Below are 57,671 nucleotides of genomic sequence, written 5' to 3'. Positions count from 1 at the left end.
ATCGAGGTCCGGCGGCACCGCCAGTTCCACCCGCCCACTCGGGGCGTCCAGGCCTACCGAGGTGAAGGCGCGCACCACGTTGTCCTGCCGCAGCGTCCGCCCGGCGTTCTCGCCCCGGGGGACGTCGTTCTCCAGGCCGCGTTCCACGACCGCCACGTTCAACACCGCCCGCGGCGGCGGCCGTTCGGTCTGGTAGTCCACCACCACCCGGTGCTCGTCACTCCCGGCGGTGTCCTCGACCGAGAGCGTGAGCGGCGTGGTGGCTGCCTCCGTCAGGGCGGCGGCGATCGCGGTCGCCGCCCGTCGGCGGTCGGAGCCGACGAACTCGTCGGTGCCGTTCACGATCATCTGCGGGGTGTACAACCCCCCGGAGCCGAAGGCGCGCGCGTACGCCCCCTGCCGCGCGGTGTACGCCCCGTCGGCGAACGGGTCGGGCCAGCCCAGGTCGTCCCAGTAGTCGACGTGGAATCCGAGGGCGTAGACGGGCTGTCCCTCCTTCCGGGCCTCCCGTTCGATCTCGGTCAGCAGTTCCTCCGCCGGCGGACAGCTGTTGCAGCCCTGGGAGGTGAACATCTCCACGACGGCGAACCCGCCGCCGGCCGGCCCGACGTCCCGGGTCTGGGGCGAGGACTGTGGCCCAACACTGTTCGACCCGGTGCGCGAGGGGTCCGTCATGGCGCGTCTCCTCCGTCGGTCCTGCTGGCGGCCCTGCGATTCCCGATCCGGCCGCGACCATGCCCGGTCGCCCCGCGCTCGCCGGCAGGGCCGGTGGGGGGTTCTGGCCGTGATGGCTCGGGAATCGGACCGCCGACCATGATCGGTGGAGAGGTGCGTCGCTCGGTGTGCCACCTCGGCCCGGGGGATCGCGACGTCGGGGTGGCTCAGTCGGCCGTGCCGACCCGCTGGAACGCGCCGGCCAACCGGGCGAGGTCGAAGCCCTCGAAGTGGTCCAGGAACCGGCGCCGCACGGCGGCCAGGTGGCTCGGCCAGGACTGCTCCAGGCGGGCGAAGCCGGCATCGGTGAGGACGGCGTTCCAGCCCCGCGCGTCCTCCCCGCTCCGGACCCGCTCGACCAGCCCCTGGGACTCCAGCCGGCTGATCGTGCGGCTCATCCCACTCAGGGAGAGTTGGCAGGCGGTGGCGAGTTCGTTCATCCGCATCCGCCGGTCCGGCGCCTCGGAGAGGTTGCGCAGGGCGTTGTACTCGGTGAGGGGCAACTGGTGTGCGCCGACCATGTCGGCGTCGATCGCCCGGGGCAGGACGTACATCAGCTGGCCCAGGGAGCGGACCAGCGCCTCCTCGTCGGGGCTGAGGGGCCGCAGTGGTGTTTTGGAGGTACCGGACATGCCGCCCATTCTAGTTGCTTGACCAAACAACCGCCCCCGGTGTTGTGACGGTCGGCACCGCTCAAGTAATTGCTTGACCAAGCAAGCAGTGGCTAGCCTTCACGGAGCCAGGTAAGGACTTCTGAAAGGCACCAGCCATGACCAGGATCGGAATCATCCTCGGCAGCACCCGCCCGGGGCGTAACGGCGAAGCCGTCGCCCGCTGGGTCCTCGAGGTCGCCAAGCAGCGCTCCGACGCGGAGTTCGAGCTCGTCGATCTGCTCGACCACCAGCTGCCGCACCTCGACGAGGCGTACCCGCCGGCGATGGGCCAGTACACCCAGCCGCACACGATCCGCTGGGCCAACACCATCGCGTCGTTCGACGGGTTCGTGATGGTCACCCCCGAGTACAACCACTCCACCTCGGGCGCCCTCAAGAACGCCATCGACTTCCTCTACGCCGAGTGGAACAACAAGGCCGTCGGCTTCGTCAGCTACGGCTCCGCCGGCGGCACCCGGGCCGTGGAGCACCTCCGCCTGATCGCCGGCGAGCTGCAGATGGCCGACGTGCGCGCGCAGGTGGCGTTGTCGCTCTTCACCGACTTCGAGAACTTCAGCGTCTTCAAGCCGAGCCAGTTCCAGCAGGACGCGCTCACCACCACGCTGGACCAGGTCGTGGCCTGGAGCACCGCGCTCGCCCCGCTGCGCACCCGCTGACCGGGTCGGCACGGGCGATCGCCGCGGGAGCTGTCCCGCGGTGACCTGTCGCAGACCGACCGGTCCCGCCGATCCGCCTCCGCTCGAGGCCGGATCGGCGGGACCTCGTCGTCCCGCCGCCGGCGACCGGCCAGCTAGCATCCCGCCCATGCGCCTGAAGCTCGGCCGTCCCGACCTGCACCGCTACGCGGCCCGGTTCGACGTGCCGCCGGCCGCCGGGAGCTTCGCGGCCGTGTTCCTGGGAGTGTCCACGCTGCTGCTGGACGACGGCGAATCCGCCATCCTGACCGACGGGTTCTTCTCCCGGCCCTCGCTGCTCAAGGTCGCGTTCTCCAGGATCTCTCCCGACCAGGAGCGGATCACCGGCTCGCTGGCCCGAGCCGGGCTCGCCGACCGCCGGCTGGACGCCGTCGTGCCGGTGCACACCCATTTCGACCATGTCCTGGACTCCGCCGTCGTCGCGGAGCGCACCAACGCCACACTCCTCGGTGGCGAGTCCGCCGCCAACGTCGGACGCGGCCACGGCCTGCCGCCGGACCGCATCCGCGTCGTGACCGCCGGCGAGCAGGTCAGGTCGGGTGCGTTCACCCTCGGGTTCGTGGCGTCGGAGCACTGCCCTCCGGACCGCTTCCCCGGGCACCTCACCGCGCCCGTCGTGCCGCCGGTCAGGGCCCGTGCGTACCGGTGCGGTGAGGCCTGGTCGCTCCTGGTCCGGCACGACAGCGGTCGCACCGCGCTGGTGCAGGGCAGCGCGGGCTTCGTTCCCGGCGCGCTGGAGGGGCACCGCGCCGACGTCGCGTACCTCGGGGTCGGTCAGCTCGGCGTGCGGGACGAGGCGTACCTCACGAGCTACTGGGCGCAAACCGTGCGGACCGTGGGAGCCCGGCGGGTCGTGCTCACGCACTGGGACGACTTCTTCCGCCCACTGGACCGGCCGCCGCGCGCGCTGCGGTACGCCGGTGACGACCTCGACACCACCATGCGCGTGCTCGGCCGTCTCGCCGACCGCGACGGCGTCGCCCTGCACCTGCCGACGATCTGGCGCCGCGAGGATCCCTGGAGCGGACTGCCCTGAGGTCGGACAGGGCGCCGTCCCGCTACAGCGGGCGACCGTGGCCCGCGACGGCGGTCGGGGCGGGGGAGTTCAGCGCTCGGGCTCCGGGCCCTGCCGGCAGAGCCGCCGGTGTTCCGCCGTCACCACGCCGAGCAGGAAGAGGTCCACGGCGAGCGCGGTGAGCGCCCCGAACTGGTTGACCGTGAAGCTGAAGATCTGCCCGAACAGCAGGTCCACCAGGAGGGCGAGCTTGAACAGCCGGAAGGCCCGCGTCCGGTCGCGGGGCAGCAGCGACGCCCCGCGGATGCTGAGCACCGCGGTGATCAGCGCGGAGATCGAGACCCCGAGCACGGCACGCCACTCCCGCTGGTCGTGCAGCTGGCCGGTGACCGTGTCCAGCAGGACGCCCAGTACGACGACGAACGGCTCGCCGACCAGATAGAGCACCACCAGCGCCACCACCCACCGGTGCGTGCTCACCCAGACCACGGCCCGGCGGACCCGGCGCACCCAGGGCTGCCAGAACCGGGGGCCGGGTGCCTCGCGCCGGGGCACCGTGTCGAGCAGCCGGGTGATCGCGTCCTCGACGTCCGGGCCGCACCCGCGCACCAGCCGGGCCGCGGCCGCCCGGCGGTCGTCGGTGAGGCCGGTGCGCAGCCCGCCGACCACCGCGTACAGCGCGTTCGCCGTCCGCTCCGGGCCGGTGAGGCGGATCCGGCCCCGGATCGCCTGGGTGATCACCACGAGCAGGGCGAAGGCGCCGTAGATGATGCCCGCCGCCGGGGCGTAGAAGTAGTCGGTCCCGGCGGTGACGAACTTGCCCACCTCGTCGATGAACAGCCCGAAGCCGATCCCGCCCAGGACCGCGCCGAGGTTGCGCGCCGCGCTGCCCAGGAAGACCAGCGCGACACCCAGCCCGGTGGTCATCAGCAGGCCACCCCAGAGTACGTGCGCGATGTGCAGCCCACCGCCGCCGAGCTGCGGGTAGCCGGCCGCCTGGAGGAAGGCCCGGACGAGCAGCACGGTGACCACCCCGGACAGCACGAACGCCTGCAGGTACGACGGCGCCTCCAGTACCCGGAGCGGCATCGTCCAGCGGGACGGACGGGCGGGCATGCTCCCGACGCTAGCGGCGGCGGCCGGCGCCCCGGGTCGGTTCCGTCCAACTGCGAACCGGCCGGCCGTCGGGTTCCGCCCGCGGCGTACCGGGCGTCAGGACGGACCTCGCTCCGGGCGCCGCCGGGTGCCGCTTGCCCCGCCCTGCCCGTCGCTCACCTGCGACGTGATCGGTAGGTGGTGAGGGTGGCGGGCAGACCCCGGCGGATGATGCCGGCCCAGTCGGTGTCACCGCGCAGCAGCGCCCCGGCGGTGTTGCGGGCCTGCTCCAGCGTGAAGTGCGGGGGCAGCATCAGCTCGGCCGGGTCGACGAGAGCGTTGACGACCACGGGCCGGTCGGCGTTCAGCGCCCGCTCCCAGACGCCGGGGATCTGCTCCGGCGCGTCGACCAGCTCGCCACCCAGCCCGAGCACCTCCGCCCACCGGTGGTAGCCGATGTCCGGCAGCTCCTGGCTGTCCGGGAACATCGGGGTTCCCTCGGTGGAGCGCTGTTCCCAGCTGACGAAGGCGAGATCCCGGTTGTTCAGCACCAGCACCACGAACCGCGGATCGGACCAGCTGCGCCAGTACTTGGCCACGGTGATGAGTTCGTTCACGCCGTTCATCTGCATGGCGCCGTCGCCGATGAGCGCGACGAGCGGGCGGTCCGGGTGGGCGAACTTCGCCGCCAGCGCGTACGGCATCGCGCCGCCCATCGACAGCAGGGTGCCGGAGAGGCTGGCCAGCATGCCCGGGCGGACCTGGATGTGCCGGGCGTACCAGGCGGTCGCCGTGCCGCAGTCCACCGCGATCATCGCGTCGTCGGGCAGTCGGTCGTTGAGGGTGGCGAAGAGGAGCTGGGGGTTGACCGGGTCGGCCGGTTGCTCGGCGAGATCCCGCTGCGCCTGTCGCCACGCCCGGGTCTCCGCGGAGATCGTCTCCCGCCACCCGGTCGGCGCGGGGCCCGGCCCCAGCTCACGCAGCAGCGCGCGCAGGGTGGCCGCCGCGTCGCCGGTCAGGTTCACCTCGGTCGGGTACCGCAGCCCCAGCAGGGTGCCGTCCCGGTCGATCTGCACCGCCCGGGCCCGCCCCGGCGGCGGGTAGAACTCCGAGTAGGGCATGTTGCTGCCGACGATCAGCAGCCGGTCGCAGCCCTGCATCAGCTGCCAGCTCGGGCGGGTGCCCAGCAGCCCGATCGCGCCGGTCACCCAGGGCTCCCGGTGGTCGACCGCGGGGAAGCCCAGCAGCGCGGTGGCGACGCCCGCGCCCAACCGGTGGGCGACCTCGCGTACCTCGTTCTCGGCGCCGAGCGCGCCCTGCCCGACCAGCATGGCCACCCGCTCGCCGCCGCGCAGCACGTCGGCCGCCCGGCGCACCTCCGCCTCCGGCGGCACCGTCGGGCCACTGCCCGGGACGCTGCTGGTGTGGTAGTACCCGTGGGCGTACGGCGGCTCCGGCACCGCCGGCTCGTCCTGCACGTCCAGGGGGAGCACCAGGGCGGTGACGGTGCGCCGCGCCAGCGCGGTCCGGCAGGCGCGGTCCACCAGGTGACGCACCTGGGCGGGATGGTCGAGCTGGGCCAGGAACGCCGCGGCGACGTCCTTGTAGAGCGCCAGCAGGTCGACCTCCTGGTAGTACCCGCCACCCTCGGCGGTCAGGGCGGTGTGGCCGACCAGGGCCACCACCGGCTGGTGGTCCAGCTTGGCGTCGTACAGGCCGTTCAGCGCGTGGATCGCGCCCGGCCCGCTGGTGACCAGGACGCAGCCCAGCGGGCCGCCCCCGTACTTCACGTGCGCCGACGCCGCGAAGCCCGCGGTCTCCTCGTGCCGGACCTGCACGAAGTGCGCCCGCTCGTTGGTGCGTTGCAGCGCCGAGGTCATCCCGTTGATGCCGTCGCCCGGGTAGCCGAAGTAGCGGCGGACGCCCCAGCACGCCAACCGTTGCACGAGGTGATCCGCCACCTTGGCGTCCCTGGGCAGCGGCCAGGGATCCGCCGGCACCCGCCCGTCGCCGTCCACGCTCACCTGACTGGTCCCTCCCACTCGGTCCGCGGCGCGGGCACCGGCCTCCGCCACCCGGACCGACCCGCCCGGCCGCCGCCGGACGGTATGAGTATGTGCCAGCATTTCCGGCAAAATCGTTGATTCGACCCCTCCGCCGACCGTCAGGGGAGGAAGCCCCGCCTCGGTCCGACGGCGGGCCACGTCAGGTGCGGGCCGCGCGGTGACACCGCCGGATACGGTGGCAGGCGTGACCGAGGCGGTGTCGTGCGGCTGACGTGGTACGGGCACAGCACCGTGTGGATCGAGGACTCCGGCACCCGGCTGCTGACCGATCCGCTGCTGCGTGACCGGCTCGCCCATTTGCGCCGGCGCCGTGGGCCCACCCCGCGGCTGCCGGGCGCCCCGGACGCCGTACTCGTGTCGCACCTGCACGCCGACCACCTGGACTTCGCGTCGCTGCGCCGGCTGCCCCCGGACACCGCGCTGGTGGTGCCGGCGGGTGCGGGCCGCGTGGTCCGGCAGGCGCTGGGCGGGGCGGCCGCCCGCCGCTGTACGGAGCTCGCGGTCGGCGACCGCACCACGATCGGCGGGGTCACGGTCGCCGCCGTCCCCGCGGCCCACCACGCCGGTCGCGGTCCGTGGTCCCGGCACCGGGCGCCCGCCCTCGGCTACCTGATCGACGGCCGGCTGCGGACCTGGTTCGCCGGGGACACCGGTCTCTTCGACGAGATAGCCGGGCTGGGGCCGCTCGACCTGGCGCTCGTCCCGGTCGGTGGGTGGGGACCCACCCTCGGCCCCGGCCACCTCGATCCGGCGGGCGCCGCGGAGGCGGTCCGGCGGGTGGCGGCGGCGTGGGCCGTGCCCATCCACTTCGGCACCTTCTGGCCGGTCGGCTGCGAACGGGTCCGGCCGGACCGGTTCTTCGGCCCGGGGGACGACTTCGCCCGCCACGCCGAGGCGGTCTCGCCGGGCACCCGGGTACGCGTGCTACGGCCGGGCGAGTCCGTCGCGGTGCGCCGGCCGTGACGGCGACGCTCGGCGTGCTGGGCTCGCTGATCCTGGTGGTGCTCTTCGGGTCCGTCCTCCCGGTGGTGCCGACCGGCGCGGCGGTCAGCGGCGCCGCTGCGCTCGCCGCCCACCAGCATCCGGTGACCGTGGTGCTCGTCGTGATCGCCGGCGCGTTCGGCGCGTACGCGGGCGACCTGGCGACCTACGGCATGCTCGGCTGGGGTGGCGAGCGGCTCGCCCGGCGCCTGCACTGGCTGCGCGGCCGGCAGCGGGTCGGCCGGATGACGGTGCGCGTACGCGAGGAACTCGTCTCGACGCTGCTGGTGTCCCGGCTCATCCCGGGCGGCCGGATCCCGGTGCTGCTGGCGGCGGCCCTGTCCGGGCTGACCTGGCGGCGTTTCGCCCTCGCCGACGCGCCGGCCAGCCTGCTGTGGTCGGTGCTCTACGCCGCGATCGGCGTCCTCGGCCGGGCGATCTTCCCCGAGCCGTGGCAGAGCGTCGTCGCCGCGATCCTGCTCGTCGTGCTGGTCAGCCAGGGGCTGAGCTGGCTGGCCCGGCGCCGGACCCTGCCGGGCGAACCGCCGGTGGCGCCGTAACCGCCGACTGCCCGCGCTACGCGTCGGCCAGGCCGGGGTCCACTGTGCGGCCCGCCGGGTCGTCCCCCTCGTCGGCGTGCTCGTCGGGCCGGCGCAGCCCGAGCCGGCGCAGCCAGGCGAGCAACTGCCCGTGCACGGCCTCCGGGCCGACCAGCTCGCCCTCCTGCGGCCAGTCGGCGGGGTGGATCAGCAGGGCCTCCGTCTGCCAGCCGCCGAGCCCGCCGTGGCAGCCCACCAGCTCCTCGAAGGCCGCCACCTCCTCCAGACCCGGGTCCACCGCGCTGATCACCACGAGGTCACCGACGTGGTCCATCGCCTGGTGGCGCAGCAGGTCCTGGCGCGCCCGCCGGCCGTACGGGGCCAGCGGGTCGCCGCCGTCGACCTGTCCGTCCCGCAGGTTGTGGCAGCCGCGCGCCCCGATCGCCAGCGGCCCGGCGGCCGAGTCGACGACGACCAGACCGATGCCGGGATGCGCCGCCAGGCCGTCGATCAGCCCCGGTACGAGGGCGTCGACCCGCTCGCGGGTCAGCCGCCCCGGATGGCGGGGTAGATAGATCATCGCCAGGTTGCCCGACGCCACCACCACGGTCTCCGGATCGGTCCGGGTCGCCGCCGCCGCCTCCTCGTCGGCCGGACCCAGGGTGACCTCGCCCCCGTCGGTGTGCGACCGCACCGCCACCCGGGTCGCCGTGCCGGTCGCCCCGCCCCGGCCCGCCACCTCGGTGAGCAGCGTGTTGACCCGTCCCCACTCCTCGACCGGGCCGGCGGCCTCGGCGGTCGCCGCCGCCCGTACCGGAGTCGGGGGCCCTGGCCGGCCGTCGGGGGCGGTCGGGCGCACCGTGGGCGCGGCGAGCCGGGCGACCACCTGTGCCAGCGACTCGCCGTACCGCTGGCGGAAGGTGGCGCCCTGGCTCTGCCCGTGGTCGCTCAACACCACGATGTGGTAGCGCCGCGCCGCCTCGGCCGCCAGCCGCTGGAGGATGCCGAGCGTCTGGTCGAGCGCTTCGAGGACCGCCAGCGCCTGCGGCCGGGCCGGCCCGGCGTGGTGGGCCACCTCGTCGTAGTCGAGGAAGTCGCAGAAGATCACCGGCGCCCCGGCGGCCATCTGCTCGGCGATCAGCGACACGTTGAGGTCGCTGAGCAGGCTCGCCATCGGGCGCAGCGCCAGGTAGGAGCCGCTGCGGCGGCCCCTGGGCTGTACGCCGCGCAGCCGCTGCCGCCGCGCCTCGTACAGCTCGCGAACCACCTGCCCGGCGCCGCGCACGATGGCCCGGGCCAACCCGTACGGGCTGGCCATGAACGCCGCGTAGCCCCGGGTGGACCGCCCGGGCAGCCCGGCGCGGCTCACCGTGAGCAGACTGGTGGGGGCGTCGCCGGAGAAGACCGTGCTGATGCTGACCCCGCCGTCCCGCAGCAGCCCCTGCCCGGTGGACAGCCGCCGCTCGACCTCGGCGGCGTCGCGGGGCCGGCTGGTCACCATGAGCCGGCTGGCGGTGTCGTCCGCGGTCGCCTTCTCGTACCAGCGATAGGCCGGCACCCGCCGGACCTCGCCGTGCAGCAGGCCCGCCTGCGCCGCCGGCGTGGTGGCCGGCAGGCCGGTGTGCCAGTGGGTCATCCGGTGGCTGCGGGAGCGCAGCCACCCACCGATCGTGGGCAGGTTGCCGGCCCGGATGGCCCACTGCACCAGCGGCGCGGCCACGCCGTCGAGCTGGACGACGAGCAGGGCGTCGGCCGTCTGCCGCTCGGGTGGCGGCCCCGCGGCGCCCCGGCGGTGCCACCCTGGTCGCCGGTGGCCAGCCGGTCCACGGCGTACCCGGTTCATCACCCACAGCATCTCGCTGACGAACGCGTCGTCGGTGCCGGCGTCGGCGAGCCAGTTCAGGATCGCGGCCAGCGCCACGGCGAGCCACGCGGCGGCGATGGCGTCGGCGAACCCGCGGACGTGCGCCTCCGGGTCCAGGCGCAACGCGACGTACATGACGACGGCCTGCACGCACACGCCGATGGCCAGCGCCCCGAGGCCGCCCAGCGCGGTGGAGAGGGCGAACAGCAGCGGGCGCAGCACCGCACCGATCCCGGCGATCAGCCCGACCAGCCACAGCATCGCGACCAGGCCGCTGGCGGTGACCCCCGGCAGCAGCCACAGCGTCAGGCTGAGCACCACGAACGAGGTCACCATGCTGCGCAGCAGCGCCCGCAGTCGCCTGAGCGTGGGCCGATAGTCGCGGAGCACCCGCAGGCCCACCCGGAGCGGTTCGGGCAGCGTCCGGCGCGCCTCGGCGGCACCGTCCGGCTCCATCCCCATCACGATGCCACACGCCGCCCACAAGATCGGCAGGTGCGGACCGGTCGTCCGGGCCGGTCCGCCACCGGTCCGCCGGACGCCGCCGGGGCCGACGGGCTGTCAGAGCACCGAGAAGCCGGCCGGCAGGCCGCCCGGGCGGCCGGTGGCGGCGAGCAGGAGCGGCCCGGCGAGACCGTGGCCGACGGCCAGCTCGGCGACGATCCGCAGCGCCTGCGCCGCGGCCGTCGCCGGCACCTCGGGCGGTACGCCGAGCGCCGTGGCGAGGTCCGCGGTGTGCACGGCAAGCTCGAACGTCCGGGTCGGCAGGTAGTCCGCGAGCCGCATGCCACCCACGACGGTCGTGACGAGCGCGCCGCCGTCCTGGGTGTCGACCAGCGCGAGTACGCGGGCGGCCAGCTCCGCCACGGCTGCCGCCGGATCGCTGCCCAGCGCCGCCCCGGCGTCGCGTCCGCGCGTGGCGACCGCCGCACCGGCCGCGGCGGCGCTCGTGGCGCGGAAGTAGTCGCCGGCGGAGCCGACCTCGACGCCGCCGGCGGGCCGGGCCAGGTACTCCTCGACCGTGCTGAGGGACCGGCTGGTGTGGCCGACCAGGGCCCGCACGTCCCACTCACCCAGGCCGGGCCGGCTCCACCGGTCACCCACCAGGGCGGCGGTGCGGACGAACCATCGCGCTGCGTCGGTGAACGCCCGACGCGAGTCGTCCCACGAGTACATGGGTGCCAGCGTAGAAGCCCGACAGCCCGGGACCGGCCCGGGTCGGCGGCGTCCCGTCGCGCACCCCCAGCCTGTCGGTCGCCGCCCGGTCGGCGCGCCGGCCTCAGAGGCGGAGCGGTCCCGGGTCGGTGGCCAGCTCCCGGAACCGCTCCCGTGGGTCGGCCAGGAGCCGCCGGGTCGACAGGTCGAGCAGACCGCCCACCCCGGTCACCGTCGCGACCTGGGTGCCGTCCAGGCGGCGGTAGTCCTGCTCGATCCGGAACGTCCGGCCCTCGCCCCAGTGGAACTCGCAGGACACGTCCACCTCGTCCCCGCCGCGCAGCTCCCGCAGGTATCTCAGGGTGACCTCCAGCGCGACCGGTCCCACGCCGGTGGCGATGAGCCGGTCCTGCGAGATGCCGGCGGCACGCAGGCACTCCCACCGGGCGTGCTCGGCGTACTGGAGGTAGACGGCCTGGTTCAGGTGGCCCTGGGTGTCGAGTTCGTAGCCCCGGACCGCGATGCGCACCGTGAAGGGATCTCCCATACAGCCGGAGCGTAGGCGGTGGGTACGACGCCGCTTCCGCGGCTCGTCGTCTGGCCGCTGTCGGCCGGCGACCACCCGGGTACGCAGACGCGGTACGACAACCGCGCCTCGGCCGGCTACGACCTGGACGTCGCCGATCCCCAGCCGTCGGGTGTCGGGTCGGTGCAGGTGCACGAGTAGCCGCACGCGCTCCGGCAGGTCAGGCACCGGCGGCTCGCGTCCGTGACGCGATCCGCCGGTGTCGGCCCCGGGGGCCGCGAGGTGCCCGGGAGCACGGCGTACCTTCGTCGGAATGCGCGTACTGTTCGCCAGCCTCGCGTCGGTCGGCCACACCTATCCGCTGATCCCCCTGGCGGTGGCCGTCCGGGACGCCGGACACGAGGTGCACTTCGCCGTCGGCGAGGAGGTGCACGCACCGCTCGCCGCGAACGGCCTGCGCCCCTTCCGTCCCGCGGACGCGTTCTACGAGATCTACGCCGAGGACCTGGCGCCGGAACTCGCCCGGCTGGAGCCCGACCTCGTCGTACACGAATGGGGCGTGCCGGGAGCGGCCGTCGCCGCCCACCGGGCCGGCATCCCGGGAATCTGGCACGGCTTCGGGCGGATGATCCCGGAGGGCATCGGCCTCGAACTGCCCACCCGCAACGCCGAGGCCTCCGGACGACCGCACGTCGACATCTGCCCACCGTCGTTGCAGGACGAGCACTTCCTCGCCACCGCGGACCGGATCGAGTTGCGGCCCGTCGCGTACTCGACGCCGGCGGCGCTGCCCGCCTGGGACAGCCACCGCCGGTCACTGCCGCTGATCTACCTGACGCTGGGCACCGCCTTCGGCACCCGGGAGCTGTTGAGCGCGGCCGTCGAAGGGCTGGCCACGTTGGACGCGCGGGTGGTGGTCGCCGCCGGCCGGGTACCTCTGGACCAGCTCGGAGACGTGCCGGACAACGTCAGCGTGCGGAGCTGGGTGCCGCAGGCGCAGCTGCTGCCGCACGCCGATCTCGTCGTGCACCACGGCGGCAGCGGCACCAGCCTCGGCGCGCTCGCCGCCGGCGTCCCACAGCTGATCCTGCCCCAGGGTGCCGACCAGTTCGCCAACGCCGAGGCGGTCAGCGCGGCCGGCGCCGCGCTGCGCCTGCTCGGCGACGAGGCGAGCGCCACGGCCATCGCCGAGCACGCCCGGCGGCTCCTGCCGCGCGCCGGGCGGACCGACCATCGGGACGCCGCCCGCGCGATCGCCGAGGAGATCGCGCGGATGCCCTCCCCGGCCGAGGTGGCCCGCCACCTGCCCGATCTGTCGCGCGGGTGAGTCACCGGCCGACCTGGAGCCGACGGCGCGGTCCCTCGTCCGAGTGGGGTGTGCGCCGGCTCATGGTCGACGGTGGCGCGACGATGCACACTCACTTCCTCGGGGCGGGTCCCGGCGATGAGATGGGGGACGTGGTGCTGCTGCGGTACGCGTTGTCGGACGGCACCTGATGACCCCGCCGCCCACCCTCGACCGCCGCTGGCTCCAGGACGCGGTCGACCTCTCCCGGCGGTGCCCGCCGAAGGCCACCGCGTACGCGGTCGGCGCGATCGTGGTCGGCCGCGACGGGGCCGAGCTGGCCCGGGGGTACTCTCGGGAAACCGATTCCCATGTGCACGCCGAGGAGTCCGCGCTGGGCAAGCTTCACGGGATCGACCTGTCCGGAGCGACCATCTACAGCTCCCTGGAACCGTGCAGCGCGCGTCAGCGCCGGTCGCCCACCTGCACCGCGCTGATCCTGGCCGCGGGTATCCGTCGGGTGGTGCTGGCGCTGCGGGAGCCGCCGATCTTCGTGGACTGCCAGGGGGTCGAGCTGCTGGCGGCGGCGGGCGTCGAGGTGGTCGAGCTGCCCGACCTCGCGGACCAGGTACGCGCGATCAACCGGTACGTCATGGATGTCCCGGGCACCTGACATCGGGGTGGCGGACGCGGCGGCGAACCGGCGGCCCGTCGACGGTCACATCCCCCGCTTTCGGTGTGTCATGAGTGGTGGGCGGGACACCTCGACCCGCCGCGTCAGCACGAGCAGGAGGAGCCATGACCGCCGCCGTCTCCACCATCGACATCGACCGGCCGCCGGACGAGGTGTTCGCGTACGTCGCCGATCCCACCCGGTTCGCCGAGTGGCAGCACGACGTCGTGGGCGTACGCCTGGAGTCGGGTGGCCCGGTGGGGTTGGGCACCCGGTTCACGACGACCCGCCGGATCGGCGGGGTGGAGCGCACCATGACGCAGGAGGTGACCGAGGACAGTCCGCCCGGCCGGTGGGCGGTGCACGGGGTCGACGGGCCGATCAGGCCGAGCGTGACGGTGACCGTGGAGCCTCTCGACGAGGGCGCGCGGTCGCGCGTGACGTTCGCCCTGGACTTCGCCGGACACGGGGTCGGCGTGCCGCTCGTGCCGATGGTCCGCCGGCTGGCGGCGAAGGGCGCCCCGGCGAGTTACCGGCACCTGAAGGAGCGGCTGGAGGCAGGAGTCGCCTGACCGCCTACAGCCGGTGCCGGACCCAGACGTTGGGCTCGACGTAGACGGCGTGGTCGTGCGCCACGTCGCAGTGCACCGGCACCAGGGCGCCCGGCACGTGCACCGGTCCGCTCGTGTCGAACGGCAGGCCGGTCCAGCGGCGCCAGTCCTCGAGGCTGCCGCTGATCACCATGGACCGGGTGGCCACCCGCTCGATGCGTCCGCCCGCGCGCACGTGCACCCGCAGCCACGGGTCGACCGGCAGGCCGTCGTCGCGGACCCGGGCCGCGTACTCGGTCATCGGCAGCTCGGGGTCGGTGTGCTTGCCGCTCGGGCGGACCGGGGCGACCAGGGTGTCGTACCCCCGTTCGGCGACGGCCCGCCGCATGGCGGCGAGCATCCGGGCGGACAGCCCGGCGCCGCGCCGGTCGGGTCGGACGCAGATCTCGATGGCCGACACGATGTTCGGGGTGGCCCTGGTGAGGCGGGTGACGGTGGCCCGCTGGATCGCCCGGTCCCAGCCGCCGTCCGGCAGCTCCGGCTCGGTCCAGCGCAGCGGCACGGCGTACGCCCGGCCTACGGCGCGCCCGGGCTCGGTGGAGTCGACGGCGGCGAACACGAACTCGGGATAGAGGTCGTGGGCGACGTTGTAGTAGATGCCACCCATCGGGTCCCAGAGCATGAACTGCGGCCACGCCCCGTCGAAGTCCTCGTCGAGCAGGGCAGCGAGGTCCGGGCGGTCCGCCAGGCTCACGATGTCGATCGTCACGGAGGGACACCGTAGAGCGGCCACCGGGGCGGCGCATCCCCATTCCCGGCCCGCCCGGGAGGGCCGCGGCTGTTCAGCCCCAGGCGCCGGACCTCTCGACGGCCGCTGTCAACGCGGCCCTGGCCCCGGCGGTCAGCTCGGCCACCAGCTGACCCGCCGGCGTCTCCCGCGCCAGGGCATGCGCCTGACCGGCCCACTGGTTCGCCACCGAGGCGTCCCCGCTGCCCTTGGCGGCGGCCAGCAACGGGCGGGTGAGGTGCAGCACCTGCGGGTAGCCGGCGGGTGCCGACCCGTCGTGCCGGCGGAGGAAGTCGTTGACCAGCCCCCGCGCCCGCTTCCCGGTGAACGCGCGGCTCAGCGCGGTCGGCGCGGTACTGGCCACCGCCGCCCGGTGCATCGGGGAGGTGCCCGCCTCCGGGCAGCGCAGGAACGCCGTACCGAGCTGGGCGGCGGCGGCACCGGCGGCGAGCACGGCCGCCACTCCCGCGCCGTCGGCCATGCCGCCGGCGGCCACCAGCGGTCGGTCGCAGCGGGCGGCGACCAGCCGGAGCAGGGGCAGCACGCCGTAGTCGTCGTCGTCCGGCAGGCCACCGCGGTGTCCGCCGGCCTCGGTGCCCTGCACGACGACGGCGTCCACGCCGAGTCCGACCGCCGCCGAGGCGGCGTCGGGGCTGGTGACCGTGGCCCAGACCTCGGTGCCCCGCTCCCGCAGGGCGGCCACCGCCGCCCGGTCGGGCAGCCCGAACACGAAGGACACCACCGGCACCGGGTCCGCGAGCAGGGCGGCCAGCTTCTCCGGGTACGCGTCGTCGCCGCCGACCGGTTCGCCGAGCGTCACCTGGTGCCGCCGGGCCTCCGGGGCGAGCCGCTCGGCGTACGCCCGGACGGCGGCCTCGTCGACCGCACCGCCGTTCGCGTCCGGCAGGAAGACGTTGACGCCGAACGGGCGATCGGTGCGGGTACGGACCTCGGCCACGTCGGCGGCGAGCCGGTCGGCGCTGATCATCCCGGCGGCCAGGAAGCCCAGGCCACCCGCGGCCGAGACGGCCGCCGCGAGGGCCGGTGTCGACGGGCCGCCGGCCATCGGCGCGGCGACGATCGGGCGAGGCAGCACGGACAGCACGGACATCCACCCATCCTGCCGGATCGCCGTCGCTCCCACGACGACGCGGCCCGAGTTCCGCCCCCGCGCGGGTGCTCCGTCGCCGCCGACCGTCGTGGGGTCCCGTCCCCGTGGTGGTGCCGTTAGCCTCAGCGAATGGATCGATGCGACGAGTGCGGTTTCGACTACGCCGGCGTCTCCGCCGCCGACCTGCCGCGGCTGCTGCGCGCGGTCGGTGAGCGGTACGCGACCGCGCTGGGCGGAGTGCAGGACCTGCGGCGGCGACCGGCCGAGGGGGTGTGGTCGCCACTGGAGTACACCTGCCACGTCCGGGACGTGTTCCGGGTCCAGACCGATCGGCTGGTCCTGGCGCTCACCGTCGACCAGCCGGAGTTCGCCCCGATGGGACGCGACGAACGCGCCGTCACCGACGCCTACAACGACCAGGACCCGACGGTGGTGCTCGCCGCGTTGGCCACCGCCGCGACCGACCTGGCGACCCGGTTCTCCGCACTCGACCAGGCGGACCTCGCCCGCACCGGCGTCTACCCATGGCCGGAACCCCGGGCCCGGACGCTGCTCTGGCTCGGCCAGCACACCGTCCACGAAACCGAACACCACCTGCTGGACATCACCCGCGCCGCCGGGGCCGAGCCCGCCCGCTGACCCGAGACCAGCTGGGCGGTGCCGCGCGGACCGCGCGAGGTCGCGGGAGACTGACCCGATGTCGTCGACGATGCTGGTGGTCGGCCCGAAGCTGGCGGTGACCCTGGCGGTGCTGACCGCCGTGGCGGCGGCCGTGGCCACCGTCGGCCGGCTCGGGCACGGCCGCCAGATCGCGGTCGCCGCCGTCCGCGCGGCCGTTCAGTTGGCGGCGGTGTCGCTGCTGATCGCCGCCATCGTGGCGTCGCTGTGGGCCACCGCCGCCTTCGTGGCCGTGATGTGCGCGGTCGCGGCGGGCACCTCCGGCCGGCGGATCACCGGCGGGGCGCGCGGGTGGTGGGCCACCGTGCCGATCGTGGCCGGCAGCCTCTCCGTCGTGCTGGGTCTGCTGCTGGCGGGGCTGGTGCCGGCGCGCGGGATCGCGCTCATCCCGGTCGCCGGCATCCTGATCGGCGGCGCGATGACCGCCACCTCGTTGGCCGGCCGGCGGGCCCTGGACGAACTGACCGGCCGCTGGGGCGAGGTGGAGGCGGCCCTGGCGCTGGGCCTGCTGCCCCGCGACGCGGTGCTGCTGGTCTGCCGCCCGGCGGCCGGCCAGGCGTTGATCCCGGCGCTGGACCAGACCCGCACGGTGGGCCTGGTGACCCTGCCCGGCGCCTTCGTCGGGATGCTGCTCGGCGGGGCGGGTCCGCTCGCCGCCGGGATCACCCAGCTGTTCGTCCTGGTCGGGCTGCTGGCCGTGGAGGCGGTCGCGGTGGTGCTGACCGTCGAGCTGGTGGCCCGCGGGCGGCTGCGTCCGACACCGTGACCGGCCCGGCCGGTGCCGCGGCTGCCGGCCGGCGATCCCCGGCACCACCCCGGCCGGATCACTCACGCGGGTGACAGTTCGGCGCGGACCGGGCCCGTCGGGACGTCGCCGCCGGACGCGGCGGCCGGCGCGAAGCCCCGGAGGATGAGGTACCCGGCGAGGCTGACCTCCCAGGCGAACACGGGCAGCGCGGCGAGAGAACCCCAGGTGGAGACCTGCTCGTAGCGCCCGAACAGCACGGCGGTCGCCGAGGCGCAGATGAGCGGACCGCCGACCAGCCCCAGCACGGCGATGGACCGGGGCACCAGCCGCGACCGGTACAGCAGGTGGGCGAGGAGCAGGCTGTTGGCCCCGAGCGCGACGTTGGGACCGAGCAGGAAGGCCCAGTCGTGCAGGGCGACGAGTGCCCGGGCGGCGGTGACGAGTGCGGCGTCGTCGGTGCCGGCCGTCCCGGCCACCTCGCGGCGCAGCGTCACCACCGACAGGACGCTGAGGATGCCCACGACGATGACGACCGCCTCCAGGAGGCGTACGCAGAGGTAGCCGAGAGCGGCGGCGTGGTGCTGCCGCCGGACGACCGGGTAGAGCGTGACCGCCGTGCCGACGACGGCGCCGACGAGGATCAGCTCGAAGAACCCGCCCAGCAGCACCCGAGAGTCGGCGCCGGCCCCGAGGACGTAGTCGGCGTCGGTCAGCACCGGGCGGTAGAGCACCAGCCCCGCGATCGCGGCGATCTCGGTGATCAGGAAGAACACTCCCGCGGCCACCGCGGTTCTTCTCGTGGGGCTCATGTCGACTCCTGTCCGATCGGCAGGTGTACGCCGTACACCTGAGTACGCACGGACCCTAGGTGTACGCTGTACACCTGTCAAGCGGGAGCGGGAGGACGAGCCGGTGACCGAGCAGAGCGAGGCCGCGCGTCGCCCGCTGAACACCGACCGGGTGCTGCGCGCCGCCGTCGCGCTCGCCGACACCACCGGGATCGACTCGCTCAGCATGCGCCGGCTCGCGCAGGAGCTCGGCGTCGTGCCGATGGCGCTCTACAAGCACGTCGCGAACAAGGAAGAGCTGCTGGACGGCATGGCCGACGTGGTCGTCGGCGAGATCGACCCACCGGACCCCGACGTCGACTGGAAGAGCGTCGTGCGGCAGCGGATCCTGTCCGCCCGACAGGCCCTCCTGCGTCACCCGTGGGCATCGCGGGTGATCGAGTCACGTACCAGGCCGACGCCGGCCACCCTGGCGTACCTCGACTCGATGATCGGGATGTTCCGGGCCGGCGGTCTCTCCGTCGACCTCACGCACCACGTGATGCACGCGCTCGGGAGCCGCGTCCTCGGGTTCAGCCAGGAGTTGTTCGACGACGGCGCACCGGGCCCCGACCCGCACACGCAGGCGGTCGCGCTGCGGGAGATGTCCCGCAGGTATCCCCACATCGCGGAGGTCGCGTCGCGGGCCGACCATGACGGGCGGTCCGTCGTCGGTCCCGGCTGTGACGACCAGTTCGAGTTCGAGTTCGCTCTCGACCTCCTGCTGGACGGGTTCGACCGACTCCGGCGGCAGGGGTGGAGCTCCACCGCCACCCAGCGGAACCACCACCGGTCGTAGGTCAGCGCCCGGTCGGCCCGCACCCGGCCCACCGTGGGTACGGCGAATGCCCGCTGCCGGGTCGGGTACACCAGCCGCAGTGGCCGACGGCCCGGGTGCGGTCCCGGCGCCGGGGCCGCCTCGTGCCGGCCGGCCGTCCACCGGTCACGGCCGCGCGTCACCAGAGGAAGGGATGGCTCGGGATGAAGGTGCGAAGCTCCCTGCGGTCGTTGAAGCGGAAGGCGAACTCGATCGTGGTCCGCCGCCGAGGCAAGCTGTTCGTGATCAACAAGGGCGACCCGCGCCAGAAGGCGCGGCAGGGCTGACCGGCGGCCCCGCGCGGCGCGGGGGCCCGCCCGCGTGCCCCCGGCGTCAGCGCAGCAGCACCGGTCCGGCGTCGATCCGGGTCCGGAACAGGGCGTACGGCTTGCGCCGCAGGTCCTGGCCGCGCTGGTACGTCGGCTGCCGGTGCAGTTGGTTGGCGGTCACGTAGAGGTACCCGTCGGTGGCGACCGACATCGTGTCGGGCCACAGCAGCCGGGGATCGTGGACCAGCGTCTCGTACTCGCCGTCGGCGCGGCGCCGCAGCACCGCGTTCTGCTCGTACGAGGTGAGGTAGAGCCGGCCGGCGTCGTCGGACTCCAGCCCGTCGGAGCCGCCGCCCTTGTCGCCCTCGTGCGCCACGGACGCGGCGACCAGGCCATCGTCGACCGCCGGGTCGGCGAGCGCCTCGGTCGACACGCTGTACCAGTGCCGCGAGGCGAGCGGGCAGTAGTAGAGCCGGGCGCCGTCGTGGGAGATGGCGATCCCGTCCGAGCCCATCGCGATCGGCTTCGGCGGGCCGTCGGCGGGGCGCTCCAGCAGCGGCCGGCCCTCGACCACCGGCCGGAACGTCGCCAGCGGCTCGGCCTTGGTGGACGGGTGGTCGTGCAGCCGCCGCCAGGACGCCCCGGAGGCCAGGTCCACCACGATGATCCCGTTCGGGCCGGAGTGGGACGAGTCGGTGATGTAGGCCGTGCCGGCCTCGCCGCGCCGCAGGTCGAAGCGCACGTCGTTGAGGTACGTCGTGGGCAGCGCCACGTCGGTCGGGAAGGTGATGACCTGGCCGACGCTGTCGGTGTCCAGGTCCACCCGGACCAGCTTCGGCCCGCCGAGGGTGGTGGGTCGGAACATCGGGCTGCCGGTGTCGAGCACCCAGAGCCGGTCGGCGGGGTCGACCACGATGCTCTGCACCGACACGAACGCCGTCGCGTCGTCGTCGCCGGACGGGCTGTTCCACCGCTGGTCCGGGAAGGGCACCTCCGCGCCGTCGCGCAGTTCGACCACCGTCGCCGGCACCTCGTCGCCCCACTTCGGGAAGTTGACAAAGACGCGGCCGGTGTGCGAGACGCTGACCCCGGTCGGCATCGGTCCGGTGAAGCTGTGCACGAGTTCCAGCTCACCGAGCGGCTCATCGGCCACCGGCCCGGTCACGACGTGCTCCGTCGCGTCCGCCTGCTCGCTCGCGCCGCGACGGTGCCCGGGCACCGGTGGACCAGGTCCTCCATCGACGTCATCTCCGTTCGGCAGGTGGAGGTCGGTCCTTCCCGCCGCCCGCCGTCGCAAACGCCCGAACCACGACGTGCTCGGCGGGCACCGGCGGCCCGGGCGCACCCGGGCCACCGGTGCCGAGGGCATCAGCCCTTGAGGGCCACCGCGACCGCGTCGGCGAGGGTGGTGGTGGGGCGGCCGGCGAGGCGGCGCAGGTCACCGCTGTCGGTGGTCAGCTCGCCTCGGGCGATGGCCCGGTCGCACTCGGCCAGCGTGGCCGCGTACGGCTCCGGCAGGCCGGCGGCGACCAGCGCCTTCGCGTACTCCTCGGCCGGCAGGTCGCGGTAGACCACCTCGGTGCCGCTCTGCCGGGAGATCTCGGCGGCGAGTTCGGCCATGGTGAAGGGCTCGTCGCCGCCCAGCTCGTAGACCGCGTTCTCGTGGCCGTCACCGGCCAGGACGGCGGCGGCAGCGGCGGCGTAGTCGGCGCGGGTGGCGGCGGCGACCCGGCCGGCACCGGCGCTGCCGAGCACCGCGCCGTGCTGCAGCGTGGCGGCCAGGTTGCCGGTGTAGTTCTCGGTGTACCAGCCGTTGCGCAGCAGCACGTACGGCAGGCCGGAGGCCCGGATCAGCTCCTCGGTCGCCTGGTGCTCGGCGGCGAGCCCGTAGGTGGCGGTGTCGGCCTTCAGGACACTGGTGTACGCGATCAGGCGTACCCCGGCGGCCACGGCGGCGTCGACGACGGCGCGGTGCTGCGCCACCCGCCGCCCGACCTCGTTGGCCGAGACGAGCAGCAGGCGGTCGGCGCCGGCGAGGGCGCCGGCCAGGGTCTCGGGGCGGTCGTAGTCGGCCTCCCGCACGAGCACGCCCCGGGCGGCCAGGTCGGCGGCCTTCTCCGGGGTGCGGACCGCGGCGACGATCTGCTGGGCGGGGACGCCCCGGTCGAGCAGTTCGGTGACGACGAGGCGGCCGAGCAGGCCGGTGGCTCCGGTTACGACGATCATGGTTGCTCCTCGGGCTGACGGGTGCTTTGAAGCATGCACTAACTTTTGGAAAGTGCCAACCCATGGGTAAGTGCGGTGGATCGGAGGGTGTCGGCCGGGTACCGTCGAGCCATGACTGCTCCCCTCACCAATCCCGGCGGAGCGGACGCCAGGGACGCCGACGACCAGCTCGTCGCGGACGTCTTCGCCCGCGGCTGCGGCTCGCGTCGCACGCTGGAGAACATCGCCGGCAAGTGGGGGATCCTGGCCCTCTCCGCGCTGCACGAGGGCGCGTACCGGTTCAACGCGCTGCGCCGCCGCGTCGACGGGGTGAGCGAGAAGATGCTGTCCCAGACGCTCCAGGCCCTGGAGCGCGACGGCCTGGTGCGGCGGGACGTGCAGACGACCATCCCGCCGCACGTCGAGTACAGCCTCACCCCGCTCGGCACCCGGGTGGCCGAGCGGCTGATCGGGCTGATCGAGCTGGTCGAGAGCGAGCTGGGCACCGTGCTGGCGGCCCAGGCCGAGTACGACCGGGCGGCGGACCGGAACCGGCGGAAGTAGGGTCGGTCGCGGAGGCGCCGAATGGCCGGTTTCACCGGTGTGCGGCAACCGTCGGAATCGCGACAGTGGCGACGGAGGCAGGCGGGCGGCCCGGCGGTTAGATTCGCCGGCGAGGCTCACCGCAGAGCCGATTCCGCTCGGCCTGCCCCGTCGATGCCCGCAGCCCGGTTTCGCCCAGCCCACCCGCAGGGACGCCCCGGACGCGCCACGACGCCGGCACCCGGACCGCCGCCCCCCGGGAGGTCGTGATGTACAACTCGCCCGCGCGCGTCTTCGCCCGGCTCGGTGCCACCCGGCCCGCGACGGCACCATCGGTGATCATGGGCCGGGCCGTGGTGCTCGGCGCGAGCGTGGCCGGGCTGCTGGCGGCCCGGGTGCTCGCCGAGCACGCCGAGCACGTGCTCGTGGTGGACCGGGACGAGCTGGGCGCGGGCACCGCGCACCGGGCCGGTGTGCCGCAGGGCACCCAGATGCACGTCCTGCTCCCGGCGGGCCGGGACCAGATCGACCGGTGGTTCCCCGGCTTCTCCCGCGAGGCCGTGGCCGAGGGTGCCGTCCTGCTTCCCGCCGCCGCTCGCCGCAGCTACCTCGACGGCCGACGCAAGGTCCCGGGCTCGGACGTCGACATGATCGCGGGGAGCCGGCCCTTCCTGGAGGGGCTGCTCCGCCGTCGCACGTTGGCGCTGCCCAACGTGACCCTGCTGCCCGGGCGCGTCACCAGCCTCGACTTCGCCGGCGCTGCCGTCACCGGAGTACGGCACGACAGCGCCGCCGGCCCGATCGTCACGCCCGCCGACTTCGTGGTGGACGCCACCGGCCGGTCGAGCCGCCTCGGCGACTGGCTGGAGCAGGGCGGGTGGGAACGCCCCCCGATGCGCCGGATGGCGATCAACCTGCACTACGCCACCGCCACGTTCCGGCGTAGCGAAGAGCACCCGGTGCCGGTCGCGGTGCTGGCCGGCTGCACCGCCGCGGCGGGGGGCGACATCGCCGGCGCCGCCTTCTCCGCCATCGAGGGCGACCGGTGGATCGTGATGCTCGGCAGCTACGGCGAAGGCCGGCCGGGCCGCGACCCGGACGACCTCGTCCGCCGGTGCCGGGAGGACTTTCCGCCCGAGTTCGCCCGGGTGGTGGCCAACGAGATGCTCGGGCCGGTTCGCACCTACCGGCAGGCCGACAGCCGGCGCCGCGACTTCCACCGCCTCCGCCGGCTGCCGGCCGGGCTGGTCGCGGTCGGTGACGCGGTCTCCTCGTTCAACCCGATCTACGGGCAGGGCATGTCGTCGGCGGCCCTGCACGCCTCCTGCCTCTCGGAGTACCTCCGCTCCGGGCCCGACCTGCGCCGCCCGGCCCGGGAGTTCCTCGCGCTGCAGCGGGTCGTGGTCGACGCGGCCTGGGGGATGTCCACCTCCGCCGACCTGGCCCGCCCGTCGGTGCCCGGCCCCCGCCCGCCGGGACACCGGATCTCCCGATGGGTGGCCGACCAGATCACCGCCGCCTCGGTGACCGACCCGGTGACCGCCCGGCGCTTCGACGCCGTCGTCGAGATGCGCCGCCACCCGAACTCGCTCGCCGCTCCGCGCACCCTGTTGCGGGCGGTGCGGGTCAACCAGGCCCGGGAGCGCTGAGCGTCCGGGGATGTCGGCCCCCGCCGCTACGGTCGGCGCATGGTCACCGTCGCCGACGTACGGTCGCTGGCACTGACGTTGCCGCGCACCACCGAGCACCTGATCCGCGACCGGGTGAAGTTCCGGGTGGGCGCCATCGTCTACGTCGCGTTCTCCCGCGACGAGACGACGATGGGTTTCGGCTACCCGAAGGAGGAACGCGACGCGCTCGTCGCCGCCGAGCCGGACCTGTTCTTCCTGCCCGGCGCGTCCGACCTGCGCTTCCACTGGGTCTGCTGCCGACTCGACCGGCTCGACCACGACCAGATGACCGAGCTGGTGACCGAGGCGTGGCGGATGGTCGTGCCGAAGTTCCTGGCGCGGCAGCGGCTGGGTGCCTGACGCCGGTCAGCACCGCTGGCGCAGGAAGGCGTAGGCGCGCTCGCGCATCGGCGCGGTGAACACGTGCCCCGCCCCGTACATCGCCAGCTCGACCCGGTCGCCGAGGGACCGGCGGGCGTGCGCGAACAGCTCCTCCGCGCCCCGGCTCCACCGGTCGTCGGTGGTGGCCGAGATGAGCAGCGCCGCCGGGCCGTACCGGGCGAGCACGTCCTCCAGGTCGTGCGCGGCGGCGAACCCGGGCAGGACGAACTCGGCCTGCACCCCGGTGTCGTGGGTCAGCGAGTACCGGTACGGGATGCAGCCGCAGTGCGACACCGAGGCGGTGATGCGGTGGTCGAAGGCCGGGGCCCACAGGGCCGTCCGTCCGCCGTACGAGTGGCCGATGAAGCCCAGGCGGTTCGGGTCCACCTCGGGGCGGGACACCAGGTGATCCAGCGCCACGGACACCTCGTGCAGGCAGCTGGCGAGCAGCGTCCGTCCCCGCACCAGCCGGCTGGACAGCTCGAACCAGCACACGTTCGACCGGCCGTCCGGGCTCCAGTTGCGCTCCTCGAACCCGATGGCGTCCGGCGCGATCGTCACGAAGCCCCGCTCGGCCAGCTCCCGCGCGTACGCCTGGTCGGGGTGGCCGGCCAGGCCCACCACCTCGCTCTTGCTCAGGTGGAACTGCCCGGCGTGCTGGTGGTGGCAGAACACCGCCGGCAGCGGGCCGTCCGCGCCCTTGGGAACGCAGACGTACGCCGACACCCGCTGGTCGGCGGTGACGGCGTAGCTCACCTTCTCCCGTACGTAGCTGCCGCAGTCCACCGACTCCAGCCGTTCGACGTCGAGCGGGACCCGCGCGGGGCGGGGGCCGAGCGCGGCGTCCAGTAGCGGGTCGAGCGGGCGCGGCGGACCGGTCTCCGGGTACTCGATCATGACGGGATGATGCCAGCCGGCCGGACGCGGCGGCGCGAGTGCGGCGGCGGGCGGTGCGCGCGTCGGCCGGCGCGTCATTCGCTGGTGCTCGGCCCCAGCAGCCGGATCTCCTCGATGTCCAGCGCGGCCTGCACCTCCCGCTGCACGGCGTCGTCGATCTCGTTGTTGTCGCGCAGCCGGTTGACCTCGCGGCGCTTGTGGTCGAGCAGGCTGAGCCGCAGTTGGCGGTCCTGTTCCCGGGCCTGGGCGGCCTCGTCGCCCGTCTCAGCGGCGAGCGTCTCCTCCAGGTGTCGCTGGTAGTCGGCGCGGAGCCGGTCGACCGTGTCCGCTTCCATGCCGAGCCCGGCGGCGACCTCGGGCAGCGCGGCCAGGCCCGCCCTGGTGGCCGCCGTCCGGGCCCGCCGGATCTCGTCCTCCCGCTCCACGTCACCCTTGAGCTGCGCCCAGTTGACCACCGCGGGCAGGGTGGTGCCCTCGATCACCATCGTCAGCACGATGACCATCGCGGTGCAGAAGATGATCAGGTCACGCTCGGCGATCGGATCTCCCGCTTTCGTCGTCACCGGCACCGCGAGCGCCGCCGCGAGGGACACCGCGCCACGGAAGCCCGCCCATCCGGCCGCGGTGCGCACCCGGTAGCCGGTCGGGCCCCTGACTCGCGACCTGCGCCGGGCGACGACCTCCAGGCCGTAGCCGGAGATCTGCACCAGGATCATCCGGGTCACCATCACCACCGCTGCCGCCACCGCCCCGATGGTCAGCGCCTGCACCGTCGAGGTGCTGGTGATGCTCCTCGCCGCGCGGGGGATCTGCATGCCGAGGAGGACGAACAACGAACCGTTGATCAGGAAGGTGGAGAGATCCCAGAAGGCGTACGCCAGCACCCGGGACCGGGCCCGGATCACCCGCGGTCCGAAGTAGGACAGGACGAGGCCGGCGACCACCACCGCCAGCACCCCGCTGGCGTGGACGAGCTCCGCCAGCAGGAAGGCGAGGAACGGGGTCAGCACGCTCAGCGCGCCCTCGCGCAGCGGGTCGTCGAGGCGTCGACGGATCGCGATCACGACCCCGCCGGCCAGCAGGCCGGCGGCGACCCCGCCCGCCGCCGAGCCGGCGAACTGGCCGAGCAGGACCGGTGCGGCCGGCCAGGCGCCCCCGGCGATCAGGCCGACCGTGACGGAGAAGAGCACCAGCGCCGTACCGTCGTTGATCAGGCTCTCCGCGCGGAGCGTGGTCAGCAGCCGGCGAGGCATCCGCTTGGCGAGGCCGGCGACCGCCGCGGCGTCGGTCGGCGCGAGGACCGCGCCCAACACCCAGGCCGCGGCCGGGTCGACGCCGAACTGCTGCACGGTCAGGGAGACCACGATCATCGTGACCACCACCAGCACCACGGCGAGCAACGTGATCGCCGGCAGGTTGGCCCGGATCTCGCGGATGCTGATCACCAGGCTCTCCCGGTAGAGGATCGCCGGCAGGAAGAGCAGCAGCACCACCTCCGGCTCCAGCACCACCTCCGACAGCGGCGGGAGCAGCGCGAGCAGCGCACCCATGGTGATCAGCAGGACCGGCGGGGCCACGCTGTACCGGCCACCGAGCGTGGTGCCGACGAGCACGGTGGTGCTCAGGACCACGATCAGCACCAGCGCGCTCACGTCACCCCTTCCGCCGGTCGGCGGTCGGCACGCCGCGGGGCGTCGTCCCGACCGGTTCCGTGCACGATGGCCGCCGCCGCCGCCGCCGCCCGCCCGCGCGGCCGGGGGCGGGCCCGCCGCTCGCCGGCCACCGAAGAACATCGTGATACGGCCGGTGGTCGGCGCGGGCCGGAACGATCGATCCGGCCCGCGCCCGACGCGACGGCGGGGGAGCGGATCAGCGACCTGCCCTCGGGCCGCTCGGGTTGATCGTCACGGTGCGTCCGGCGCCGCGAGGTCGCTGGGCGACGGAGGCGGGAGCGGGGCGTCCAGCAGCCGCCGGACCGCCTCGCCGATCACCGGGTCCACCGGGAACCGCTCCGCCAGCCAGCCGAACACCGCCCGCGCCGCCTCGCGGTTGCGCGCGTACCCCGGGACCATCGCGGCCAGCGGCAGGACCTCCGGCGGGTACGCCTGCTCGACGCGCCGGCTGGCGTCGAACGGGTCGCGCCGGTGCCCCGCCCCGGCCCCGGTGAGGCGCAGCAGCGCGATCACCCGGTCCACCGCGTACGACTGGATGAAGCGGGCCGCGGTGAGCCGTTCGCCGCGCAGCTCCCGGTGTAGGCCCACGTAGAGGTTGGTCAGCGCCTCGTTCAGGTGGAACTCCACCGTGTCGTACGGCGGCCCGCCCGGTGGCCGGCCGCACTCGGCCAGGGTGGCGGGCGCGTCGTCCCGCCGCCAGACGACCCGGGCGCCGCTGAACGGCAGCCGCGCCAGTTCCGCGACGGTGAACACCGCATACTCGACGAAGATCCCGTCGGCGTAGAGCGCCTTGCGGCCGTTGCGCTCGTTGGCGAAGCTGTACGCCACCGGGCACGGCGCCGCCAGCCAGCCGATCTCCTCGACGTAGCGGGGCACGGCGCCGTCGGCGACCACGACGAAGAAGTCCAGGTCGGAGTGCTCGTCCAGGCGGTCGTACGCCACCCCGGCCGAGCCGAGGCCGAGCAGTGCCACGGCATCGGGGCGGGTGCGCAGGTGGGCGGCGAGGTCGTCGAGCCGCCGCAGCATCGGGTGCATGCCGTCGTCCCTTCGGCGAAGAGTCGACGTTTCAGCCCGTACGGCCCTGATCGCCGCCGGGGTCGCGACACCGGTGCCGCCCATTCTGGGCCTCGCCGGCCGTGCCGTCCAAGGGACCAGTAGGGGTCGGAAGGGGTACTGAGGCGTCCCGTACCTGGTTAGCGTCGGCCCCGAGCGGGCCACCGTACGCGAGAACTACCGCCGCACGCGGCGCTGCTCCCGGTCGGTCTCGACTCACCTTTCACGCGATCCGGCAGAGGGAGACCCACATGGGGCGGGCGGAGAACAAGGTCGTCGTCATCACGGGCGCGGCCCGTGGTCAGGGGCGCAGCCACGCGGTCCGGCTGGCCGAGGAGGGCGCCGACATCATCGCGATCGACATCTGCAGGGACATCGACTCGGCCGGTTACGGCATGGCCGGCAACGAGGACCTGGAGGAGACGGCGCGCCTGGTCAAGGAGGCCGGCCGCCGGGTGGTCGTCCGGCACGCGGACGTGCGCGACTACGGCGCGTTGCGCGCGGCCATCGAGGAGGGCGTCGCCGAGCTGGGGAAGATCGACGTCCTGATCCCGAACGCCGGCATCCTGCCGATGGGGCCGGACCAGCCCATCACCGCCTTCACCGGCACCATCGACGTCAACCTCGCCGGGGTGCTGAACACGGTGCACGCGGCGCTGCCGCACTTCAACGAGGGCGTGTCGGTGATCATCGTCGGCTCGATCGCGAGTTTCCTGCCGCCGATGCCCTCCGACGTGATGGCCGGCGCCGGGTACGCCGGGTACCGGTTCGCCAAGCACGTCCTGGTCGACTACGTGAAGGCGCTCGCACTCCAGCTCGCGCCGACCAGCGGCCGGGTCAACTCGGTGCACCCGACCACCGTGGACACCGACATGGCGTTCAACAAGTCGATGTTCCAGACCTACCGGCCGGACCTCGACGACCCCACCGTCGAGGACGTCGCGCCGATCCTGAGCGCCATCCACGCCATGCCGATCTCGCACGTGACCCAGGCTGACGTGACGCACGCCGTGGTCTACCTGGCCTCCGACGAGTCGCGCTACGTCACCGGCAGCCAGATCAAGATCGACGGTGGCGCGCTGGCCATGCAGCACCTCTGACGTCGTCCCGCCGTACCCGTACGGCGGGGTGGTGACAGCCGGCGGTCGGGCCGTGCCGGATGCGGCGCGGCCCGACCGGCGTCCGGCAGGGCAACCAAGGACCGATCGACAGCGGCGTCGGCACGCGCGCCGGCCGCGGAAGAGGACGGACAGATGACCGACACGGGAGTCACGCTCTACCTTGAGCTGATCAAGAAGGTGATCGCCAACGAGATCTACACCGACAACGCCGCTCCCTGGTGGACGGGGGCCGAGGGCGCGGCGGTGCCCGAGGGGGGCCTTCCGGGCACCTCCGCCGCGCACACGCTGGTCGGTCTCGAGGGTCTGGACAACGTGCAGTCGTGCGTCGAGCGGGTACTGGCCGACGGGATCCCCGGGGACCTGGTCGAGACCGGGGTGTGGCGCGGCGGCGTGACCATCCTGATGCGCGCCATCCTCAAGGCGCACGGCGTCACCGACCGGCGCGTCTGGGCCGCCGACTCCTTCGAGGGCGTGCCCGAGGCGGGGGAGGGCAGCCACCCACTGGACCAGGAGATGGCCCTGCACAACCTGAACAGCATGCTCAGCGTCTCGGCGGACGCGGTCCGGGCCAACTTCAAGGCGTACGACCTGCTCGACGAGCAGGTGGAGTTCCTGGAGGGGTGGTTCAAGGACACCCTGCCGGCTGCGCCGATCTCCTCGATCGCCGTGCTCCGCCTCGACGGCGACCTGTACGAGTCGACCCGCGAGGCGCTGATCCCGCTCTACCCGAAGCTCTCCGCGGGCGGGTTCATCATCATCGACGACTACAACATGGAGCCCTGCCGGGCGGCGGTGCATGAGTACCGCGACGAGCACGGGATCACCGACGAGATCCGGCCGGTGGACAACGGCGGGGTGTTCTGGCGCAGGACGGCCTGAGCCCGCGTACGCCGAAGGGCGCCGCCTCCCGACGGAGGCGGCGCCCTTGTCGGGTGGCCCTGCCGGCGCAGGCGCGAAGGCCCTTCTCCAACGGGGGGAGGAGAAGGGCCTTCGCTGCCGGTGACCGACGCCCGCGCTCAGTCCGTCTTCTTCTGGAAGAAGACCGCGGCGAGGGTGACGGAGACGACCAGGATGCCGACCGACCAGGCGAGGGCGATCCAGGGATTGTCGCCGACCGGCCGGTCGAGCAGGAACCCGCGGACGCTCTCGATGATCGGCGTGGACGGCTGGTGCTTGGCCACGCCCTGCAGCCAGCCGGGCAGCGTGTGGATCGGGACGAACGCGCTGCTGACGTAGGGCAGGAACATCATGATGAAGGCGAAGCTGGCCGCCGCGTCGGTGGACTTGGTGAGCAGGCCGACCACCGCGGAGAGCCAGGACATCGCCAGGATGAAGGTGACCAGGATGCCGCCGGCGGCGAGCCACTGGAGCAGGCTGGCCTCGGGCCGGAACCCGATGAGCAGGGCCACCGCGATCACCACGACCGTGGAGACGATGTTCTTGATGACGCTGGCGGTGACGTGGCCGCCGAGCAGTACGGCGCCGCTGACGTCCATCGACCGGAACCGGTCGATGATACCGGTGCTCATGTCGTTGGCGACGCCCACGCCGGTCTGCGCGGCGCCCCACACCGTGCAGAGCAGCAGCACGCCGGGGGAGACGTAGGTGACGTAGTCGCCGCCGGTCTGGATCGCCCCGCCGAAGAGGTAGACGAAGAGCACCATCATCATGATGGGCAGCATCAGCGCCATCATCAGGGCGTCCAGGTCCCGGCTGGTCAGCCGGGTGCAGCGCGCGATCATGGTCACCATGTCGGTCCCGAGCGAGGTGGGCCGGGGCCGGTTGCGCAGGACGATGGACTCAGTCACCGACAGTCTCCTTAACTCTCTCCACCTCCGGGCTCGGGGTGGGGTGGCCCGTCAGCGCCAGGAACACGTCGTCCAGCGTGGCGCTGTGCACCTGGAACTTCGTGATCCGGTTGCGCTGCGGGTCTGCCTCGTCCAGCACGGCCCGTACCTGATTGGCCGAGCCGTCGGTGGTGACCCCGATCGTCAGCAGGTCGAGATCCTTGGTGACCACCCGCTCGCCCAGCAGCGCCAGGACGTCCTCCAGCGCCGTGCGGTCGACCAGTTCCAGGTCGAGCCGCTGACCCGCGACCCGCTCCTTGAGCTGCGTGGGGGTGCCCTCGGCGACGATGGTGCCGCCGTCGAGCAGGGCCACCCGGTCGGCGAGGCGGTCGGCCTCCTCCAGGTACTGCGTGGTCAGGAAGATGGTCAGGCCGTTGGCGGCCAGGTCGGCGATGACGCCCCACAGCGCGAGGCGGCTGCGCGGGTCCAGGCCGGTGGTCGGCTCGTCGAGGAAGACCACCGACGGCGCTCCGACCAGGCTCGCGGCGAGGTCGAGCCGGCGGGCCATGCCGCCGGAGTAGGTGGCCAGTCGCCGGCCACCGGCGTCGGTCAGGTCGAACCGGGCGAGCAGCTGCTTCGCGCGCTCCTGCGCCTCGGCGCGGGACAGGCCGGTGAGCCGGCCCATCATGCGCAGGTTCTCCTCGCCGGTCTGGTTCTTGTCGATCGCCGCGTACTGGCCGGTCAGGGTGATGGCCCGCCGCACCTTGCGCCGCTCCTTGACGACGTCGAAGCCGGCGACCCGGGCCTGGCCCGCGTCGAGGGAGGTGAGCGTCGAGAGGATGCGGACGCTGGTCGTCTTGCCCGATCCGTTCGGGCCCAGCAGGGCGAAGACGCTGCCCCGGGGGACGGTGATGTCCACGCCCTTGAGCACCTGCACGTCGCCATAGGACTTTCGTAGCCCGCTGGCTTCTATTGCCAATTCGTAGGCCATTGTCGTTGCACTCCTTGCCGTCCCTGCTCCGGGTGGTCTTCTGCGTGCCTCATACGCTGATTCGTGTAGACTGTACGCAGTTCGATGTCCGCCTGTCAACCTGCTTCGCCGCCGCAGGTCAAGACCGTTTTCGCCGCCGCGTCGGGCGCCCTGGTGGGGGCTCGCGGGCGGCGCCGGTCCGCCGGTGGTCGGGTCGTGGCCGGTGGGTCGCCGAGGGGTGGACCGGCGGCGGCGGCGCAGCCCTCAATGGGAGGCGGCGCGGCTGGATTTCCCGTGCTCGACAATGCGCGGAATCGCCACCGACGGCCGGCTTGCTGAGCTGTTCTGAAACGTCCTCACTCATTTTCCGTCGTCCGGGATCAGATGGGGGATGACCCTGATTTGTGGCCCCTCGGCGCGGGCGCCGACCCCTAGGTGGTCCGCGTCGGTGCTGCTCACAGCGGAGTTCCGAACCGCCGCCGGTGGTCCAGGTCGGGGTATCGGCGTGCCGCCTCCCGGTCGGCGCCCCGGTAGTGGGGTTGACGCGTCGAGTGGGCGGTGTGTACGGTCGGCACACAACGGTATACGGCATACACAGAAGACTCCGGGGTCTATTCCCGAGCCGATTTCTGTTCGGTTCGAGGTTGACTCTGGGAAAGCGGCCACAATCATTCCGTTCTCACTTGTCGCATTGATGCTCGACTTCCTGTGTCAATTCGCGCCCGGCGCGACCGGCGCGGGTCGTCGAGGCGGACGGTGAGACGGCGCGGACGAGAGGGCACTGGCGGCCGACGGCCCGGGAGGGCTCACCCCTCGGGTGGCCGCCCATCGCCCGGGAGGTGAGGGCGACGGTGATCGGAGCGCAGAGGGATCGGGTGAGGGTGATGTCGGGAGGAATGGTGGGTCTGCGTTGGGAGCACAACGTGGAGGTCACGGTGTCTCCGGACGGGTGGCTGATCCTGCACCGGCAGCCGACCGCCGTCACGTACCGGTACCCGCCCTTCGTCACGGTCTCCTGGATCTCGCTGCAACGGCACGGCGGCGACCTCAACCTGGCCGCGGACGAGGTGGCCACCAGCTGGGAGGCGGACCGCGCGGAGATCATCGTGGTCATCGGCCGGTGGCTCGACGAACTGCGCGACGCCGGCCTGGTCCGCGAGGACTGACCCCGCCGGCGACCGCCGCCGCCGGTGCCCACCGGCTCGGTCCCGACGGTCGGGTCGGTCCCGACGGCATCGACGCGGTGAGCGGCGACGGCGACCCCGTCGGTACCGACGCTGTCGGCCCGGTCGACGGCGACGGCGGCGACCCCGACGTTGTCGGCCGGGTCGGCGGCGGCCCGGTCAGTGGCATCGCGAGGCCCAGGCACCCGGCGCCCGGTAGTCCGCCGCCGGGGACCACGACGCCTCGGCGCGCCGACGGCCCGGGGCCGTACCCCGAGCGGCGCGCAGCGCGCACATCAGGGCGACCGTGGCCGCCGCGAGCTCCTCCTCGGTGGGCGCGCCCCGGACCACCACCAGCCGGGGGACCCGCGCCGCGTCGAACTCCTCCGCCGCGGTCACGTCGGCGGGTTTCCGTGCTTGCGCCCCGGCAGCTGCACCCGCTTGGCCCGCAGCGTCTCCAGCGCCCCGACGAGCACCGCGCGGGTCTCGGCCGGGTCGATGACGTCGTCCACCAGGCCGCGCTCGGCCGCGTAGTAGGGGTGCATCAACTCCTGCTCGTACTGCTTGATCCGCTGCCGGCGGGCCACCTCCGGGTCGGGCGCCGCCGCTATCTCCCTGCGGAACACCACGTTGGCCGCGCTCTCGGCGCCCATCACCGCGATCTCGTTGCTCGGCCAGGCGAACGAGAGGTCCGCGCCGATCGACCGGGAGTCCATCACGATGTACGCCCCGCCGTACGCCTTGCGCAGGATCACCTGGATCCGGGGCACGGTCGCGGAGCAGTACGCGTACAGCAACTGGGCGCCGTGCCGGATGATCCCGCTGTGCTCCTGCGCCGTGCCGGGCAGGAAGCCGGGCACGTCGACCAGGGTGACCAGCGGGATGCTGAAGGCGTCGCAGGTCTGCACGAAGCGGGCCGCCTTGGCCGAGGCCGGCCCGTCGAGGGCGCCGGCGAGCATCCGGGGCTGGTTGGCGACGATGCCGACCACGTGCCCGTCCATCCGGGCCAGCCCGCAGACGATGTTGCGGGCCCAGGAGGCGTGCACCTCGAGCAGGTCCCCGTCGTCGACGATCTCCCCGATCACCTCGCGCATGTCGTACGAGCCGCGGGGGTCGGCGGGCACCAGGTCGAGCAGGCGGGGACAGCGGCGGTCCGGGGGGTCCCCGGTGGGCTGCACCGGAGGCAGTTCCCGGTTGTTGGACGGCAGCAGCGAGAGCAGGTGTCGGACCTCGGCCAGGCACTCCGCCTCGGTGTCGTGCACGAACGAGACGGTGCCGGTGACCGAGGCGTGCACCTCGGCCCCGCCGAGCTGTTCGTGCGTCACGGTCTCGCCCGTCACCGCCTGCACCACGTCGGGCCCGGTGAGGTAGAGCTGGGCCACGTTGCGGACGGCGAAGACGAAGTCGGTCAGCGCCGGGGAGTACGCCGCGCCGCCGGCGCAGGGCCCGAGCATCACGCTGATCTGGGGGATCACCCCGGACGCCTGCACGTTGCGGCGGAAGATGCCGCCGTATCCGGCCAGGGCGGTGACGCCCTCCTGGATACGGGCACCCGCGCCGTCGCCGAGGCAGATCAGGGGCGCGCCGGCCGACTCGGCCATGTCCATGATCTTGTGGATCTTCTCGGCGTGCGCCTCGCCCAGCGAGCCGCCGAAGATCCGGAAGTCGTGCGCGTACGCGAAGACCGTCCGGCCGTCGACCTTGCCCCAGCCGGTCACCACGCCGTCCGTGTGCGGGCGGCGGTCCTCCAGCCCGAACCCGGCGGCCCGGTGCCGGCGCAACTGCTCGATCTCCCGGAACGTGCCCTCGTCGAAGAGCAGGTCGAGCCGTTCCCGGACGGTGAGTTTGCCCTTGGCGTGCTGCTGTGCCGAGGCGCGGGGCCCCGGGCCGGCGACCGCCGTGGCCTTGACGGAATGCAGCTCGGCCACCCGGGACCCGAGGTCGGAATGTGGTTTGTCCACCATGCGTCGTCGCCCCTCACGCTCGCCGACGTCGACCCGCCGTCAACCGACCGGTCGGACTATCACGTAACCACCGGCGATGGCGGCACGAACAGAACGGCCGCCCCCTAACCCGGGCGCCGGATCCCCTAGCCGCCCGCCCGACCACCCCAGGGTCACCGCCATTCCCGCAGCTCAACCCGGGTGGGAGGGCTTGTTTCCCAACTGACCGGACACTCTGCCGAAGTGCTTGACGCTGTTCCGCCGTACTGCTTAGCATGTACGCGTGGGGCATACGCAGAAGCGTGCCCCGCGTGGTGGGGCACCTTCGGGAAATGGCCGTCAGGCCCGATGAGCGACGAGGTCTTGTCCCCGTCCCCAGGCGGACGACGCCGGGATCTCCGTGCCCTGGACGATGAAATCGGCATAGACGGGCATAGAAGGGTTTCGGCTCAATGAGCGATTCTGTCGGGCTACTGGCCAAATTACCGAGTGGTCGGCGTACCAAGTGGGCCATCCTCGCGTTGTGGATAGTCCTCGCCGTCGTGCTCGGCCCGCTCTTCGGCAAGATCGAGGAGTACGAGGACCGGACTCCGTCCGGCAGCCTCCCGCGCGGCGCCGAGTCGACCGCCGTCATGGAGGAGTTGGACAGGTACCGCTCCGCCTCCGAGGCCGTCCCGGTGGTCGCCGTCTACACCCGCGAGTCCGGGATCCAGGACGCCGACCGCAGCAAGGTGGAGGCCGACCGTACGGCGTTCGCGAAGTTCGCCGACGGCGGCGCGGCCATCCAGCCGGCCATCCCGTCCCAGGACGGCAAGGCGCTCATGCTGGTGGTGCCGCTGACCCGCGACGACGTCGAGATCGACTTCGCGGTCAAGGACCTGCGCACCGCCGCCCAGGCCGGCGCCCCGGCCGGGCTGGACGTCGACCTCGGTGGCCCCGGCGGCCTGCTCAACGACTACACGCAGGCGTTCGAGAACCTCGACGTCAATTTGATGATCGCGACCAGCTCGATCGTCATCGTGCTCCTCCTGCTGATCTACCGCAGCCCGTTCCTCTGGATCTTCCCCCTGCTGGCCGTCGGCTTCGCCAGCGCGCTCACCCAGGGGGTCGCGTACCTGCTCGCCAAACACGCCGGGCTGCCGGTCAACCCGGCCAGCTCCAGTCTGCTGATGATCCTGCTGTTCGGCGTCGGCACCGACTACGCGTTGCTGCTCATCGCGCGCTACCGCGAGGAGTTGCGCCGGCACGCCGACAAGCACCTGGCCATGGGCATCGCGCTGCGCCGCTCGGGCCCGGCGATCCTCGCCTCGGCCGCGACCGTCGTGGTCGGTCTGGCCTGCCTCGCCCTGGCCGACATGCAGAGCGCCCGCAGCCTCGGCCTGGTCGGCGCCACCGGTGTGCTCTGCGCGTACCTGGCGATGGTCACCATCCTGCCGGCGCTGCTGGTGATCGCCGGCCGGTGGGTGTTCTGGCCGTTCGTGCCGAAGTTCGGCCACGAGGCGCGGGCCGGGCGGGGGTTCTGGTCCCGGATCGGCACCGCCGTCGGCCGTCACCCCCGGGTGGTCTGGCTCGGCTGCCTGATCGTGATCGGCGGCCTCGCCGTCAGCGCGCTGGACATCAAGATGGGGCTGGCCCAGACCGAGGTGTTCCAGACCAAGCCCCAGTCGGTCACCGCGCAGGAGAAGCTCGCCCGGCACTTCCCGTCCGGCGCGTCCGACCCGGCCATCCTCGTCGCCGACGCCTCGGCGGCCGGGCCGGTCAAGGCCGCCGCCGCCGGCGTGGAGGGCACGACGGTCGGTCAGGAGTCGCCCAGCCCCGACGGCAAGCGGGTCATCATCGACGTGGTGCTCCGGGACGCGCCCGACAGCGACGCGGCTAAGGAGACCATCGACGAGATCCGGGACGCGGTGCACGCCGTACCCGGGGCCAACGCGAAGGTCGGCGGCACCACCGCGGAGACCCTGGACATCGACCGGGCCTCCAGCCGGGACGCCCGGGTGGTCATCCCGGTCGTGCTCGCCGTGATCCTGCTGTTCCTGATCATCCTGCTCCGCGCCCTGGTGGCGCCGCTGGTCCTGCTCGGCACGGTGGTGGCGTCCTACTTCGCCGCACTGGGCGCGTCGCACCTGCTCTTCAAGCACGTGTTCGGGCACGAGGGGACGGCCTGGCAGTTGCCGCTGGTCAGCTTCGTCTTCCTGGCGGCACTCGGCGTCGACTACAACATCTTCCTGATGACTCGGGTGCACGAGGAGGCCGCGCGACACGGCCATGCCGAAGGCGTACGCCGTGGTCTGTCCACCACCGGCAGCGTCATCACCTCGGCCGGCATCGTGCTGGCGGCGACCTTCGCGGTCTTCGCCTCCATGCCGGTGGTCGACATGATCCAGTTCGGGGTGGTCGTCGCGGTGGGTGTCCTGCTCGACGCCTTCCTGGTGCGGACGCTGCTGGTGCCGGCGCTCTCCTTCGACATCGGCCGGGCGAGCTGGTGGCCCGGGCGCCTCTACCGGGACCTCGGCAAGCAGGCCTCCGCGCCGGTCAGCCCCGGAGTGCCGGGGCCGGTGCGGGCCAGCAAGTAGCCCACGGGCGGGGCGGGCCTTTCAGGCCCGCCCCGCGCCCGGTGTGGGGCGGGGCGTCCTGCCGCACGCGGGCTGGCCCCCGGCGTTGGCCGGGGACCGTGACCTGGGGTGCGGTGACACCGAGTCCGAGCAGGACGTGCGATTCGTTCCGGCGGCGCGCCCGACGACCTCGTCGGGCGCGCCGCTTCGTCGCTGCCCGAGAGCCGTCCCTGCCGCCTGGCGCAGTGCCCGCTGTCCCGGCGCCGTGCCTGCGCGGCACGGTGTGCGGCGTGTTGCGGTGACGGCCGGCGGGGACAGCGCGACAGGCCGCAGAGCGGGGAGCTCTTGTCCGCGCCGCACCGTCCGGTCGACCGGGGGAGCCGCCGGCTGGTAGGCGCTCGTCGCTTGCCGTCCAGCGCGCAGCGTCCCCATGGCAGCGGATGGACGTGCTGCAACGAGGGTCGGGTGGCCCGGGTCCTCGGTGCCACCGGAGCCCGGCCGGATATGCGGAAATGTGGGTCGGGCCACCTGTCGGCAACCGGCCAGGTCGATGGGCGCGTACGAGGGAGAGGCGGGCCGGCGGGCCGTCCCGGCTCGCCGTTCGGCGGGGAGGACGGGCCGGACGGTCGGCGCGGGGAACACCTCTCGTCCGGGTCGTCGAGACGTCCCGACCGGTCCGGGTAGGTCACGGCCAGGTCACACAACCGCTGCCGGGTGACGACGGGCCGGCGGCGGAGCTGAGCGTCCGGCGGGTGCGGCCCGGCAGGAGCGGACCGGACCTGCGCGAATGCCGGGATCCCGCCGCCGCCGATCAGCGAAAAGTGAACGATAAGTTGCCGAATCAAGTAACGGTTCGTGACATTTGAAGATCGCTCACATCGTTCCGGATTGATTAGTGGGGCAAACGCAGCGGCGTGATCAGTCGCAATAAAAATGGGATACACCGGCGAACTGGACATTCTGCAATTCGCCCGGATCGGATCGCCGACAGAAGCGCCTGACCAGGGCCTTGTGCCCGATCTGTGCTAAAGAGGTCGGACTAGCATCACCGTCGATCTGTGGATATGATACGCCGCAACGTGGCTACCAGTGTTGGAGCGTTTCGACTACTACGCTACTTAGGGGTATGCAAACGTGGCGACCATGGGATATGAGGGGGCCCTGTCGCTGTTGCAAGGGCTCCTTCGCCAATGCGACGGCTCAAGCGGTCGACTGGCGCTCGTCGAGGGGGGACTCGCCAGCGGTAAAACATATCTGCTCCATCAATTTTCGCGTTACGCGGTGGAGACGGGGGCGTTACTTCTCAGTGGTACGGCATCGCGGGCCGAGCAGTCGGTGCCGCTCGGAGTGGTCGATCAGTTGTTCCGCGGTGCCGACCTGGTGGACGCGCTGCCCGAACGGGCCGCCCGGCTCATCGGTTCGGCCGATGCGGGTGACCGGGACGGGGGATGGTCGGACCCGCTGGCGGAGCCGGATGCTCGATCGGGCTGGATGCGTGAGTTCTGCGGAGTGCTGCTGGGCCTGGCCCGGGAGCGCACCCTCGTGATCGTGATCGACGATCTGCAGTTCGCCGATTCCGCCTCGCTGCGGCTGTTGTTGTCGCTGCAACGACGGATGGACGCGGCCCGAATGCTGCTCGTCCTGGGCAAGTGGCACCGACGCCGGCCGACCCTGCCGCTTTTCTACACGGAACTGACCCGCCAACCGCACGAGAGCATCAGGTTGTCGGCGTTGACCGTGCCGGACATCGCCGATCTGCTCACCGGGAAATGGGGAAAGACGGCGCCCGAGTCGGTGGCCGAGGAATACCACGAGCTGACAAACGGTAATCCGCTGTTGGTCCACGCGCTGCTCGACGACAATGCGTCGGATGCCGGGATCGAGGACGGGGCCACGCCCGTCGTCGGTGACGGATATGCCCACGCCGTGCTGGCCGGCCTGCACCGGTGGGACGCGCAGCTGCTGGACGTGGCAGCCGCGGCCGCGGTACTGAACGAGCGTTCCGATCCGGCCCTGATCGGCCGTCTTCTCGGAATGCGGAACGAAACCGCCGAGGAGATCGTCGGAATACTGACCGAGGCGGGCGTACTGCGGGACTGCCGCATGCGCCATCCGCTCGGTGCCACCACGGTGCTGGAGAACATGACCCCGGCGGAACGGTCCGCCGTCCACGTCCGCGCCGCCGACCTGCTCCACCAGCAGGGCGCCCCGGCGGCCGAGGCCGGGCGGCACCTGCTCAACGCCGAGCAGGTGCCCGCCGACTGGGCGGTCGGGGTGCTGCGTACCGCGGCCGACCAGGCGCTGGCCGCGGACGACCCGGGCCTGGCGGTGCGCTGCCTGGAACTGGCGCTCTCCGGCTGCACCGACCGGAAGGAACGGATCGCCATCATGCACGCGCTCACCGGCGCGCTCTGGCGACGGAACCCGTCGGCCACGCTGGCGTACCTGCCGTGTCTGCAGGGCGCGGTGCAGGACGGGGAACTGCACGGCCCGGACGCGGCGGCGGTGATCCGCTACAGCCTGTGGAACGGCGACGAGGACGCGGCGGCCCGGGCCGCCACCGCGCTCGGCGCGTCCGCGGATCCGATCGACGCGCAGACGGCGGCCGAGCTGGCCGTCAGCTTCCACTGGTTCCTCGGTCCGGCGCGGGGCCGCCTGTCCGAGTTCGGGCCCAGCGGCACCACCCACCCGAGGGACCTCTGGGCGGACGCGGCGCAGCGACTCACCTCGCTCTGGGGCCGGGGCGGCGGGGAGGCCGCCACCACCAGTGCCGAGCACATCCTGCGCAGCTGCCAGATCGGTGAGACCCCGCTGGAGGTGGTGGCCGCGGCGGTGCTCGCGGTGCAGCGCGGCAACAAGCCGGAGCTGGCCCGCACCTGGTGCGACCGGCTGATGCGGCAGGCCGCGGAGCGTGGCGAGGTCACCTGGCAGGCGGTGCTCTCCTCGCTGGCCGGCAGCATCGCCTACCGGCGCGGTGACCTGGTCAACGCGATCCGGCACGCCGAGCAGGCGCTGGCCCTGCTGCCGGAGAAGGGCTGGGGGGTCCTGATCGGTCAGCCGCGCGCCACCCTGATCGTCGCGCGCACCGCCCGGGGCGAGCTCCGGGAGGCGGCCGAGGTGCTCCAGGCGCCGGTGCCCGACTCGATGTTCGGCACCGTCTTCAGCCTGCCGTACCTGCGGGCGCGGGGGCAGTTCCACCTGGCCACCGACCGGGTGCTGGCCGCCGGACGGGACTTCCAGCTGTGCGGCCGGCTGATGCGCGAATGGGACGTGGACGTGCCGGCGCTGATCCCGTGGCGCAGCGACCTGGCCGAGGTGAACCTGCGGCTGGGCCGCTCCGTCGAGGCCCGGGACCTGCTCACCCAGCAACTGGAGCGGGCGCGCGCGGCCGACGTCCGGGTGCGGGGCATCTCGCTGCGGGTGCTCGCCGCCGCCAGCGAGCCGGCGCAGCGTCCGACGCTGCTGCGGCAGAGCGTGGAGTGCCTCCAGGCGGCCGACGACCGGCTGGAGCTGTCCAGGTCGCTGACCGCGTTCAGCGTCGTCCGGCAGCAGCTCGGTGAGTTCGACCGGGCCCGGGTGCTGGCCCGGCGGGCCGCGCAGGTGGCCCAGGCGGGTACCACCGGGCCGGCCGTCCCCGCCGGCGGGGACCGTCCGGTCGAGCCGCCCGCGCTGGTGGGCCGCTGGCACGACCGGGAGAAGGAGGGCCGGCACGTGCTCAGCGAGGCCGAGCGACGGGTGGCGAAGCTGGCCGCGTTGGGGCACACCAACCGGGAGATCAGCCAGACGTTGTACATCACCGTCAGCACCGTCGACCAGCACCTGACCCGGGTCTACCGCAAGCTCGGCATCACCCGCCGCACCGACCTGCCGGCCGAGCACGAGCTGCGCAAGCGGCTGTCGGAGTCCCGTGGCGAGGGGGCCACCACCGGGTTGCTCCACGCCGGGCAGGACTGGGAGGAACTGGCCGGATGAGGACCGCGCCCGCCCGCAGCACCCGGGACCGTGCTCCGGGCGGGCGCTCCGCTGTCCGGACACCCGACGGCGTCCCGACCGGACCGGTCGGGACGCCGTCGTATGTCCACAGGTTCCGCGAAGCCGTCGACCGCAAGGCCGCCGGCGGCCGCGCACGTCAGGGGGCGCTAGGGGTTTCCGCGGGTACGGGGCTGCACCAGCATTGCCTCACACGGGCGTCACGGGTCAGTGGCCGACCCGGGCCTCGGTCACCTGGCCCGTGACGCCCAACGCGGTGAGGCTCGCCCAGATCGTGCCCGGGGTGGCGAAGTTCTCCAGGCTCAGCAGGTCGTCGACGAACCGGATCCGGTACGTCGACTCCAGGTCGGAGATCAGCTCCACCGTGGCCATCGAGTCCAGGCCGAAGTCGCGCAGCGGGGTGTCCTCGGTGAGGGTGTCGGTCGGCGACAGGAAGGCCAGGTAACCCCGCAGGATCCCCTCGAACCGTTCGTCCAGCATGGGTCACTCCGAATCTGTCGGAACCGGTGTCGGCGGTGACCTCGATACAAGTACCTGCCCGAGCGGCCGACAACCCCTGTCGCCCCTTACTGTTGGAGCACCGGATGGTAGACGTGGACGGTCCCGCCCTGTCGGCGCGTTTCCTTCGCGGCCTGGCGGCCAACCCCACCGGCACGGCCCTGCGGGTCGGATCCCGCGCCGTCAGCTACGAGGAGCTGCACGAGCTGGCGCTGGCCCGGGCCGCGGCCCTGCGCGCCGCCGGGGACCAGCCGCCGGCGGCGGTCGCGGTGCTCACCGGCAAGAGCGTCGAGGCGTACGCGGGAATCCTGGCCGTGCTGTACGCCGGCGCCACGGTCGTACCGTTGCACGCCGGCTTCCCGGTGTCGCGGACCCGGCGGATGCTGGAGGTCTCCGGCGCGACCGCCGTGGTGGCCGACGAGGCCGGCCTGGCCACCCTCGGCGAGCTGGCCGGCGCCGGGCTGGAGCTGCCGGTGCTCGCGCCCGGCCTGGACGCCGACGCGGTGCCCGGCGCGGCGCGCATCCCGCTCGGCGACCGGCCCCTCGACGCGCCGCTGCCGGTCACCGCGTCGCAGGTGGCCTACGTGCTGTTCACCTCCGGCTCCACCGGCCGGCCCAAGGGCGTGCCGATCACCTACGGCATGACCGACCACTACTTCCGGCTGGTGGACCGGCACTACGACTTCCACACCACGGACGTCTTCTCGCAGACCTTCGACCTGAACTTCGACTGCGCGGCGTTCGACATGTTCTGCGCCTGGGGGGCCGGGGCGACCGTGCAGCCGGTGCCCGCGCAGGCCTACCGGGACCTGCCCGGCTTCCTCGCCGAGCGCGCGGTGACCGTCTGGTTCTCCGCGCCGAGCGCGATCACGCTGATCCGCCGGCTGGGTGGCCTGCGCCCCGGCGGCATGCCCGGGCTGCGCTGGAGCCTGTTCGCGGGAGAGGCGCTGCGCGCGGCCGACCTGGCCGACTGGCACGCCGCCGCCGACCGGTCCACGGTGGCCAACATCTACGGCCCCACCGAGCTGACCCTCACCATCACCGGCCACCGCTGGTCGCCCGAGACCTCGCCGGGGCTCTGCGTCAACGGGCTGGTGCCGATCGGGCACCTGCACGAGGGGCACGACGCCCTGCTGCGCACCCCCGACGGGGAACTGTCCGACCACGAGGGTGAGCTCTGCGTCACCGGCCCGCAGATGACCCCCGGCTACCTCGACCCGGCCGACGACGAGGGACGGTTCCTCGACCACGACGGGCGCCGCTGGTACCGCACCGGCGACCGGGTGCGCCAGCTGGCCAACTCCGAACTCGTCTACCTGGGCCGGTGGGACGCCCAGGTGCAGGTCAACGGCTGGCGGATCGAGCTGGCCGAGATCGAGCACGCCCTCGCCGGCTGCCCCGGCGTACGGGACGCGGTGGCGGTCACCCGGACCGTCGACGGGCTGGTGGAGATCGTCGTCTACTACACCGGCGAGCAGGTGCCCGCCGCCCAGCTCGCCAAGCAGCTCGCCGAGATCCTGCCGAAAGGGATGCTGCCCCGCCGGTACACCCACCTCGACGAGTTCCCGCTGAACTCCAACCGGAAGATCGACCGCGGCCGGCTGGCCCGGGCGGCGGCGAGCTGATCCGGCGGCCCCGATCGGCACCGGTAGGGGCCGGTAGGGGATTCGGAAAGCCCGGTCCCGACGTAATTCTGGGCGGGTGGCAGAAGAGGGTACGGAGAACCGGGGAACGCCCGCGTCGGTCGCCCACCTGGCGGGCCTGCCGGGACCGGAGCAGACGCGCGTCCTTGTCGACCTGGTCCGCGCGCAGGCGTCGGCCGTGCTGCGGGAGATCGGCGCCGACGACGCGCCGGACACCGTCGACGCCGGCCGGCCGCTGCGCGAGCAGGGCCTGGACTCGCTCGGGCTGGTGCAGCTGCAACGGCAGCTCACCGCCGCCACCGGCCTGACCCTGTCACCCACCGTCGGCTTCGACCACCCGACCGCGATCGCCCTCGCCGACCACCTGCGCACCCTGCTGCTGGGCGAGGGGCCGGAGGCGACCGAGTCGGCCCCGGCCGGCCGGCCCGCCGAGGAGGAGCCGATCGCCGTGGTCGGCATCGGCTGCCGCTACCCGGGCGGGGTGCACTCCCCGGACCGGCTGTGGGCGCTGGTCGCCGACGAGGGCACCGTGGTCACCGGATTCCCCACCGACCGGGGCTGGGACCTCGACGGGCTCTACCACCCCGACCCGGACCACCCCGGCACCACGTACGTGCGGCACGGCGGCTTCCTCGACGACGCCGCCGGCTTCGACGCCGAGTTCTTCGGCATCAGCCCCCGGGAGGCCAGCGCCATGGAGCCGCAGCAGCGGCTGGTGCTGGAGACCGCCTGGGAGGCCCTGGAACGGGCCGGCATCGACCCGCAGTCGCTGCGCGGCAGCCGCTCCGGCGTCTTCATCGGCGCCGACCCGCAGGAGTACGGCATGCGGCTGCACGAGGCCCCGGACGGCCTCGACGGCTACCTGATGACCGGCAACTCACCCAGCGTCGTCTCGGGGCGGCTGGCGTACGTGCTGGGCACCGAGGGGCCCACGCTGACCGTCGACACCGCCTGCTCGGGCTCGCTGGTCGCGCTGCACCTGGCCGTCCGCTCGCTGCAACGCGGCGAGTGCACCCTGGCGCTGACCGGCGCGGCGTCGGTGCTGGTCAACCCCGGCGCGTTCACCTCGTTCAGCCGCCAGCGCGGGCTCTCCCCGGACGGGGTCTGCCGCCCCTTCGCCGCCGCCGCCGACGGCACCGCCTGGGCCGAGGGGGTCGGCATCTTCGTCCTCGAACGGCTCTCCGACGCCCGCCGCCACGGCCACCCCGTGCTCGGCGTCATCCGGGGCACCGCGATCAACTCCGACGGCGCCAGCAACGGCCTGACCGCCCCGAACGGCCGGGCCCAGCAGCGGGTCATCCGACAGGCCCTGGCCGACGCCGGGCTCACCCCCGCCGAGGTGGACACGGTGGAGGCGCACGGCACCGCCACCACCCTCGGCGACCCGATCGAGGCGCAGGCGCTGATCGCCACGTACGGGCGGGCGCACCGGGCCGACGCCCCGCTCTGGCTCGGCTCGATCAAGTCCAACCTCGGCCACGCCCAGGCCGCCGCCGGCGCCGCCGGGCTGATCAAGGTGCTGATGGCGATGCGGCACGGCACCCTGCCCCGCACCCTCGGCGTCGACGAGCCCACCCCGCACGTCGACTGGACCGCCGGCACCGTGCGACTGCTCACCGAGGCCCGACCCTGGCCCGCCGACGGCGCCCCGCGCCGCGCCGGCATCTCCTCCTTCGGGGTCAGCGGCACCAACGCGCACGTCATCGTCGAGGAGCCGCCGCCGGCCGAGCCGGCACCGGCGCCGCACCCGGGGCCGCCCGTCGCCGCCGCGCTGCGCCCGGTCGTCGTCTCGGCCCGGACCGCACCGGCGCTGCCCGCCCAGGCCGCCCGGCTGCTCGACGCCACCGACCCCGCCGGCCCGCCGCCGGACCTGGTCGACCTGGGTTGGTCGCTGGCCACCGGCCGCGCGGCCCTCACCCACCGCGCGGTGCTGCTGGCCCGCGACACCGACGAGGTACGCGCCGGACTGCGCGCCCTCGCCGCCGGTGACCCGGCCCCCTGGCTGATCCGGGGCACCGCCACCGGCGGCCGGCTGGCCCTGCTCTTCACCGGCCAGGGCAGCCAGCGCCTCGGCACCGGACGCCGGCTGCACGCCGCGTACCCGGTCTTCGCCGACGCGCTGGAGGAGGCGATCGGCCACCTCGACCTGCAACTGGACCACTCGCTGTGGGACGTGCTCTTCGCCGCCGAGGGCACCGACGAGGCGGCCCTGCTCGACCGGACCGGGTACGCCCAGCCGGCGCTCTTCGCCGTCGAGACCGCGCTCTACCGACTCGTCGAGTCGTGGGGCCTCCGGCCGGACTTCGTCGCCGGGCACTCCATCGGCGAACTGGCCGCCGCCCACGCGGCCGGGGTCTTCTCGCTGCCCGACGCCGCCATGCTGGTCGCCGCCCGCGGCCGGCTCATGCAGGAGCTGGAGTCGGCCGGCGCGATGGTCGCGGTGGGCGCCGCCGAGGACGAGGTCCGCGAGCTGCTGGTCGACGGGGTCGACCTCGCCGCCGTCAACGGCCCGGCCGCCGTGGTGATCTCCGGCGTCGAGGACGAGACGCTGCGGATCGCCGCCGAACTCGCCGGCCGTGGCCGACGCACCAAGCGGCTACGGGTCAGCCACGCCTTCCACTCGCCGCTGATGGAGCCGATGCTCGACGAGTTCCGTCGGGTCGCCGAGCTGGTCGCGTACGAGCCGCCGCGCATCCCGGTGGTCTCCAACGTCACGGGCGCGCTCGCCACCGCCGACCTGTGCACCCCCGACTACTGGGTGCGGCACGTGCGGCAGCCGGTCCGGTTCGCCGACGGGATCGCCTTCCTCGACTCCGCCGGCGTCGACACGTACCTCGAACTCGGGCCCGACCCGGTGCTCACCGCGATGGCGCAGGAGTGCGTCGCGCCCGACGGCGACCGCGCGTTCGTCGCCGCCCTGCGCCGCGACCACGACGAGGAGCGGGAGGTGCTGGCCGCGGTCGCGGCGGCGCACGTCCGGGGCGCCGACGTCGACTGGTCGGCCTGCTACGCCGGCAGCGGCGCCCGCCGCGTCGAGCTGCCCACCTACGCCTTCCAGCACCGGCACTACTGGCTGACCTCCCCGCCCGCCACCGGCGACGCGTCCGGGATCGGGCAGCTCGCCGCCGACCACCCACTGCTCGGCGCGCTGCTGCACCTGGCCACCGAGGACGGCACGGTGCTCACCGGCCGGCTGTCCCGCCGCTCCCACCCGTGGCTCGCCGACCACGTCATCGGCGAGGTCAACCTGGTGCCCGGCACCGCGCTGGTCGAACTGGCCGCGTACGCCGGCGACCAGGTCGGCTGCGCCCTGGTCGAGGAGCTGACCCTGGAGGCGCCGCTGGTGCTGCCGGACGACACCGGGGTCGCGCTCCAGGTCGTGGTCACCCCGCCGGACACCGACGGGCGGCGGACCGTCGAGTTCCACTCCCGCCGGGAGGACGCCCCGCAAGGCGGCGACTGGACCCGGCACGCCAGCGGGGTGCTCGCCCCGACCGGCGCCGCCCCGACCCGCGACGACGACCTGACCCGGTGGCCGCCGCGCGACGCCGAGGCCGTCGACGTCACCGACTTCTACCCGAACCTCGCCGAGCAGGGCTACGGCTACGGGCCGACCTTCCACGGCCTGCGCGCGGTCTGGCGGCGCGACGGCGAGGTCTTCGCCGAGGTGGCACTACCCGAGTCCAGCACCGACGGCGGCGCGTACGGGCTGCACCCGGCGCTGCTCGACGCCGCGCTGCACGCGCTGGACCTGGCGCTGCCGCAGCCCGCCGCCGGGGTCACCCTGCCGTTCACCTGGTACGACCTCACCCTGCACGCCTCCGGCGCCACCGCCGTGCGGGTGCGGCTCACCGCGACCGGGCCGGACACCGTCCGGGTCGCGCTGGCCGACGGCTCCGGCGCGCCCGTCGCCACCGTCGGCTCGCTGCTGGTGCGCACCGTCGACGCCGAACAGCTCGGCGCCGGCGGCGGCGGCGGTGACCTGCTGCGCGTCGAGTGGACCGAGCAGCCGCTGCCCGCGTCGGCCGAGGCGTCCGTCGCCGTCGTCGGCCCGGACCCGTTCGGGCTGGCCGGCGCGCTCGGCGTACCGGCGCTGACCGGTCCGGAGGCCGTCGAGACCGCGCCGGACCTGCTGGTCGCGACATTCGACGCCGGGGACGGCGAGACCCTGGCCGGCGTACGGGCCGTTGCGCACCGGGCGCTGCGGCTGGCCCAGGAGGTGCTCGCCGACGACCGGCTCGCCGACACCCGCCTGGTCGTGGTGACCCGGCACGCCGTGGCGGCGCTGCCGGCGGACCGGATCGCGCTGACCACCGCGCCGCTGTGGGGGCTGCTGCGCGCGGCCCAGGCCGAGAACCCGGGCCGACTGCTCCTGCTCGACCTCGACGCCGCCACCCCGGCCACCGCCCTGCCCGGCGCCGCCGTCGCCGGTGAGCCGGAGGTGGCGCTGCGCGAGGGACGGTTGCTCGCCCCCCGGCTGGTGCCCGTCCGCCGCTCGCCTGCCGCCGCCCCCGACACCTGGCACGGCACCGTCCTGGTCACCGGCGGGACCGGTGGGCTGGGCGCGATGCTGGCCCGGCACCTGGTCAGCACGCACGGGGTGCGGCACCTGCTGCTGGCCAGCCGGCGCGGACCGGACGCCCCGGGCGCCACCGCGTTGCGGGACGAGCTGACCGCCCTCGGCGCCCAGGTCACCCTCGCCGGCTGCGACGTCGGCGACCGCGACGCCCTCGCCGCACTGCTCGCCACGGTCTCCGCCGACCAGCCGCTCACCGGCGTCGTGCACGCCGCCGGGATCGTCGACGACGGCACGTTCGACGGCCTCACCCCGCAGCGGCTGGACGCCGTGCTGCGCCCCAAGGCCGACGCCGCCTGGCACCTGCACGAGCTGACCCGCGACGCCGACCTGCGCGCCTTCGTGCTCTACTCCTCGGCCGCCGGCTTCCTCGACGGCTCCGGACAGGCCAACTACGCGGCGGCCAACACCTTCCTGGACGCCCTCGCCGCGCACCGCCGCACCGCCGGGCTGCCCGCCACCAGCCTCGGCTGGGGGCTCTGGCCGCGGGACATCGGCATGGGCGCCGGCGTGGACGACGTCGCCGCGCACCGGGTGAGCCGCCTCGGGCTGCGGGAACTCAGCGTCGCGCAGAACCTCGCCCTCTTCGACGCCGCGCTCGGCGTGGCGGAGCCGTTCCTGGCACCGCTCCACTTCGACCTGGCGGACCTGCGGCAGCGGGCCGCCGAACTGCCGCCGCTGCTGCGCCGGCTGGTCCGCGCGCCCCGGCGGCCCGCCGCCCGGGCCGCCGCCGGTGCCGTCCCGGTCGAGCTCTCCCTGGCGCGCCAGATCGCCGAGCTGACCGAGGCGGAGCGTGCGTCGGTCCTGCTCGACCTGGTCCGTACCCAGGTGGCCGCCGTGCTCGGGCACAGCGGGGCGGACGCCATCGCGCCCCGGCAGGCGTTCAACGAGATCGGCTTCGACTCGCTGGCCGCGGTGGAGCTGCGCAACCGGCTCAACGCCGCCACCGGGCTGCGGCTGACCGCCACCCTCGTCTTCGACTACCCGAATCCGCGCGCGCTGGCCGCGCACCTGGTCGAGAAGCTGCTCGACCTGCGCCCGGCGGCCGAGCCGGTCCGGGCCGCGGTGCGCGCCGTCCCCGACGAGCCGATCGCCATCATCGGCATGAGCTGCCGCTACCCGGGCGGGGTCAGCTCGCCGGAGGAGCTGTGGCGGCTGGTTGCCGAGGGGGTGGACGCCATCGGCGAGTTCCCCGCCGACCGGGGCTGGGACGTCGACCAGCTGTACGACCCGGAGCCGGGCCGGTCGGGGCGCACCTCGACGAAGGAGGGCGGCTTCCTCTACGACGCCGCCCTGTTCGACCCGGACTTCTTCGGGATCAGCCCCCGCGAGGCCAGCGCCATGGACCCGCAGCAGCGGCTGATGCTGGAGGCGTCCTGGGAGGTGCTCGAGCGGGCCGGGATCGACCCGCACTCGGTGGCCGGCTCGCGTACCGGGGTGTTCGCCGGGGTGATGTACCACGACTGGGCGACCCGGCCCGGCGAGATGCCGGAGGAGGCGCTGGGCTACCTGGGCAACGGGGGCCACACCAGCGTGGTCTCCGGACGGGTCGCGTACGTGCTCGGGCTGGAGGGGCCGGCGGTGACCGTGGACACCGCCTGCTCGTCGTCGCTGGTGGCGCTGCACTGGGCGATCCAGGCGCTGCGCACCGGGGAGTGCGAGCTGGCCCTGGCCGGCGGCGTGACCGTGATGTCCACGCCGGACACGTTCATCGACATGAACCGGCAGGGCGGCCTCTCCTCCGACGGGCGATGCCGGTCGTTCGCCGCGTCGGCCGACGGCACCGGTTGGGGTGAGGGGGTCGGCGTCCTGCTGGTCGAGCGGCTCTCCGACGCCCGCCGCAACGGGCACCCGGTCCTGGCGGTGGTGCGGGGTTCGGCGGTCAATCAGGACGGCGCGTCGAACGGCATGACCGCGCCGAACGGCCCGTCGCAGCAGCGGGTGATCCGGGCCGCGCTCGCGTCGGCGGGCGTCAGCGCCGCCGAGGTCGACGCGGTGGAGGCGCACGGCACGGGTACGACCCTGGGCGACCCGATCGAGGCGCAGGCGCTGCTCGCCACGTACGGCCAGGAGCGCCCGGCGGAGCGCCCGCTCTGGCTCGGCTCGATCAAGTCCAACTTCGGGCACACCCAGGCCGCCGCCGGGGTCGCCGGGATCATCAAGATGGTCCACGCGATCCGTCACGGCGTCCTGCCGCCCACCCTGCACGTGGACGCGCCGTCACCGCAGGTGGACTGGTCCGCCGGTGCGGTGGAGCTGTTGACCGAGGCGCGGCAGTGGCCGGTGAACGGGCATCCGCGCCGGGCTGCGGTGTCGTCGTTCGGCATCAGCGGCACCAACGCGCACGTCATCATCGAGCAGGCTCCGGAGGACGCCCCGGCGCTCGTGGCGTCGACGCCGGCCGGGCCGGCCGGCGACGCCCCCGGCCCGGTCGGGTCCGCCGGCCTCCCGGTGGCGGTGCCGTGGCTGCTCTCCGCCCGGTCCGAGGCGGCCGTGCGGAGCCTGGCGGGTCGGCTGGCGGAGTTCGCCTGGTCGATGGACCCGGCGGACGTGGCACCCGCGGCCCGGACCCTGGCGACCGGTCGGGCGCTCTTCGACCACCGGGCCGTGGTGCTCGGCGCGACCCCGGCGGAGCTGTCGCCGGCCCTCGCCGCGCTCGCCGACGGCAAGTCCGCACCGGGGGTGGTGTCCGGGGTGACCCGGGCCGGCCGGCTGGCGGTGCTGTTCACCGGTCAGGGCGCGCAGCGCCTGGGGATGGGTCGCTCGCTGCACGCGGTGTTCCCGGTGTTCGCTGCTGCTTTCGATGCGGTGGTGGCGGAGTTGGATGCGCACTTGGATCGGCCGTTGCGTGAGGTGGTCTGGGGTGATGACGAGGAGTTGATCCGGCGGACGGGTTACGCGCAGGCCGGTCTGTTCGCGGTCGAGGTGGCCCTCTTCCGGCTGGTGGAGTCGTGGGGTGTGCGGCCGGACTTCGTCGCCGGGCACTCCATCGGTGAGCTTGCTGCGGCGCATGTGGCCGGGGTGTTGTCGCTGGCGGACGCCGCAAGGTTGGTCGCGGCGCGGGGTCGGTTGATGCAGGCGTTGCCGGCTGGTGGGGCGATGGTGGCGGTGCAGGCGTCGGAGGGGGAGGTGCGGGCGGCGCTGGCGGGTCCGGGTGTGGTGGTCGGGTCCTTTGGAGCTGATGTCGTAAGCGATTCAGCCGACACCGACACCGACACCGACACCGACACCGACACCGGCACCGGCACCGGCACCGGCACCGGCCTGGCGGCAGGTGCTGGTGTGGGCATCGCGGCGGTCAACGGCCCTCGGTCGGTGGTGATCTCCGGCCCCGAAGCGGCCGTGCTGCACGTGGCCGAGCACTTCACCAAGCAAGGTCGCAAGACGACCCGTCTTCGGGTGAGTCATGCGTTCCACAGCGGGCTGATGGACCCGATGCTCGACGAGTTCCGGGCCGTCGCATCGGAGCTGACCTACGCCGAGCCGCAGTTCCCGGTCGTGTCGAACCTGACCGGCGCCCTGGCCACCACCGAGCTGACCGACCCGGACTACTGGGTGCGTCACGTGCGCGAGGCGGTCCGCTTCGCCGACGGCATCGCCGCCCTGCATGAGGCGGGAGCCACCACGTTCCTGGAACTGGGCCCGGACGCCGCGCTCACCCCGATGATCCACAGCATCCTCACCGACGAGGTCACCGTCGTGCCCAGCCTGCGGCGGGGACACGACGAGCACCGCCAGGCCATCACCGCCCTGGCGAGGCTGCACGTCACCGGCACCACCGTCGACTGGACGCCGCTGCTCCCGCAGACCTCCCGCACCGTCGACCTGCCCACCTACCCGTTCCAGCGGGGGCGCTACTGGCTGAACCCGCTGCCGCCCGCCGGTGACGTCGGCTCGGTCGGGCTCGACCCGGTCGGGCACCCGCTGCTCGGCGCCGCCGTACCGGCCGCCGACACCGACCGGGTGGTGCTCACCGGGCGGCTCGCCGTCGACCGGCAGCGCTGGCTGGCCGACCACGAGATCCTCGGGGCGGTGCTGCTGCCCGGCACCGGCTTCGTCGAACTCGCCGTCCGCGCCGGTGACCACGTCGGCTGCGGCCGGGTCGAGGAGCTGACCCACCGGGCGCCGATGATCCTGCCCGGCCGGGGCGCGGTGGCCGTCCAGGTGGTGGTGGGGTCGCCCGACGACAACGGCGTACGCCCGATCGGCATCCACTCCCGCCCCGAGGGCGGGGACGGGGAGTGGACCCTGCACGCCACCGGCGCGATCGCGCCGACCGCCGCCCCGGCCACCTGGGACCTCACCCAGTGGCCGCCGTCGGGGGCCACCGCGCTGCCGGTGGAGAGCTTCTACCCGGGGCTGCGCGCCCGCGGCTACGGCTACGGCCCGACGTTCCAGGGCCTGCGGGCCGCCTGGCGGCGCGGCGAGGACGTCTTCGCCGAGGTCGCGCTCCCCGAGGGTGAGGACGCCGAGCGGTACGGCCTGCACCCGGCCCTGCTCGACGCCGCCATGCACGCCGACCAGCTCGGCGAGGACGGCCCGCTGGACGGCGAGACGCTGCTGCCGTTCTCCTGGTCCGGGGTCACCCTGCACGCCGCCGGGGCCCGCGCGCTGCGCGTACACCTGGAGCGGCTGCGTGGCGACGAGGAGTGCCGGATCCGGGTGGCCGACCCCGACGGACGCCCCGTCGCCACCGTCGAGTCGCTGCTGGTCCGGCCGGTCTCCGCCGGGCAGCTCGCGCAGGACGACCGCGCCGGGGCGCTGCTGCGCCTGGAGTGGACCCCCGTGCCGGTCCCGCGGGCGACCAGCCGGGCGGTCGTGCTCGGCGACCTGCCGGGGACCGGACTGCCCGCGTACCCGGATCTGGCCGCGCTCGGCGCGGCGCTCGAGGCGGGGGAGACCGGCACCCCGGACCTGGTCCTGCTCGCCGCCCCCACCGCCGGGGGCGACCCGGCCGAGGCGGCCCGCGCCGTCACCCGCGACACGCTGCGCACGGTGCGGTCCTGGCTGGCCGACGAGCGGCTCGACGGGGCCCGGCTGACCGTCGTCACCCGGCAGGCCGTCGCCACCGAGACCGGCGAGGACGTCGACCTGGCCCAGGCCCCCGTCTGGGGGCTGCTGCGGGCGGCGGCCGGCGAACAGCCGGGCCGGTTCGGCCTGCTCGACACCGACGGCAGCGCCGACTCCGCGCGGCTGCTCGCCGCCGTCGCCGCCGCCGAACCCGAGGCGGCGGTGCGCGCCGGCCGGGTGAGCGTGCCGCGGCTGGCCCGGCTGCGCCCCGCCGACGGCGCGCCCGGCTGGAACCCGGACGGCACCGTACTGGTCACCGGCGGCACCGGCGGGCTCGGCGCGCTGATCGCCCGCCACCTGGTGGCCACCCACGGGGTACGCCGGCTCGTGCTCACCAGCCGACGCGGCCCCGACGCGCCCGGCGCGGCGGCGCTGCGCGACGAACTGCGCGCGCTCGGCGCGACCGAGGTGACCGTCGCCGCCTGCGACGTCACCGACCGCGCCGCCGTCGCCGCCGTGCTCGCCGCCGTCCCCGCCGAGCACCCGCTCACCGCCGTGGTGCACGCCGCCGGCGTACCCGGCGCCGGCCTGGTCGCCGACCTCGACCCGGACGGGCTCGACCCGGTGCTGGCGCCCAAGGTGGACGGCGCCTGGCACCTGCACGAGCTGACCCGGGACCTGCCGCTCGACGCGTTCGTGCTGCTCTCCTCCGCCGGTGGCCTGGTGCTGGCCGCCGGGCAGGGGCACTACGCCGCCGCGAACGTCTTCCTGGACGCCCTCGCCGCTCACCGGACCGCCGCCGGCCTGCCCGCCACCGCGGTCGCCTTCGGCCTCTGGGACCTCGGCGACGCCTCGGCCGACGACGTCGCCCGGGTGCGCCGGCTCGGCCTGCCGGCGCTCGGCGTCGACGACGGCCTCGCCCTCCTGGACGCCGCCGTGGCGACCGGCGAACCGCTGGTCGTGCCGCTGCGCGTCGACCCGGCAGCCGTCCGGGCCCGGGGCGAGGTGCCGACCCTGCTGCGGGGCCTGGTCACCGCCCCCACCCGGCGCGCCGCCGCCGGTACGACCAGCGGCGGCGGCCCGGCCGCCGGCCTGGCCCAACGGCTCGCCGGCGTCACCGAGGCGGAACGGCACCGCATCCTGGTCGAACTCGTCCGCGCCCGGGTGGCGGCGGTGCTCGGGCACTCCGGCGTCGAGGCGGTCGCCCCCGACCGGGCGTTCAAGGACCTCGGCTTCGACTCGCTCGCCGCCGTCGAGCTGCGCAACGCCCTCAACGAGGCGACCGGCCTGCGGCTGCCCGCCACCCTGGTCTTCGACCACCCGACCGCCGAGGCCGCCGCGCGCTTCCTCGCCGACCGGCTGGTCGGGGCCGCCCCCGCCGCCGCACCGGCGCTCGCCCCGACCACCCCGGCCGCGCCCGACGACGACCCGATCGCCATCGTCGCGATCCACTGCCGCTACCCCGGCGAGGTGCGCTCCGCCGCCGACCTGTGGCGGTTGCTGGTCGAGGAGCGCGACGCGATCTCCGAGTTTCCGGTCGACCGGGGCTGGGACGTCGACGCGGTCTACGACCCGCAGCCCGGCGCGGCCGGGAAGACGTACGTCAAGACCGGCGGGTTCCTGCACGACGCGGCCGAGTTCGACCCGGAGTTCTTCGGCATCATGCCGCGCGAGGCGCTCGCCATGGACCCGCAGCAGCGGCTGCTGCTCCAGGGCGCCTGGGAGGCGTTCGAGCGGGCCGGCATCGACCCCACCTCGATGCGGGGCAGCCGCACCGGCGTCTACGTCGGCGTCATGTACACCGAGTACGGCAGCCGGGTGCAGCAGCACGTGCCCGAGGAAATCGCCGCCTACCTGAGCGGCGGCAGCGGCGCCAGCATCGCCTCTGGGCGGGTGGCGTACGCGCTGGGGCTGGAGGGGCCGGCGGTCACCATCGACACGGCCTGCTCCTCGTCGCTGGTCGCGCTGCACATCGCCTGCCAGGCGCTGCGCCAGGGCGAGGTGGAGATGGCGCTGGCCGGCGGCGTGACCGTGCTGCCCACGCCGGACGTCTTCGTGGACTTCAGCCGGCAGCGGGGCCTCGCCCCGGACGGCCGGTGCAAGGCGTACGCGAACGGCGCCGACGGCACCGGCTGGTCCGAGGGGATCGGGCTGCTGCTGGTGGAACGCCTCTCCGACGCCCGGCGCAAGGGCCACCCCGTGCTGGCCGTGGTGCGCGGTTCGGCGATCAACCAGGACGGCGCGTCCAACGGGCTGACCGCCCCGAACGGCCCCTCCCAGCAGCGGGTCATCGAGGCCGCCCTGGCCGCCGCCGCGCTCGCCCCGACTGAGGTGGACCTGGTCGAGGGGCACGGCACCGGCACCGCGCTCGGCGACCCGATCGAGGCGCAGGCCCTGCTCGCCACGTACGGCCGAGACCGGGACCGTCCGTTGTGGCTCGGGTCGGTCAAGTCGAACCTCGGGCACACCCAGGCCGCCGCCGGCGTGGCCGGGGTGATCAAGGCGGTGCAGGCGATGCGGCACGGGCTGATGCCGGCGACGCTGCACGTCGACGCCCCCTCCGACGAGGTGGACTGGTCCACCGGTGCGGTGGAGCTGCTGACCCGGCCGCGGGAGTGGCCGGCGCAGGGACGCCCCCGCCGGGCGGCGGTCTCGTCGTTCGGGCTGAGCGGCACCAACGCTCACATGATCATCGAGGAGGCACCGGCGGACCTCGCCGGTCCGGACCGGCCCGCCGGCCCGCCGACCGGTGACACGCTGACGGCGCCGGTGCGGCCGTGGCTGCTGTCCGGGCGTACCGACCGGGCGCTGCGGGCGCAGGCCGAGCGGCTGGCCGCCCACCTGGACGGCCGGGACGACCTGGCCGACCGGGACGTCGCCTGGTCCCTGGCCACCGGCCGGGCCGACCTGGAGCACCGGGCCGTGGTGCTCGGCGCGGACCGGGACGAGCTGGCCGCCCGCCTGGCCGCCCTGGCGGCCGGGGAGGTCGCCACCGGCCTGGTCACCGGCGTCGCGCGCTCCGGCGGCCGGACGGCGGTGGTCTTCACCGGTCAGGGCGCGCAGCGCCTGGGGATGGGTCGCTCGCTGCACGCGGTGTTCCCGGTGTTCGCCGCTGCTTTCGACGCGGTGGTGGCGGAGTTGGATGCGCACTTGGATCGGCCGTTGCGTGAGGTGGTCTGGGGTGATGACGAGGAGTTGATCCGGCGGACGGGTTACGCGCAGGCTGGTCTGTTCGCCGTTGAGGTGGCGTTGTTCCGGCTGGTGGAGTCGTGGGGTGTGCGGCCGGACTTCGTGGCGGGGCACTCGATCGGTGAGTTGGCTGCCGCGCATGTGGCGGGGGTGTTGTCGCTGGGCGATGCGGCGCGTCTGGTGGCGGCTCGTGGGTGCTTGATGCAGGCGTTGCCCGAGGGTGGGGCGATGGTGGCGGTGCAGGCGTCGGAGGAGGAGGTGCGGGCGGCGCTGGCGGGTCCGGGTGTGGTGGTCGGATCCTTTGGAGCTGATGTCGTAAACGATTCAGCCGCCAACGCCAACGCCAATGCCAATGCCAACGCCAACGGCAACGGCAACGGCAACGGCAACGGCAACGGCAACGGCAACGGCAACGGCAACGGCAACGGGACCAGCACCAGCACCGGCACCGGCACCGGCACCGGCACTGGTCCGGTCACCAGCACCGACACCGGCACTGGTCCGGTCGCCGTCACTGGCACTGGTCCGGTCACCAGCACCGACACCGGCACTGGTCCGGTCGCCGTCACCGGCACTGGTCCGGTCACCAGCACCGACACCGGCACTGGTCCGGTCGCCGTCACCGGCACGGGCACGGGCACGGGCACGGGTAATGGTGGCGGTCTGGCCGCCGCTGGCGGTGTGGACATCGCGGCCGTCAACGGCCCCCGGTCGGTGGTGATTTCCGGCCCGAAGGCCGCCGTGCTCGCGGTCGCCGAGCACTTCACCACCCAGGGCCGCAAGACCACCCGCCTGCGGGTGAGTCACGCGTTCCACAGCGGCCTGATGGACCCGATGCTCGACGACTTCCGCGCCGTCGCGGCGAGCCTCACCTACGCCGAGCCGCAGCTCCCGCTGGTCTCGAACCTGACCGGCGCCCTGGCGAGCACCGAGCTGACCGACCCGGACTACTGGGTGCGCCACGTCCGTGAGGCGGTCCGCTTCGCCGACGGCGTCACCGCCCTGCAGCAGGCGGGAGTCACGACGTTCCTGGAACTCGGCCCCGACGCCGCGCTCACCCCGATGATCGAGGGCGTCGTGACCGACACCGTCGTCGCGCCGGCCCAGCGCCGGGACCGGCCCGAGGTGTCGCAGCTGCTCGACGCCCTGGGCCGGCTGCACGTCACCGGCACCCCGGTCCGCTGGACGGAGGTCCTCGGCGGCGGCACCCGCGTCGACCTGCCCACGTACCCGTTCGAGCGGCGGCACCTGTGGTTGAACGCCCCGAAGACCCGGGCCGGCGACGCGGCCGGGCACGGCCAGCGCGACGCCGACCACCCGCTGCTCAGCGCCGTCATGGTGGCGCCGCAGGGCGGCGGCGTGGTGCTCACCGGGCGGCTCGCCCTCGACACCCACGCCTGGCTGGCCGACCACAACGTGATGGGCATGGGGCTGCTCCCCGGCACCGGCTTCGTCGAGCTGGCCCTGCGGGCCGCCGAGGAGGTCGGCTGCGACGTGGTCGAGGAACTGATCATCGAGCAGCTGATGCCGCTGCCCGACCACGGCGGCGCGGCCGTCCAGGTGGTGGTGGGGGAGCCGGACGCCGGCAACCGGCGGAGCATCGCCATCTGGTCCCGGTTCGACGACGCCCCGCCGGAGGTGGGCTGGACCCGGCACGTCACCGGCTGGCTCGCCACCGAGAACGCGTCGCCCGTCACCCCCGAGGAGTTCGGGGTCGGGGTCGGCCAGTGGCCG

42 protein-coding genes (2 of these 42 only partly in view) are annotated in these 57,671 nt (G+C 74.0%); 22 read left to right on the top strand and 20 right to left on the bottom strand.

The window, feature by feature from the left end:
* Together GA0074696_RS23195 and GA0074696_RS23190 are read right to left on the bottom strand one after the other, a co-directional pair.
* On the bottom strand, positions 1-675 hold the 5' portion of the coding sequence (locus tag GA0074696_RS23195) for a DUF1223 domain-containing protein (RefSeq protein WP_088963058.1). 99 nt of this gene lie to the left of the window's left edge; the window shows 675 of its 774 coding nt (coding positions 1-675); its start codon is at positions 673-675; the stop codon falls past the left edge of the window.
* A gap of 206 nt (positions 676-881) precedes the next feature.
* Positions 882-1,346, bottom strand: coding sequence for a MarR family winged helix-turn-helix transcriptional regulator (locus GA0074696_RS23190; RefSeq protein WP_088963057.1), 465 nt, complete (start codon positions 1,344-1,346; stop codon positions 882-884).
* Between the two features lie 137 nt (positions 1,347-1,483).
* Between GA0074696_RS23190 and GA0074696_RS23185 the strand changes: the two genes are divergently transcribed.
* Positions 1,484-2,044 (top strand): NADPH-dependent FMN reductase, encoded by a 561-nt coding sequence (locus tag GA0074696_RS23185; RefSeq protein ID WP_088963056.1) that lies wholly within the window; start codon positions 1,484-1,486, stop codon positions 2,042-2,044.
* 148 nt (positions 2,045-2,192) lie between these two features.
* Positions 2,193-3,119 (top strand): MBL fold metallo-hydrolase, encoded by a 927-nt coding sequence (locus GA0074696_RS23180; protein WP_088963055.1) that lies wholly within the window; start codon positions 2,193-2,195, stop codon positions 3,117-3,119.
* A gap of 69 nt (positions 3,120-3,188) precedes the next feature.
* Here the strand turns inward: GA0074696_RS23180 and GA0074696_RS23175 are convergent, their stop codons facing one another.
* Positions 3,189-4,187, bottom strand: coding sequence for a hypothetical protein (locus GA0074696_RS23175; RefSeq protein ID WP_088963054.1), 999 nt, complete (start codon positions 4,185-4,187; stop codon positions 3,189-3,191).
* A gap of 182 nt (positions 4,188-4,369) precedes the next feature.
* The gene (locus GA0074696_RS23170; RefSeq protein WP_172894402.1) at positions 4,370-6,217 is read right to left on the bottom strand and encodes a thiamine pyrophosphate-requiring protein; all 1,848 of its coding nucleotides are present in this window, start codon (positions 6,215-6,217) and stop codon (positions 4,370-4,372) included.
* Positions 6,218-6,460: 243 nt separating this feature from the next.
* Here GA0074696_RS23170 and GA0074696_RS23165 point away from each other — a divergent pair, with 243 nt between their 5' ends.
* Entirely contained in the window at positions 6,461-7,222 is a 762-nt protein-coding gene (locus GA0074696_RS23165) for an MBL fold metallo-hydrolase (protein ID WP_088963052.1), read from the top strand.
* Positions 7,219-7,800 carry a DedA family protein gene (locus GA0074696_RS23160; protein ID WP_088963051.1) on the top strand — a complete coding sequence of 194 codons (582 nt, stop codon included), beginning with the start codon at positions 7,219-7,221 and terminating at the stop codon, positions 7,798-7,800. The genes GA0074696_RS23165 and GA0074696_RS23160 overlap by 4 nt, the downstream gene beginning before the upstream one ends.
* Positions 7,801-7,816: 16 nt before the next feature.
* Here the strand turns inward: GA0074696_RS23160 and GA0074696_RS23155 are convergent, their stop codons facing one another.
* The 3 genes from GA0074696_RS23155 to GA0074696_RS23145 form a co-directional block, all read right to left on the bottom strand.
* Positions 7,817-10,099, bottom strand: coding sequence for a phage holin family protein (locus GA0074696_RS23155; protein WP_088963050.1), 2,283 nt, complete (start codon positions 10,097-10,099; stop codon positions 7,817-7,819).
* A 105-nt stretch (positions 10,100-10,204) separates the two neighbouring features.
* Positions 10,205-10,819 carry a maleylpyruvate isomerase N-terminal domain-containing protein gene (locus GA0074696_RS23150; RefSeq protein WP_088963049.1) on the bottom strand — a complete coding sequence of 205 codons (615 nt, stop codon included), beginning with the start codon at positions 10,817-10,819 and terminating at the stop codon, positions 10,205-10,207.
* A 103-nt stretch (positions 10,820-10,922) separates the two neighbouring features.
* Positions 10,923-11,345, bottom strand: a complete 423-nt coding sequence (locus tag GA0074696_RS23145; RefSeq protein ID WP_088963048.1) for an acyl-CoA thioesterase — start codon at positions 11,343-11,345, stop codon at positions 10,923-10,925.
* An 18-nt stretch (positions 11,346-11,363) separates the two neighbouring features.
* On the opposite strand from GA0074696_RS23145, the gene GA0074696_RS30930 reads away from it, so the two are divergent.
* The 4 genes from GA0074696_RS30930 to GA0074696_RS23130 all read left to right on the top strand — a co-directional run bounded on the left by GA0074696_RS30930 (position 11,364) and on the right by GA0074696_RS23130 (position 13,854).
* The gene (locus GA0074696_RS30930; protein ID WP_157746091.1) at positions 11,364-11,525 is read left to right on the top strand and encodes a hypothetical protein; all 162 of its coding nucleotides are present in this window, start codon (positions 11,364-11,366) and stop codon (positions 11,523-11,525) included.
* A gap of 112 nt (positions 11,526-11,637) precedes the next feature.
* A complete protein-coding gene (locus GA0074696_RS23140; RefSeq protein ID WP_088963047.1) occupies positions 11,638-12,651 on the top strand; it encodes a glycosyltransferase in 1,014 nt (337 codons plus the stop codon).
* A 169-nt stretch (positions 12,652-12,820) separates the two neighbouring features.
* Complete coding sequence (locus GA0074696_RS23135; protein WP_088963046.1) at positions 12,821-13,282, top strand: deaminase; 462 nt, start codon at positions 12,821-12,823, stop codon at positions 13,280-13,282.
* Between the two features lie 125 nt (positions 13,283-13,407).
* Positions 13,408-13,854, top strand: a complete 447-nt coding sequence (locus GA0074696_RS23130; protein ID WP_088963045.1) for an SRPBCC family protein — start codon at positions 13,408-13,410, stop codon at positions 13,852-13,854.
* A gap of 4 nt (positions 13,855-13,858) precedes the next feature.
* Here GA0074696_RS23130 and GA0074696_RS23125 read toward each other — a convergent pair whose 3' ends face one another.
* Entirely contained in the window at positions 13,859-14,602 is a 744-nt protein-coding gene (locus GA0074696_RS23125; protein ID WP_231925122.1) for a GNAT family N-acetyltransferase, read from the bottom strand.
* 73 nt (positions 14,603-14,675) lie between these two features.
* On the bottom strand, positions 14,676-15,731 hold the full coding sequence (locus GA0074696_RS23120; protein ID WP_088963044.1) for a nitronate monooxygenase: 1,056 nt from the start codon (positions 15,729-15,731) through the stop codon (positions 14,676-14,678).
* A 129-nt stretch (positions 15,732-15,860) separates the two neighbouring features.
* On the opposite strand from GA0074696_RS23120, the gene GA0074696_RS23115 reads away from it, so the two are divergent.
* Positions 15,861-16,370 carry a DinB family protein gene (locus GA0074696_RS23115; protein ID WP_088963043.1) on the top strand — a complete coding sequence of 170 codons (510 nt, stop codon included), beginning with the start codon at positions 15,861-15,863 and terminating at the stop codon, positions 16,368-16,370.
* A 58-nt stretch (positions 16,371-16,428) separates the two neighbouring features.
* Positions 16,429-17,175, top strand: a complete 747-nt coding sequence (locus tag GA0074696_RS23110) for an ABC transporter permease (protein WP_231925121.1) — start codon at positions 16,429-16,431, stop codon at positions 17,173-17,175.
* Positions 17,176-17,237: 62 nt separating this feature from the next.
* Here GA0074696_RS23110 and GA0074696_RS23105 read toward each other — a convergent pair whose 3' ends face one another.
* Positions 17,238-17,966: a DUF4386 domain-containing protein gene (locus GA0074696_RS23105; protein WP_088963042.1), complete on the bottom strand. Its 729-nt coding sequence runs from the start codon at positions 17,964-17,966 to the stop codon at positions 17,238-17,240.
* A 103-nt stretch (positions 17,967-18,069) separates the two neighbouring features.
* Between GA0074696_RS23105 and GA0074696_RS23100 the strand changes: the two genes are divergently transcribed.
* Positions 18,070-18,783 carry a TetR/AcrR family transcriptional regulator C-terminal domain-containing protein gene (locus GA0074696_RS23100; RefSeq protein ID WP_088963041.1) on the top strand — a complete coding sequence of 238 codons (714 nt, stop codon included), beginning with the start codon at positions 18,070-18,072 and terminating at the stop codon, positions 18,781-18,783.
* Between the two features lie 182 nt (positions 18,784-18,965).
* Positions 18,966-19,088 carry a ribosomal protein bL36 gene (locus tag GA0074696_RS23095; protein ID WP_088963040.1) on the top strand — a complete coding sequence of 41 codons (123 nt, stop codon included), beginning with the start codon at positions 18,966-18,968 and terminating at the stop codon, positions 19,086-19,088.
* A 46-nt stretch (positions 19,089-19,134) separates the two neighbouring features.
* On the opposite strand, the gene GA0074696_RS23090 is transcribed toward GA0074696_RS23095, so the two are convergent.
* Together GA0074696_RS23090 and GA0074696_RS23085 are read right to left on the bottom strand one after the other, a co-directional pair.
* On the bottom strand, positions 19,135-20,235 hold the full coding sequence (locus tag GA0074696_RS23090; protein ID WP_088964744.1) for an L-dopachrome tautomerase-related protein: 1,101 nt from the start codon (positions 20,233-20,235) through the stop codon (positions 19,135-19,137).
* A gap of 203 nt (positions 20,236-20,438) precedes the next feature.
* On the bottom strand, positions 20,439-21,296 hold the full coding sequence (locus GA0074696_RS23085) for an SDR family oxidoreductase (RefSeq protein ID WP_088963039.1): 858 nt from the start codon (positions 21,294-21,296) through the stop codon (positions 20,439-20,441).
* Positions 21,297-21,407: 111 nt separating this feature from the next.
* Between GA0074696_RS23085 and GA0074696_RS23080 the strand changes: the two genes are divergently transcribed.
* From GA0074696_RS23080 to GA0074696_RS23070, 3 genes are all read left to right on the top strand, one after another.
* Positions 21,408-21,839, top strand: coding sequence for a winged helix-turn-helix transcriptional regulator (locus tag GA0074696_RS23080; RefSeq protein WP_088963038.1), 432 nt, complete (start codon positions 21,408-21,410; stop codon positions 21,837-21,839).
* Between the two features lie 248 nt (positions 21,840-22,087).
* Positions 22,088-23,467: an NAD(P)/FAD-dependent oxidoreductase gene (locus tag GA0074696_RS23075; RefSeq protein ID WP_172894400.1), complete on the top strand. Its 1,380-nt coding sequence runs from the start codon at positions 22,088-22,090 to the stop codon at positions 23,465-23,467.
* 39 nt (positions 23,468-23,506) lie between these two features.
* On the top strand, positions 23,507-23,848 hold the full coding sequence (locus tag GA0074696_RS23070; RefSeq protein WP_088963037.1) for an MmcQ/YjbR family DNA-binding protein: 342 nt from the start codon (positions 23,507-23,509) through the stop codon (positions 23,846-23,848).
* A gap of 6 nt (positions 23,849-23,854) precedes the next feature.
* Here the strand turns inward: GA0074696_RS23070 and GA0074696_RS23065 are convergent, their stop codons facing one another.
* From GA0074696_RS23065 to GA0074696_RS23055, 3 genes are all read right to left on the bottom strand, one after another.
* Complete coding sequence (locus GA0074696_RS23065) at positions 23,855-24,766, bottom strand: dienelactone hydrolase family protein (protein ID WP_157746090.1); 912 nt, start codon at positions 24,764-24,766, stop codon at positions 23,855-23,857.
* A gap of 74 nt (positions 24,767-24,840) precedes the next feature.
* Positions 24,841-26,418 (bottom strand): Na+/H+ antiporter, encoded by a 1,578-nt coding sequence (locus GA0074696_RS23060; protein WP_172894398.1) that lies wholly within the window; start codon positions 26,416-26,418, stop codon positions 24,841-24,843.
* Between the two features lie 252 nt (positions 26,419-26,670).
* Positions 26,671-27,474, bottom strand: a complete 804-nt coding sequence (locus GA0074696_RS23055; RefSeq protein WP_088963035.1) for a hypothetical protein — start codon at positions 27,472-27,474, stop codon at positions 26,671-26,673.
* 269 nt (positions 27,475-27,743) lie between these two features.
* On the opposite strand from GA0074696_RS23055, the gene GA0074696_RS23050 reads away from it, so the two are divergent.
* Together GA0074696_RS23050 and GA0074696_RS23045 are read left to right on the top strand one after the other, a co-directional pair.
* The gene (locus tag GA0074696_RS23050) at positions 27,744-28,592 is read left to right on the top strand and encodes a mycofactocin-coupled SDR family oxidoreductase (RefSeq protein ID WP_088963034.1); all 849 of its coding nucleotides are present in this window, start codon (positions 27,744-27,746) and stop codon (positions 28,590-28,592) included.
* A gap of 153 nt (positions 28,593-28,745) precedes the next feature.
* Positions 28,746-29,492, top strand: a complete 747-nt coding sequence (locus tag GA0074696_RS23045) for a TylF/MycF/NovP-related O-methyltransferase (RefSeq protein ID WP_088963033.1) — start codon at positions 28,746-28,748, stop codon at positions 29,490-29,492.
* 137 nt (positions 29,493-29,629) lie between these two features.
* Here GA0074696_RS23045 and GA0074696_RS23040 read toward each other — a convergent pair whose 3' ends face one another.
* A complete protein-coding gene (locus tag GA0074696_RS23040) occupies positions 29,630-30,421 on the bottom strand; it encodes an ABC transporter permease (RefSeq protein WP_231925120.1) in 792 nt (263 codons plus the stop codon).
* Positions 30,414-31,391: an ATP-binding cassette domain-containing protein gene (locus GA0074696_RS23035; protein WP_088963032.1), complete on the bottom strand. Its 978-nt coding sequence runs from the start codon at positions 31,389-31,391 to the stop codon at positions 30,414-30,416. Before GA0074696_RS23035 ends, GA0074696_RS23040 begins: the two co-directional genes overlap by 8 nt.
* A gap of 878 nt (positions 31,392-32,269) precedes the next feature.
* Here GA0074696_RS23035 and GA0074696_RS23030 point away from each other — a divergent pair.
* Positions 32,270-32,536 (top strand): hypothetical protein, encoded by a 267-nt coding sequence (locus tag GA0074696_RS23030; RefSeq protein WP_157746089.1) that lies wholly within the window; start codon positions 32,270-32,272, stop codon positions 32,534-32,536.
* A 177-nt stretch (positions 32,537-32,713) separates the two neighbouring features.
* Here the strand turns inward: GA0074696_RS23030 and GA0074696_RS23025 are convergent, their stop codons facing one another.
* Positions 32,714-32,932 (bottom strand): acyl-CoA carboxylase epsilon subunit, encoded by a 219-nt coding sequence (locus GA0074696_RS23025; RefSeq protein WP_088963030.1) that lies wholly within the window; start codon positions 32,930-32,932, stop codon positions 32,714-32,716.
* On the bottom strand, positions 32,929-34,497 hold the full coding sequence (locus tag GA0074696_RS23020) for an acyl-CoA carboxylase subunit beta (RefSeq protein ID WP_088963029.1): 1,569 nt from the start codon (positions 34,495-34,497) through the stop codon (positions 32,929-32,931). The genes GA0074696_RS23025 and GA0074696_RS23020 overlap by 4 nt, the downstream gene beginning before the upstream one ends.
* A 431-nt stretch (positions 34,498-34,928) precedes the next feature.
* Between GA0074696_RS23020 and GA0074696_RS23015 the strand changes: the two genes are divergently transcribed.
* Positions 34,929-37,052: an MMPL family transporter gene (locus GA0074696_RS23015; protein WP_088963028.1), complete on the top strand. Its 2,124-nt coding sequence runs from the start codon at positions 34,929-34,931 to the stop codon at positions 37,050-37,052.
* A gap of 1,122 nt (positions 37,053-38,174) precedes the next feature.
* Positions 38,175-41,003, top strand: coding sequence for an AAA family ATPase (locus GA0074696_RS23010; protein ID WP_088963027.1), 2,829 nt, complete (start codon positions 38,175-38,177; stop codon positions 41,001-41,003).
* 225 nt (positions 41,004-41,228) lie between these two features.
* Here the strand turns inward: GA0074696_RS23010 and GA0074696_RS23005 are convergent, their stop codons facing one another.
* Positions 41,229-41,501 carry an acyl carrier protein gene (locus GA0074696_RS23005; protein WP_088963026.1) on the bottom strand — a complete coding sequence of 91 codons (273 nt, stop codon included), beginning with the start codon at positions 41,499-41,501 and terminating at the stop codon, positions 41,229-41,231.
* 104 nt (positions 41,502-41,605) lie between these two features.
* On the opposite strand from GA0074696_RS23005, the gene GA0074696_RS23000 reads away from it, so the two are divergent.
* Together GA0074696_RS23000 and GA0074696_RS22995 are read left to right on the top strand one after the other, a co-directional pair.
* Positions 41,606-43,144, top strand: coding sequence for an AMP-binding protein (locus tag GA0074696_RS23000; protein WP_088963025.1), 1,539 nt, complete (start codon positions 41,606-41,608; stop codon positions 43,142-43,144).
* 76 nt (positions 43,145-43,220) lie between these two features.
* Positions 43,221-57,671, top strand: the 5' portion of a protein-coding gene (locus GA0074696_RS22995; protein WP_088963024.1) for a type I polyketide synthase. 2,433 nt of this gene lie beyond the right edge of the window; only the first 14,451 of its 16,884 coding nucleotides appear in the window; it begins with the start codon at positions 43,221-43,223; its stop codon lies off the right edge, out of view.

Origin of the sequence: Micromonospora purpureochromogenes, from assembly GCF_900091515.1 — a bacterium.
Taxonomy (GTDB): domain Bacteria; phylum Actinomycetota; class Actinomycetes; order Mycobacteriales; family Micromonosporaceae; genus Micromonospora; species Micromonospora purpureochromogenes.
Note: the sequence above shows the minus strand (reverse complement) of the source record. Positions and strands in the feature narration are given on the sequence as shown.

Bases quoted from the DNA above. Each gene is read 5' to 3' on its own strand.
- GA0074696_RS23190 (WP_088963057.1), bottom strand. From the start codon at position 1,346: ATGTCCGGTACCTCCAAAACACCACTGCGGCCCCTCAGCCCCGACGAG.
- GA0074696_RS23185 (WP_088963056.1), top strand. From the start codon at position 1,484: ATGACCAGGATCGGAATCATCCTCGGCAGCACCCGCCCGGGGCGTAAC.
- GA0074696_RS23180 (WP_088963055.1), top strand. From the start codon at position 2,193: ATGCGCCTGAAGCTCGGCCGTCCCGACCTGCACCGCTACGCGGCCCGG.
- GA0074696_RS23175 (WP_088963054.1), bottom strand. From the start codon at position 4,187: ATGCCGCTCCGGGTACTGGAGGCGCCGTCGTACCTGCAGGCGTTCGTG.
- GA0074696_RS23155 (WP_088963050.1), bottom strand. From the start codon at position 10,099: ATGGAGCCGGACGGTGCCGCCGAGGCGCGCCGGACGCTGCCCGAACCG.
- GA0074696_RS23150 (WP_088963049.1), bottom strand. From the start codon at position 10,819: ATGTACTCGTGGGACGACTCGCGTCGGGCGTTCACCGACGCAGCGCGA.
- GA0074696_RS23145 (WP_088963048.1), bottom strand. From the start codon at position 11,345: ATGGGAGATCCCTTCACGGTGCGCATCGCGGTCCGGGGCTACGAACTC.
- GA0074696_RS23140 (WP_088963047.1), top strand. From the start codon at position 11,638: ATGCGCGTACTGTTCGCCAGCCTCGCGTCGGTCGGCCACACCTATCCG.
- GA0074696_RS23135 (WP_088963046.1), top strand. From the start codon at position 12,821: ATGACCCCGCCGCCCACCCTCGACCGCCGCTGGCTCCAGGACGCGGTC.
- GA0074696_RS23130 (WP_088963045.1), top strand. From the start codon at position 13,408: ATGACCGCCGCCGTCTCCACCATCGACATCGACCGGCCGCCGGACGAG.
- GA0074696_RS23120 (WP_088963044.1), bottom strand. From the start codon at position 15,731: ATGTCCGTGCTGTCCGTGCTGCCTCGCCCGATCGTCGCCGCGCCGATG.
- GA0074696_RS23115 (WP_088963043.1), top strand. From the start codon at position 15,861: ATGGATCGATGCGACGAGTGCGGTTTCGACTACGCCGGCGTCTCCGCC.
- GA0074696_RS23110 (WP_231925121.1), top strand. From the start codon at position 16,429: ATGTCGTCGACGATGCTGGTGGTCGGCCCGAAGCTGGCGGTGACCCTG.
- GA0074696_RS23105 (WP_088963042.1), bottom strand. From the start codon at position 17,966: ATGAGCCCCACGAGAAGAACCGCGGTGGCCGCGGGAGTGTTCTTCCTG.
- GA0074696_RS23095 (WP_088963040.1), top strand. From the start codon at position 18,966: ATGAAGGTGCGAAGCTCCCTGCGGTCGTTGAAGCGGAAGGCGAACTCG.
- GA0074696_RS23085 (WP_088963039.1), bottom strand. From the start codon at position 21,296: ATGATCGTCGTAACCGGAGCCACCGGCCTGCTCGGCCGCCTCGTCGTC.
- GA0074696_RS23080 (WP_088963038.1), top strand. From the start codon at position 21,408: ATGACTGCTCCCCTCACCAATCCCGGCGGAGCGGACGCCAGGGACGCC.
- GA0074696_RS23075 (WP_172894400.1), top strand. From the start codon at position 22,088: ATGTACAACTCGCCCGCGCGCGTCTTCGCCCGGCTCGGTGCCACCCGG.
- GA0074696_RS23070 (WP_088963037.1), top strand. From the start codon at position 23,507: ATGGTCACCGTCGCCGACGTACGGTCGCTGGCACTGACGTTGCCGCGC.
- GA0074696_RS23065 (WP_157746090.1), bottom strand. From the start codon at position 24,766: ATGATCGAGTACCCGGAGACCGGTCCGCCGCGCCCGCTCGACCCGCTA.
- GA0074696_RS23055 (WP_088963035.1), bottom strand. From the start codon at position 27,474: ATGCACCCGATGCTGCGGCGGCTCGACGACCTCGCCGCCCACCTGCGC.
- GA0074696_RS23050 (WP_088963034.1), top strand. From the start codon at position 27,744: ATGGGGCGGGCGGAGAACAAGGTCGTCGTCATCACGGGCGCGGCCCGT.
- GA0074696_RS23045 (WP_088963033.1), top strand. From the start codon at position 28,746: ATGACCGACACGGGAGTCACGCTCTACCTTGAGCTGATCAAGAAGGTG.
- GA0074696_RS23035 (WP_088963032.1), bottom strand. From the start codon at position 31,391: ATGGCCTACGAATTGGCAATAGAAGCCAGCGGGCTACGAAAGTCCTAT.
- GA0074696_RS23020 (WP_088963029.1), bottom strand. From the start codon at position 34,497: ATGGTGGACAAACCACATTCCGACCTCGGGTCCCGGGTGGCCGAGCTG.
- GA0074696_RS23015 (WP_088963028.1), top strand. From the start codon at position 34,929: ATGAGCGATTCTGTCGGGCTACTGGCCAAATTACCGAGTGGTCGGCGT.
- GA0074696_RS23010 (WP_088963027.1), top strand. From the start codon at position 38,175: ATGGGATATGAGGGGGCCCTGTCGCTGTTGCAAGGGCTCCTTCGCCAA.
- GA0074696_RS23005 (WP_088963026.1), bottom strand. From the start codon at position 41,501: ATGCTGGACGAACGGTTCGAGGGGATCCTGCGGGGTTACCTGGCCTTC.
- GA0074696_RS23000 (WP_088963025.1), top strand. From the start codon at position 41,606: ATGGTAGACGTGGACGGTCCCGCCCTGTCGGCGCGTTTCCTTCGCGGC.